This window comes from Domibacillus sp. PGB-M46, assembly GCF_022668875.1.
Taxonomy (GTDB): Bacteria; Bacillota; Bacilli; order Bacillales; family Domibacillaceae; genus Domibacillus.
Genome location: NZ_JAKGCR010000002.1, coordinates 1 through 57,671, shown reverse-complemented (window position 1 = coordinate 57,671; position 57,671 = coordinate 1). Strand labels below are relative to the sequence as shown.

The 57,671-nt window shown below is 46.2% G+C and carries 57 protein-coding genes and 1 pseudogene (1 of these 58 running past the window's edge); 56 read left to right on the top strand and 2 right to left on the bottom strand.

The genetic code is table 11. The features are described 5' to 3' along the window. The 8 genes and pseudogenes from L2D08_RS02230 to L2D08_RS02195 all read left to right on the top strand — a co-directional run. Positions 1-522, top strand: partial view of a dihydroorotase gene (locus L2D08_RS02230; RefSeq protein WP_242232107.1) — the 3' portion only. It extends 765 nt beyond the left edge of the window; only the last 522 of its 1,287 coding nucleotides appear in the window; its start codon lies beyond the left edge, outside the window; the stop codon is at positions 520-522. Further along, positions 519-1,610, top strand: a complete 1,092-nt coding sequence (locus L2D08_RS02225) for a carbamoyl phosphate synthase small subunit (protein ID WP_242232106.1) — start codon at positions 519-521, stop codon at positions 1,608-1,610. Before L2D08_RS02230 ends, L2D08_RS02225 begins: the two co-directional genes overlap by 4 nt. Next, positions 1,603-4,809: a carbamoyl-phosphate synthase large subunit gene (carB, locus tag L2D08_RS02220; protein ID WP_242232105.1), complete on the top strand. Its 3,207-nt coding sequence runs from the start codon at positions 1,603-1,605 to the stop codon at positions 4,807-4,809. The genes L2D08_RS02225 and carB overlap by 8 nt, the downstream gene beginning before the upstream one ends. Then, a complete protein-coding gene (locus L2D08_RS02215; protein WP_242232104.1) occupies positions 4,806-5,585 on the top strand; it encodes a dihydroorotate dehydrogenase electron transfer subunit in 780 nt (259 codons plus the stop codon). Before carB ends, L2D08_RS02215 begins: the two co-directional genes overlap by 4 nt. Next, a complete protein-coding gene (locus tag L2D08_RS02210) occupies positions 5,582-6,493 on the top strand; it encodes a dihydroorotate dehydrogenase (RefSeq protein ID WP_242232103.1) in 912 nt (303 codons plus the stop codon). The genes L2D08_RS02215 and L2D08_RS02210 overlap by 4 nt, the downstream gene beginning before the upstream one ends. Beyond that, the gene (gene pyrF, locus L2D08_RS02205) at positions 6,493-7,200 is read left to right on the top strand and encodes an orotidine-5'-phosphate decarboxylase (protein ID WP_242232102.1); all 708 of its coding nucleotides are present in this window, start codon (positions 6,493-6,495) and stop codon (positions 7,198-7,200) included. The genes L2D08_RS02210 and pyrF overlap by 1 nt, the downstream gene beginning before the upstream one ends. Position 7,201: 1 nt before the next feature. Then, entirely contained in the window at positions 7,202-7,828 is a 627-nt protein-coding gene (gene pyrE / locus L2D08_RS02200; RefSeq protein WP_242232101.1) for an orotate phosphoribosyltransferase, read from the top strand. Between the two features lie 186 nt (positions 7,829-8,014). Next, positions 8,015-8,429 (top strand): annotated as a pseudogene (locus tag L2D08_RS02195) (GNAT family N-acetyltransferase). Between the two features lie 33 nt (positions 8,430-8,462). Here the strand turns inward: L2D08_RS02195 and L2D08_RS02190 are convergent. Next, positions 8,463-10,166, bottom strand: a complete 1,704-nt coding sequence (locus tag L2D08_RS02190) for an Rqc2 family fibronectin-binding protein (protein WP_242232100.1) — start codon at positions 10,164-10,166, stop codon at positions 8,463-8,465. A gap of 144 nt (positions 10,167-10,310) precedes the next feature. Between L2D08_RS02190 and L2D08_RS02185 the strand changes: the two genes are divergently transcribed. From L2D08_RS02185 to spoVM, 16 genes are all read left to right on the top strand, one after another. Further along, positions 10,311-10,559: a hypothetical protein gene (locus L2D08_RS02185; RefSeq protein WP_242232099.1), complete on the top strand. Its 249-nt coding sequence runs from the start codon at positions 10,311-10,313 to the stop codon at positions 10,557-10,559. 56 nt (positions 10,560-10,615) lie between these two features. Beyond that, positions 10,616-10,876 carry an extracellular matrix/biofilm regulator RemA gene (remA, locus tag L2D08_RS02180; protein ID WP_050181503.1) on the top strand — a complete coding sequence of 87 codons (261 nt, stop codon included), beginning with the start codon at positions 10,616-10,618 and terminating at the stop codon, positions 10,874-10,876. 5 nt (positions 10,877-10,881) lie between these two features. Then, the gene (gene gmk / locus L2D08_RS02175) at positions 10,882-11,505 is read left to right on the top strand and encodes a guanylate kinase (protein ID WP_242232098.1); all 624 of its coding nucleotides are present in this window, start codon (positions 10,882-10,884) and stop codon (positions 11,503-11,505) included. Continuing rightward, a complete protein-coding gene (gene rpoZ, locus L2D08_RS02170) occupies positions 11,505-11,732 on the top strand; it encodes a DNA-directed RNA polymerase subunit omega (protein ID WP_242232097.1) in 228 nt (75 codons plus the stop codon). Before gmk ends, rpoZ begins: the two co-directional genes overlap by 1 nt. 95 nt (positions 11,733-11,827) lie before the next feature. Further along, positions 11,828-13,033, top strand: a complete 1,206-nt coding sequence (gene coaBC, locus L2D08_RS02165; protein ID WP_242232096.1) for a bifunctional phosphopantothenoylcysteine decarboxylase/phosphopantothenate--cysteine ligase CoaBC — start codon at positions 11,828-11,830, stop codon at positions 13,031-13,033. Then, complete coding sequence (gene priA, locus L2D08_RS02160) at positions 13,030-15,426, top strand: primosomal protein N' (RefSeq protein WP_242232095.1); 2,397 nt, start codon at positions 13,030-13,032, stop codon at positions 15,424-15,426. Before coaBC ends, priA begins: the two co-directional genes overlap by 4 nt. Before the next feature lie 14 nt (positions 15,427-15,440). Further along, positions 15,441-15,926 carry a peptide deformylase gene (gene def, locus L2D08_RS02155; protein ID WP_242232094.1) on the top strand — a complete coding sequence of 162 codons (486 nt, stop codon included), beginning with the start codon at positions 15,441-15,443 and terminating at the stop codon, positions 15,924-15,926. Beyond that, positions 15,923-16,864 carry a methionyl-tRNA formyltransferase gene (gene fmt / locus L2D08_RS02150; protein ID WP_242232093.1) on the top strand — a complete coding sequence of 314 codons (942 nt, stop codon included), beginning with the start codon at positions 15,923-15,925 and terminating at the stop codon, positions 16,862-16,864. Before def ends, fmt begins: the two co-directional genes overlap by 4 nt. Position 16,865: 1 nt before the next feature. Continuing rightward, on the top strand, positions 16,866-18,191 hold the full coding sequence (rsmB, locus tag L2D08_RS02145) for a 16S rRNA (cytosine(967)-C(5))-methyltransferase RsmB (protein ID WP_242232092.1): 1,326 nt from the start codon (positions 16,866-16,868) through the stop codon (positions 18,189-18,191). Further along, positions 18,192-19,271 (top strand): dual-specificity RNA methyltransferase RlmN, encoded by a 1,080-nt coding sequence (gene rlmN, locus L2D08_RS02140; protein WP_242232091.1) that lies wholly within the window; start codon positions 18,192-18,194, stop codon positions 19,269-19,271. It abuts the gene before it with no gap. 4 nt (positions 19,272-19,275) lie between these two features. Beyond that, a complete protein-coding gene (locus L2D08_RS02135; protein ID WP_242232090.1) occupies positions 19,276-20,028 on the top strand; it encodes a Stp1/IreP family PP2C-type Ser/Thr phosphatase in 753 nt (250 codons plus the stop codon). A gap of 5 nt (positions 20,029-20,033) precedes the next feature. Further along, the gene (gene pknB / locus L2D08_RS02130) at positions 20,034-21,992 is read left to right on the top strand and encodes a Stk1 family PASTA domain-containing Ser/Thr kinase (RefSeq protein ID WP_242232089.1); all 1,959 of its coding nucleotides are present in this window, start codon (positions 20,034-20,036) and stop codon (positions 21,990-21,992) included. An 11-nt stretch (positions 21,993-22,003) separates the two neighbouring features. After that, positions 22,004-22,879, top strand: coding sequence for a ribosome small subunit-dependent GTPase A (gene rsgA, locus L2D08_RS02125; RefSeq protein ID WP_242232088.1), 876 nt, complete (start codon positions 22,004-22,006; stop codon positions 22,877-22,879). A gap of 4 nt (positions 22,880-22,883) precedes the next feature. Next, entirely contained in the window at positions 22,884-23,543 is a 660-nt protein-coding gene (gene rpe / locus L2D08_RS02120; protein ID WP_242232087.1) for a ribulose-phosphate 3-epimerase, read from the top strand. Further along, entirely contained in the window at positions 23,540-24,190 is a 651-nt protein-coding gene (locus L2D08_RS02115) for a thiamine diphosphokinase (RefSeq protein ID WP_242232086.1), read from the top strand. The genes rpe and L2D08_RS02115 overlap by 4 nt, the downstream gene beginning before the upstream one ends. After that, positions 24,190-24,273: a stage V sporulation protein SpoVM gene (gene spoVM / locus L2D08_RS24425; protein ID WP_050181490.1), complete on the top strand. Its 84-nt coding sequence runs from the start codon at positions 24,190-24,192 to the stop codon at positions 24,271-24,273. Before L2D08_RS02115 ends, spoVM begins: the two co-directional genes overlap by 1 nt. A 49-nt stretch (positions 24,274-24,322) precedes the next feature. On the opposite strand, the gene rpmB is transcribed toward spoVM, so the two are convergent. Further along, positions 24,323-24,511, bottom strand: a complete 189-nt coding sequence (gene rpmB / locus L2D08_RS02110; RefSeq protein WP_045850130.1) for a 50S ribosomal protein L28 — start codon at positions 24,509-24,511, stop codon at positions 24,323-24,325. 223 nt (positions 24,512-24,734) lie between these two features. Between rpmB and L2D08_RS02105 the strand changes: the two genes are divergently transcribed. From L2D08_RS02105 to codY, 32 genes are all read left to right on the top strand, one after another. Then, complete coding sequence (locus tag L2D08_RS02105) at positions 24,735-25,097, top strand: Asp23/Gls24 family envelope stress response protein (RefSeq protein ID WP_242232085.1); 363 nt, start codon at positions 24,735-24,737, stop codon at positions 25,095-25,097. Positions 25,098-25,115: 18 nt separating this feature from the next. Continuing rightward, the gene (locus L2D08_RS02100) at positions 25,116-26,783 is read left to right on the top strand and encodes a DAK2 domain-containing protein (protein ID WP_242232084.1); all 1,668 of its coding nucleotides are present in this window, start codon (positions 25,116-25,118) and stop codon (positions 26,781-26,783) included. A 59-nt stretch (positions 26,784-26,842) separates the two neighbouring features. Beyond that, positions 26,843-28,900, top strand: coding sequence for an ATP-dependent DNA helicase RecG (gene recG, locus L2D08_RS02095; protein WP_242232083.1), 2,058 nt, complete (start codon positions 26,843-26,845; stop codon positions 28,898-28,900). An 87-nt stretch (positions 28,901-28,987) separates the two neighbouring features. Beyond that, the gene (gene fapR, locus L2D08_RS02090) at positions 28,988-29,578 is read left to right on the top strand and encodes a transcription factor FapR (protein WP_242232082.1); all 591 of its coding nucleotides are present in this window, start codon (positions 28,988-28,990) and stop codon (positions 29,576-29,578) included. Beyond that, positions 29,562-30,554 (top strand): phosphate acyltransferase PlsX, encoded by a 993-nt coding sequence (gene plsX / locus L2D08_RS02085; protein WP_242232081.1) that lies wholly within the window; start codon positions 29,562-29,564, stop codon positions 30,552-30,554. Before fapR ends, plsX begins: the two co-directional genes overlap by 17 nt. 8 nt (positions 30,555-30,562) lie before the next feature. After that, entirely contained in the window at positions 30,563-31,510 is a 948-nt protein-coding gene (gene fabD / locus L2D08_RS02080) for an ACP S-malonyltransferase (protein WP_242232080.1), read from the top strand. Then, on the top strand, positions 31,507-32,250 hold the full coding sequence (fabG, locus tag L2D08_RS02075) for a 3-oxoacyl-[acyl-carrier-protein] reductase (protein ID WP_242232079.1): 744 nt from the start codon (positions 31,507-31,509) through the stop codon (positions 32,248-32,250). The genes fabD and fabG overlap by 4 nt, the downstream gene beginning before the upstream one ends. Before the next feature lie 58 nt (positions 32,251-32,308). Beyond that, positions 32,309-32,542, top strand: a complete 234-nt coding sequence (acpP, locus tag L2D08_RS02070; protein ID WP_242232078.1) for an acyl carrier protein — start codon at positions 32,309-32,311, stop codon at positions 32,540-32,542. A 251-nt stretch (positions 32,543-32,793) separates the two neighbouring features. Continuing rightward, entirely contained in the window at positions 32,794-33,528 is a 735-nt protein-coding gene (rnc, locus tag L2D08_RS02065; RefSeq protein WP_242232077.1) for a ribonuclease III, read from the top strand. Between the two features lie 17 nt (positions 33,529-33,545). Beyond that, the gene (smc, locus tag L2D08_RS02060) at positions 33,546-37,106 is read left to right on the top strand and encodes a chromosome segregation protein SMC (RefSeq protein ID WP_242232076.1); all 3,561 of its coding nucleotides are present in this window, start codon (positions 33,546-33,548) and stop codon (positions 37,104-37,106) included. A 17-nt stretch (positions 37,107-37,123) separates the two neighbouring features. Further along, entirely contained in the window at positions 37,124-38,146 is a 1,023-nt protein-coding gene (gene ftsY, locus L2D08_RS02055; protein WP_242232075.1) for a signal recognition particle-docking protein FtsY, read from the top strand. A gap of 91 nt (positions 38,147-38,237) precedes the next feature. Next, entirely contained in the window at positions 38,238-38,552 is a 315-nt protein-coding gene (locus L2D08_RS02050) for a putative DNA-binding protein (protein WP_242232453.1), read from the top strand. 12 nt (positions 38,553-38,564) lie between these two features. Then, the gene (gene ffh / locus L2D08_RS02045) at positions 38,565-39,914 is read left to right on the top strand and encodes a signal recognition particle protein (protein WP_242232074.1); all 1,350 of its coding nucleotides are present in this window, start codon (positions 38,565-38,567) and stop codon (positions 39,912-39,914) included. A gap of 102 nt (positions 39,915-40,016) precedes the next feature. After that, on the top strand, positions 40,017-40,289 hold the full coding sequence (rpsP, locus tag L2D08_RS02040) for a 30S ribosomal protein S16 (protein WP_046175080.1): 273 nt from the start codon (positions 40,017-40,019) through the stop codon (positions 40,287-40,289). Between the two features lie 81 nt (positions 40,290-40,370). Next, entirely contained in the window at positions 40,371-40,760 is a 390-nt protein-coding gene (locus L2D08_RS02035; protein WP_242232073.1) for a YlqD family protein, read from the top strand. A 4-nt stretch (positions 40,761-40,764) separates the two neighbouring features. Beyond that, positions 40,765-41,280 (top strand): ribosome maturation factor RimM, encoded by a 516-nt coding sequence (gene rimM / locus L2D08_RS02030; protein ID WP_242232072.1) that lies wholly within the window; start codon positions 40,765-40,767, stop codon positions 41,278-41,280. Beyond that, positions 41,277-42,011, top strand: coding sequence for a tRNA (guanosine(37)-N1)-methyltransferase TrmD (trmD, locus tag L2D08_RS02025; protein WP_242232071.1), 735 nt, complete (start codon positions 41,277-41,279; stop codon positions 42,009-42,011). Before rimM ends, trmD begins: the two co-directional genes overlap by 4 nt. Positions 42,012-42,141: 130 nt before the next feature. Next, positions 42,142-42,486 carry a 50S ribosomal protein L19 gene (rplS, locus tag L2D08_RS02020; RefSeq protein WP_242232070.1) on the top strand — a complete coding sequence of 115 codons (345 nt, stop codon included), beginning with the start codon at positions 42,142-42,144 and terminating at the stop codon, positions 42,484-42,486. A 98-nt stretch (positions 42,487-42,584) separates the two neighbouring features. Further along, positions 42,585-43,124, top strand: coding sequence for a signal peptidase I (gene lepB / locus L2D08_RS02015; protein WP_242232069.1), 540 nt, complete (start codon positions 42,585-42,587; stop codon positions 43,122-43,124). Positions 43,125-43,149: 25 nt separating this feature from the next. Beyond that, on the top strand, positions 43,150-44,004 hold the full coding sequence (gene ylqF / locus L2D08_RS02010; RefSeq protein ID WP_242232068.1) for a ribosome biogenesis GTPase YlqF: 855 nt from the start codon (positions 43,150-43,152) through the stop codon (positions 44,002-44,004). Between the two features lie 73 nt (positions 44,005-44,077). After that, the gene (locus L2D08_RS02005; protein ID WP_242232067.1) at positions 44,078-44,848 is read left to right on the top strand and encodes a ribonuclease HII; all 771 of its coding nucleotides are present in this window, start codon (positions 44,078-44,080) and stop codon (positions 44,846-44,848) included. A 19-nt stretch (positions 44,849-44,867) separates the two neighbouring features. Continuing rightward, positions 44,868-46,625, top strand: coding sequence for a hypothetical protein (locus L2D08_RS02000; protein ID WP_242232066.1), 1,758 nt, complete (start codon positions 44,868-44,870; stop codon positions 46,623-46,625). Further along, positions 46,622-46,894 carry an EscU/YscU/HrcU family type III secretion system export apparatus switch protein gene (locus L2D08_RS01995; RefSeq protein WP_242232065.1) on the top strand — a complete coding sequence of 91 codons (273 nt, stop codon included), beginning with the start codon at positions 46,622-46,624 and terminating at the stop codon, positions 46,892-46,894. The genes L2D08_RS02000 and L2D08_RS01995 overlap by 4 nt, the downstream gene beginning before the upstream one ends. Before the next feature lie 154 nt (positions 46,895-47,048). Further along, the gene (sucC, locus tag L2D08_RS01990) at positions 47,049-48,209 is read left to right on the top strand and encodes an ADP-forming succinate--CoA ligase subunit beta (protein WP_242232064.1); all 1,161 of its coding nucleotides are present in this window, start codon (positions 47,049-47,051) and stop codon (positions 48,207-48,209) included. A 34-nt stretch (positions 48,210-48,243) separates the two neighbouring features. Next, entirely contained in the window at positions 48,244-49,146 is a 903-nt protein-coding gene (sucD, locus tag L2D08_RS01985; protein ID WP_242232063.1) for a succinate--CoA ligase subunit alpha, read from the top strand. Between the two features lie 66 nt (positions 49,147-49,212). Continuing rightward, positions 49,213-50,091 (top strand): DNA-processing protein DprA, encoded by an 879-nt coding sequence (gene dprA, locus L2D08_RS01980; RefSeq protein ID WP_242232062.1) that lies wholly within the window; start codon positions 49,213-49,215, stop codon positions 50,089-50,091. A 205-nt stretch (positions 50,092-50,296) separates the two neighbouring features. Beyond that, positions 50,297-52,375 (top strand): type I DNA topoisomerase, encoded by a 2,079-nt coding sequence (topA, locus tag L2D08_RS01975; protein ID WP_242232061.1) that lies wholly within the window; start codon positions 50,297-50,299, stop codon positions 52,373-52,375. 143 nt (positions 52,376-52,518) lie between these two features. Beyond that, positions 52,519-53,823 carry an FADH(2)-oxidizing methylenetetrahydrofolate--tRNA-(uracil(54)-C(5))-methyltransferase TrmFO gene (trmFO, locus tag L2D08_RS01970; RefSeq protein ID WP_242232060.1) on the top strand — a complete coding sequence of 435 codons (1,305 nt, stop codon included), beginning with the start codon at positions 52,519-52,521 and terminating at the stop codon, positions 53,821-53,823. Positions 53,824-53,885: 62 nt separating this feature from the next. Then, on the top strand, positions 53,886-54,785 hold the full coding sequence (xerC, locus tag L2D08_RS01965) for a tyrosine recombinase XerC (protein WP_242232059.1): 900 nt from the start codon (positions 53,886-53,888) through the stop codon (positions 54,783-54,785). A 14-nt stretch (positions 54,786-54,799) separates the two neighbouring features. Beyond that, positions 54,800-55,339: an ATP-dependent protease subunit HslV gene (hslV, locus tag L2D08_RS01960; protein ID WP_242232057.1), complete on the top strand. Its 540-nt coding sequence runs from the start codon at positions 54,800-54,802 to the stop codon at positions 55,337-55,339. 29 nt (positions 55,340-55,368) lie between these two features. Continuing rightward, positions 55,369-56,763 carry an ATP-dependent protease ATPase subunit HslU gene (gene hslU, locus L2D08_RS01955; RefSeq protein ID WP_242232452.1) on the top strand — a complete coding sequence of 465 codons (1,395 nt, stop codon included), beginning with the start codon at positions 55,369-55,371 and terminating at the stop codon, positions 56,761-56,763. A 20-nt stretch (positions 56,764-56,783) separates the two neighbouring features. After that, on the top strand, positions 56,784-57,563 hold the full coding sequence (codY, locus tag L2D08_RS01950; RefSeq protein ID WP_242232055.1) for a GTP-sensing pleiotropic transcriptional regulator CodY: 780 nt from the start codon (positions 56,784-56,786) through the stop codon (positions 57,561-57,563). Positions 57,564-57,671: the final 108 nt, after the last annotated feature.

Below are 57,671 nucleotides of genomic sequence, written 5' to 3'. Positions count from 1 at the left end.
TCACCGCACCATCTTGTACTCACGGATATGGATATCCCCGGACAGGATCCTAACTTTAAAATGAACCCGCCGCTTCGCGGGGCGGAAGATAGAAAGGCTCTTATTGAAGGGCTGCTTGACGGAACGCTTGATTTTATCGCAACAGACCATGCACCGCATACAGCAGAAGAAAAAGCAGCAGGCATTCTCAAAGCACCATTCGGCATTACAGGATTCGAAACAGCTTTTCCGCTTCTGTACACCGAGCTAGTGCAAAAAGGTGTGATTACATTGAAGCAGCTTGTAGACTGGATGACGGTGAAACCGGCTGAGGTCTTTAATCTGCCGTATGGCCGCCTCGAAGAAGGTGCCAGCGCTGATCTTACCATTATTGATCTTGCTGGCGAAAAAGAAGTAGATCCAAAGACGTTTTTATCAAAAGGTAAAAACACACCATTTGCAGGCCGCGTACTTTCAGGGTGGCCGGCGGCAACGTTTTTTGAAGGAAATCTTGTATGGCAGGAAGGAACGATCAACGAATGAAAAAACAGCTTATTTTAGAAGATGGCACAGTATTTGCTGGTGAAGGATTCGGCAGTGAAAAAGACGTAACGGGCGAAGTGGTTTTTACAACAGGTATGACAGGTTACCAGGAAACCTTGTCCGACCCATCTTACTGCGGACAAATTGTCACATTCACTTATCCACTTATTGGCAACTACGGTATTAACCGTGACGACTTTGAAACAATTCAGCCGGCTGTAAAAGCTCTCGTTGTGAAGGAAGCAGCAGATTTTCCTTCAAACTTCAGAACTGAATTTTCAATCGATGAATATTTAAAAATGAAAGATATTCCGGCTATTTCCGGTATTGATACACGCAAATTAACGCGAATTATCCGCCAGCACGGTGCCCTTAAAGGAGCAATTGTTTCTGCGGATGTAAATCCTGAGGATGTGATTCCACGCCTTCAGGCAACAGTACTGTCAAACGATCAGGTTGCACAGGTTTCTACAAAGTCCGCTTATCCAAGTCCGGGACGCGGTTTCCGGGTTGTCGTAATCGACTTTGGTATGAAGCATGGGATTTTACGTGAATTAAACAACCGTAACTGCGATGTAACGGTCGTGCCGCATGATACAACAGCAAAAGAAATTATGCAGTTTAAACCAGATGGTATCATGCTGACGAACGGACCGGGCAACCCGAAAGATGTGCCGCATGCCATCGAAACGATTCGTGAGCTTATCGGTCAGGTGCCGATTTTCGGTATCTGCCTTGGCCACCAGCTGTTTGCTCTTGCTTCCGGTGCCGATACATTCAAGCTGAAATTCGGCCACCGCGGTTCGAATCATCCGGTTAAGGATCTTGAAACAGGACGTACAGCGATCACTTCTCAAAACCACGGGTTTGCTGTAAGCGAAGAATCAATTGCGAATACGGATTTGAAGGTAACACATGTTGCACTTAATGATGGAACAGTTGAAGGGCTGGCTCATAAGAAGTACCCTGCTTTCACTGTGCAATATCACCCAGAAGCTTCACCAGGACCAGAAGATGACAATATTTTATTTGACCGCTTTGTTGACTTAATGAAAACAAACGCTGCAAAGGAGACACAACATGCCTAAACGTACAGACATCCAAAGTATACTTGTGATTGGCTCCGGCCCGATTGTAATTGGCCAGGCGGCAGAATTTGATTATGCAGGGACACAAGCATGTCTCGCTTTAAAAGAAGAAGGATACCGGGTTATTCTCGTAAACTCAAACCCGGCAACGATTATGACGGATACGGAAATTGCGGATGCAGTTTACATTGAACCGATCACGCTTGAATTTGTCCGCCGCATTATTCAAAAAGAACGTCCGGACGCGATTTTGCCAACGCTTGGCGGCCAGACAGGGTTGAATATGGCAGTCGAGCTTTCCAATGCCGGCGTGCTAGATGAGTACAACGTAAAAGTTCTTGGTACGAAGCTTTCAGCGATTGAGCAGGCGGAAGACCGCGACTTGTTCCGTTCATTAATGAATGAATTAAACGAGCCGGTGCCGGAAAGTGAAATTATCCACACTTTAGATGAAGCGTATGCCTTTGTTGAGCAAATTGGCTATCCAGTTATCGTACGCCCTGCTTATACACTTGGCGGTACAGGCGGCGGAATTTGCGAAAATGAAGAAGAACTGGTTGAAACTGTAACAAACGGCTTGAAACAAAGCCCGGTTACACAGTGTCTTTTAGAAAAAAGCATTGCCGGCTTCAAAGAAATCGAATATGAAGTGATGCGCGATTCAAATGACAATGCGATCGTTGTTTGTAACATGGAAAACATTGACCCGGTTGGAGTTCATACAGGAGATTCGATTGTTGTAGCGCCGAGCCAGACGTTGACAGACCGTGAATATCAAATGCTCCGCAACACGTCTTTAAAAATTATTCGCGCGCTTGGAATTGAAGGCGGCTGTAACGTTCAGCTTGCACTTGACCCATACAGCTTCCAATATTACATCATTGAAGTAAACCCGCGTGTAAGCCGTTCATCTGCGCTTGCATCAAAAGCAACGGGCTACCCGATTGCAAAATTGGCAGCAAAAATTGCTGTCGGCTTAACACTGGATGAAATGATGAACCCGGTTACGGGCAAAACGTACGCTTGCTTTGAGCCGGCTCTGGACTATGTTGTTTCTAAGATCCCGCGCTGGCCGTTTGATAAATTTGAGAACGCAAACCGTACATTAGGTACGCAAATGAAAGCAACAGGCGAGGTTATGGCAATTGGCCGTACATTTGAAGAGTCAATGCTGAAAGCAGTCCGCTCACTGGAAAGCGGCGTATACCATCTGTCGCTCGACGAGCTGGCTGATAAAGACGACGCGTTTCTTGAAAAACGGATTCGTAAAGCAGGAGACGAGCGCTTGTTCTATCTGGGTGAAGCACTTCGCCGCGGCATCACAATTCAAACAATTCATGAGTGGAGCCAAATTGACCTGTTCTTCCTGAAGAAGTTTGAAAACATCGTCAAATACGAAAAAGAAGTCGAAAGCAATCCATTTAACCATGAGGTTGTGAAACGGGCGAAACAGCTTGGATTTGCCGATAAAACCATTGCAAAAGCATGGGGCGTTTCCGAAAAAGAAGTGTACGACTGGCGTAAAGAAAACGGCATTGTCCCTGTTTTCAAAACCGTTGATACATGTGCGGCAGAATTTGAATCAGAAACACCATACTACTATGGCACATATGAAGAAGAAAACGAATCAATTGTAACAGACCGCAAGTCCGTTGTGGTACTTGGCTCTGGTCCAATCCGTATCGGACAGGGTGTTGAGTTTGACTACGCAACGGTACACTCTGTATGGGCGCTGAAAGAAGCAGGTTATGAAGCGATTATTATTAACAACAACCCTGAGACGGTTTCAACAGACTTTAGTATCTCCGACAAGCTTTACTTCGAGCCGTTAACAATCGAAGATGTCATGCACATTATCGATCTGGAAAAACCAGAAGGTGTTGTTGTACAGTTCGGCGGACAAACGGCAATTAACTTAGCCGGCCAGCTAGTAGAACACGGTGTCAAAATTCTCGGCACAAGCCTTGAAGATGTAGACCGTGCAGAAAACCGTGATAAGTTCGAGCAGGCTCTGCAGGAGCTTGATGTCCCGCAGCCGCTTGGCAGAACAGCTTTCTCAGTAGATGCAGCCGTTGAGATTGCCAACAGTATCGGTTATCCAGTTCTTGTTCGTCCGTCATACGTGCTCGGCGGCCGTGCAATGGAAATTGTTTATAAAGAAGCAGAATTGCTTCAATACATGCAAAATGCTGTAAAAGTCAACCCAGAGCATCCAGTTTTGATTGACCGTTACCTAACGGGTAAAGAAATTGAAGTAGATGCGATCTCTGACGGCACAGATGTAGTCATTCCAGGAATTATGGAGCACATCGAGCGTGCAGGTGTCCATTCTGGTGACTCGATTGCCGTATATCCGCCACAAAAGCTGACAGATGATCAAAAAGAAAAAATTATCGAGTATACAACAAAGCTTGCCAAAGGCTTAAACATTATCGGCCTGCTCAACATTCAATATGTTATTTCAAAAGGTGAGGTATTTGTAATCGAGGTAAACCCTCGTTCAAGCCGGACGGTGCCATTCTTGAGCAAAATTACGAATGTACCGATGGCGAACCTTGCAACAAAAGCGATCATGGGACAGTCATTAAAAGACATGGGCTACGAATCAGGCCTTGTTCCAGAAAAATCAGGTGTTTACGTAAAAGTTCCTGTGTTCTCATTCGCGAAACTTCGCCGTGTAGACACAACGCTTGGCCCTGAAATGAAATCAACGGGTGAAGTAATGGGGAAAGATGCAACGGTTGAAAAAGCACTTTACAAAGGGCTTGTGGCATCCGGTATGAAGATTCCAACTAAAGGAGCTGTTCTCCTGACAGTTGCTGATAAAGATAAAGAAGAAGCGCTGGCAATCGCGAAACGCTTCCACAATATTGGCTTCCAGCTGCTGGCTACACATGGCACAGCCAAGATGATCAGCGAAACAGGCGTACCAGTACAAACCGTGGCCAAAATCGGCGCGAAAGGTCCAGATATGCTGGATGTAATTCGCGGAGGCGAAGCGCAGTTTATTATCAATACTCTTACAAAAGGCAAGCAGCCGGCGCGTGACGGCTTCCGTATCCGTCGTGAATCAGTAGAAAACGGTATTCCATGCTTGACGTCACTTGATACAGCAACCGCGATTTTAGAAGTGCTTGAATCAATGATCTTTAATGCAGAAGCAATGCCAAAACCGGCATTGGAGGCGGTCCATTCATGATTCAAAAAGAGCTGATGACGGTTGTTTCCCAATCGGAAATCGCTGAAAATATTTTTGAAATGACATTAAAAGGGGCGCTGGTTGACCAAATCGACCAGCCGGGCAAATTTGTCCATTTAAAAGCGAGCGAAGAAATGATGCCCCTTCTTCGCCGCCCAATCAGCATTGCGCGCGTTGAACACGATAAGCAGGAATTTACGATGATTTACCGGGCGGAAGGTGCAGGAACCACTGCGCTTTCCCGCAAGCAATCCGGTGACCAGGTGGACGTTCTCGGTCCACTTGGCCACGGTTTCCCGGTTGAAGCAGCAGCTTCTGGAGAAACTGCTCTGTTAATCGGCGGCGGCATCGGTGTTCCACCGCTTTACGAACTATCACGCCGCTTAAATGAAAAAGGCGTAAAGACCATTCATGTTCTTGGCTTTCAAAACAAGGAAGCTGCATTTTATACAGAACAGTTTGCCGAGCTGGGTGAAACATATGTCGCAACAGTAGACGGCTCACTTGGTGAACAGGGATTTGTAACGGATATTGTAAACAAACATGGACTGCGGGGAGACGTATTTTACTCCTGCGGTCCAACAGTTATGTTAAAAGCGGTTGAAAAGCTTCATGCCGCGCCGCGCGGTTTTATTTCTCTTGAGGAGCGGATGGGCTGCGGAATTGGTGCCTGCTTTGCCTGCGTATGTCATCCGGCAGCGGATGAAACGGGAACGGCGTACTTGAAAATCTGCAGCGACGGTCCAGTATTTAAAGCCGGGGAGGTGGCGTTATGAGCCGATTAGCACTAGATCTTCCAGGTTTGTCACTTAAAAATCCGGTTATGCCGGCATCCGGCTGCTTCGGGTTTGGCCGCGAATTCAGCCAGCTGTTTGATTTAAGCACGCTTGGAGCCATCATGATCAAAGCAACAACAGAAGCACCGCGTTATGGAAATGCAACACCTCGTGTCGCAGAAACACCGGGCGGTATGCTGAATGCGATCGGGCTTCAAAACCCCGGGTTGGAAAAAGTAATCGCCAATGAACTCGAGTGGCTTAAACAGTTTGACGTGCCGATTATTGCCAATGTAGCCGGCTCGCAAACAGAGGATTACGTTCAAGTAGCCAAAGAGATTTCTAAAGTGGACAACGTTCATGCATTGGAACTCAATATTTCCTGCCCGAATGTTAAAACAGGCGGAATTGCTTTTGGAACCATACCAGAAACAGCAAAAGAGTTAACGAAACGAGTAAAAGAAGTGTCTGAGGTGCCTGTATATGTAAAGCTGTCGCCTAATGTCACCAATATTGTCGAGATGGCAAAGGCGGTAGAAGACGGCGGCGCAGACGGCATTACAATGATCAACACATTGATTGGCATGCGTATCGACTTGAAAACAGGACGGCCGATTTTATCGAACCGGACAGGCGGTTTGTCAGGTCCAGCCGTAAAACCGGTAGCGATCCGCATGGTGTATGAAGTAAGCCAGCAGACGAATCTGCCAATCATTGGCATGGGTGGTATTTCAAGCGTTGAAGATGTGATTGAGTTTTTCTTAGCGGGTGCAGATGCCGTGGCAGTTGGCACAGCAAACTTTGTAAATCCATTTGTCTGCCCGGAATTAATTGCCGAGCTGGATCAGTACTTGGAAGCCCATAATATAGATCATATTAGTGAATTAAAAGGACGGAGCTGGAAATAATGGAAAAAGAACCGATTATTGCACTCGATTTCCCGACTTGGCAGGAAACCGAGCAATTTCTTGTGCCCTTTCGCGGAGAGCAGCTTTACGTAAAAGTAGGGATGGAGCTTTACTTGCAAAATGGGCCGTTCATTATTGAACAGCTGAAACAAATGAATCACCGTATTTTTCTCGATTTAAAACTTCATGATATTCCTAACACAGTAGGACAAGCCATGAAAGGCCTGGCGGCGCTTGGGGTCGATATGATTAATGTCCATGCAGCCGGCGGAGTTGAAATGATGAAGCGTGCCCGCGAAGGCCTGGATGCAGGTGCTAAAGGCAGCCGGCCTGTGCTGCTTGCGGTTACGCAGCTGACTTCGACATCGGAAGAAGCGATGCAGCAGGATCAATTAATCAAGGTTCCGCTCGGGGAGTCCGTCCGCCATTATGCTCAAAAAGCGCAGGAAGCCGGCTGTGATGGAGTGGTTTGCTCTGTTTTAGAAGCAGCGGCTATTCGCGAAGCGTGCGGGGAAGCATTCTACAAAGTAACACCTGGCATTCGCCTAAAAGACGGGGAGGCAGATGATCAAAAGCGTATTGCGGATCCGGCTGAAGCGCGTAAAATCGGTTCAACGATGATTGTAGTAGGGCGCCCGATTACAAAAGCAGCCGACCCGGTTGCAGCCTATCAACATGTGAAAGCACTCTGGGGAGGACAAGCATAAAATGAAAAAGCAAATTGCAGAAGAATTACTCGAAATCCGTGCGGTTTTTTTACAGCCAAATGATCCGTTTACATGGTCATCCGGCATGAAATCACCCATTTACTGCGATAATCGCTTAACATTATCGTATCCGAAAACGCGCCAAAAGATCGCTGCTGGACTGGCAGAACTGATCCAAAAAGAATATCCGGAAGCAGAAATCATTGCCGGCACTGCAACAGCAGGCATTCCGCATGCTGCCTGGGTTTCAGATGTATTGAATTTGCCAATGTGCTATGTGCGCTCAAAAGCAAAAGAGCATGGCAAAGGCAACCAGATTGAAGGAAAAGCGGAGCCCGGCTCAAAAGTAGTCGTCATTGAAGATTTGATTTCAACAGGCGGCAGCGCGATCACAGCAGCAGAGGCGCTCCGTGCAGCAGGATGTGACGTTTTAGGCGTAGCAGCCATCTTTACATATGGACTGCCAAAAGGAGATGCACGCCTGGCGGAAGCAGAATTAAAAGCTGTTGCGCTAAGTGATTATGATGCACTGATTGAAGTTGCTGCTGAAAAGAACTACGTAAAAACAGAAGATATCGAAACGCTGAAAAAATGGAAACAGGCGCCCGATGCATGGGGCATCAACTAATTTCCAGGCGGCCGTGATTGATCACGGCCGCTTTTTTGTTTGGAAAAATATGATATAATCGTGTCAATTTTATCGGCGGAAGGAATCGATGTGGCAGAATACAAGATAAAATTAATAAATCCCTCTTCTCATTTAAAAGAAGAATACCGCTCGTTTTATGAAGAATGGGAAGCAAGCGGTGAAAAGATGATACCGTCGGTGATTGAACGGGATCCATCCCGTTTTGAAGAAATGCTTCAGTTTCTGCGGGACAATGAAAAGGGCATCCGTATTCCAGCCGGATGGGTGCCTGATTCACCTACTGGCTGATTGATTAAAGGAAGCGAGTCCTTGGCGTTATCAACATCCACCATGCTTTAACACCTTTTTTGCGAAACAGCAGCGGGCACGTCGGTTACGGTATCCGGCCTTCTGAACGAAAGGGCTATGGCGGCTTCCTTGCTTGGACTGTCACTTCAAAAAGCAAGAGACCTCGGTATCGAGCGGGTTTTGGTTGTTTGCGACAAAGACAATATCGGGTCTTTTAAAACCATTGTAAAAAATGGCGGTACGCCGACGGGACTTTATAGAGGAAGATGGAACCGTCGTCAAACGATTTTAGATCGACACATAAAAAGAAAGTGAGCGGGTGCGCTCACTTTCTCATTTTCATGACTTTCCCTTCATCCGGGGTAACATACACCGTATGCTGATTATCGTAAATCACAAATCCGGGTTTTGCACCGGACGGCTTTTTTACGTGGCGTACTTTTGTGTAGTCAACTGGAACAGAAGAAGAGTCTTTTGCTTTGCTGTAGTAGGCAGCAATCATGGCAGCTTCTAAAATCGTTTCCTCCGACGGATCGTCTGAACGAATCACAATATGCGATCCCGGAATGTCTTTTGTATGAAGCCAGATATCATCCCGGCGTGCTGCTTTATTCGTTAAATAATCATTTTGGCGGTTGTTTTTACCCGCGTAAATAAGCGTTCCGTCTGTGGCCATATATTCTTCAATGACCGGCTTGTCCACTTTCTTTTTCTTCTTGATATGCCGTGCTTTTAAGTAGCCTTCTTCAGCGAGCTCCTCGCGAATTTCTTCAATATCCCGTGGAGAAGCTGATTCAAGCTGCTGAAGGAGGGCTTCAAAATATTGAATTTCCTCATTTGTTTTTTCGATCTGCTCCTGCACCGCTACAATCGCATGTTTTGCTTTTTGATAACGTGAAAAGTACTTTTGTGCATTGTCAGCCGGACTTTTTTGCGGATCAAGCTGGATCGTCACTGTTGCTCCGTTTTCATCATAATAATTTACAACGTCAATTTCTGTCATGCCTTTTTTCACTGCATATAAATGGGCTGTTAACAGCTCGCCCATGCGCTGATACTCACCGGCATTTTCCGCTTCCTGAAGAGTGCGCTCCAGCTTACCGATTTTGGTGCGGTTTTTCTGCAGCTCATTTCCGATCAAACGCTCGAGGTCGTTTGCCTGCTGGCGTACACGGTCACGCTCCGCTTTACCGAAATAGTACCGGTCTAAGAGCGAAGAAGCCGTTTCAAAGAATGTACGCTCTCCCTTTAGGTGGGAAAGATCCATCATATAGAAAAATGATTTGTCGCCGTTTTCAATCATCACAGGGGAATACGCAGCTTTTTTTATAGGATCTATCACGTCAAGAAACGCAGCTGGCACTGTTTCACGGTTAGCAAGGCCGGCGCGGGCGACAATTTCATTGCTGATAAGCGGAGAAAAGCCTTCAAACGCTGACACGAGCTGTTTGGCAATTTTCCCTGCATTAAAATCTACAGCACGCTGAATGGTTTCCTTATCAGCAGCCAGCGGATTTTGCTTGTTTTGTGCAGGCGGTTCTACGTATGCTGCTCCGGGCAGAATGGTCCGGTAGCTGTTCATAGAAGAGGGAACATGCTTGATGCTGTCAATGATCGTTCCTTTTTCCTTGTCAACAAGAAGAATATTGCTGTGACGGCCCATAATTTCCACGTACAACTGCTTGTAGGAAATATCTCCGATTTCATTTTTTCCTTTAAATTCAAAACAAATGGTCCGGTCAAGGCCAAACTGGCGGATGTCTTCTAAAATAGCACCGTCTAAATGCTTGCGCAGCATTACACAGAAAAGCGGCGGCTCAGATGGATTTTCCTGAACGGTTTCCGTCAGCTGTACCCGTGCATAAGACGGATGGGCAGATAAAAGCAGGCGGTTATTTTTGCCTCTCGCCCGAATGATCATAATGGTTTCGTTTTTAAATGGCTGGTGAATTTTGTTGACTCGGCCGCCTGTCAAGGCTTCCTTTAATTCTTCTACCATTGCTTTTGTAAATAGTCCATCGAATGCCATGATTCATACTCCCTTTTTGAACGAACATATTTATTCATCTTACCATGGGATGGGGTCTTTCGTAAATTTGAGGACATTTCTTTTGTAACCGTTCAAACTGCTGTATACTCGTTTTGACAAACTTATACAGAAAAGGGGCATATTATGACAGAGCTGGTCGCAGTAGTTATGATTTTTTCAATCCCTCTTGCTGCCATTTTTACATCTTATAAAAGAAGCCAAATGAAATTGCAATACAAAATGATTAAAGAACAAGTGCAACTGGAAAAACTAAAGCAGGAAAACTTTTTATTGGAAACAGAAAAAATGAAAACTGAGCTCCGGCTTTCAACCCCCTTTGAAGAAAAAGAAGAGGTTCTTGCATTTATCGAGCAGGAAAAGCAACATTTATGATATAATAATTCGAGTGTGCAAAAACGGACGAAACGTGACAAAGGGGATCAAGATTGATGCAATTAATCAATATTGGATTTGGCAGTGTTGTCTCGGCAGAGCGGATTGTAGCGATTGTCAGCCCGGAGTCGGCACCGATGAAGCGGCTCGTTCAAGAGTCGCGTGAAAAAGGAAATCTCGTCGATGCCACATTTGGCCGCCGGACACGTGCGGTCATTTTAACAGACAGCCATCATGTTATTTTGTCTGCTGTTCAGCCGGAAACGGTGGCAAATCGTGCGGCGCTAAAAGATGAGGATGCTGAGGAAGGATTGTGAAGTAAGTGAAAGAAAAAGGTTTGCTGATCGTATTGTCCGGACCGTCCGGTGTGGGCAAAGGAACGGTGCGTAAAGCGATTTTTTCAAGAAAAGATGTAAAGTTCGAGTATTCCATTTCTATGACAACGCGCAAACCGCGCGAAGGAGAAGTGAACGGCGTTGATTACTTTTTTAAATCCCGCGAGGAATTTGAGCAGCTGATCAAGGAAGGGAAACTGCTTGAATACGCAGAATTTGTCGGCAACTATTATGGAACGCCGGTTGATTACGTTCGGGAAACGCTCGACGCAGGGAAGGATATTTTCCTTGAAATTGAAGTAGAGGGTGCAAGACAGGTACGTGAAAAGTTTCCGGAAGGACTGTTTATTTTCTTAGCGCCGCCGAGTCTTTCGGAGCTGCACAGCCGGATTGTCGGCCGCGGCACGGAGACGGATGAAGTGATCCGGGGCCGTATGGAGCAGGCACGCAAAGAAATTGATATGATGGACTTGTATGACTACGTCGTTGAAAATGATGAAGTAGAGCGGGCATGCTCGCGCATTCAGTCTATCGTTGAAGCAGAGCACTGCCGGCGTGAGCGTGTACAGCATCGCTACCAAATTATGCTTGAACTGGAAGGGGAACAATAATGCTATATCCATCTATTGATAACTTACTAACAAAAATCGATTCTAAATATTCATTGGTCAGCGTAGCTGCAAAGCGCGCCCGTTCAATGCAGGAAAACAAAGGAAAAGGCGCGCTTGGAGCGTATCGGTCGCACAAGTTTGTCGGAAAAGCGCTTGAAGAGATTTATGCGGATGAGCTTGTCATGAAAAAGAAAGACGAGAACAAAACGTATTCAGACGAAGTGTAAATAAGGAAAGCGGAAAAGGGCGGCGAATACCGGCCTTTTCTTTTTGTATGCTATCATATTGGCATAAAGAGTTGACTGGAACGGAGGAAAAGGGAATGAACGGAAAAAACATTTTGCTTTGCGTCAGCGGCGGCATAGCAGTTTACAAAGCGGCGGCACTAACGAGCAAGCTGAAACAGGCGGGTGCTCATGTGAAAGTAGTCATGACCGAATCCGCCCAGAAGTTCGTAGCGCCGGTCACTTTTCAGGCGCTGTCTGGTGAACCGGTATATACCGATACATTCGATGAAAAAGATCCCGCTAAAATTGCTCATATTGATATTGCAGACTGGGCAGACCTTATGATTGTGGCACCGGCAACCGCAAATATCATTGCCAAAATGGCTCACGGGCTGGCAGACGACATGGTATCAACTGTTCTCCTGGCCGGTACAGCGCCAAGGTGGATTGCACCCGCCATGAATGTAAATATGTATGCGCACCCTGCTGTACAAAAAAACATGGAAACACTGCGGTCGTTCGGCTGCCGGTTTATCGAACCCGGTGAAGGCTATCTTGCCTGCGGATATACAGGGAAAGGGAGGATGGAAGAGCCTGAGAAGATTGCAGAACTTGCCGCTCAATTTTTCGCTAAAGACGAACAAAAGATTCTTCAAGGAAAACGAGTTGTCGTAACAGCAGGGCCAACACGTGAAGCGATCGATCCAGTGCGCTTTTTCACCAATAAATCAACAGGCAAAATGGGATATGCAGTGGCAGAAGCAGCACGGGAACTTGGGGCAGATGTTACGTTAATTTCAGGACCTGTAGCGATCAAGCCTCCTGGTGGTGTAACCATCCGACAGGTAGAAAGTGCAGAAGAAATGTTTCAGGAAGTGATGTGCGTTTATCCTGATGCGGATATTGTTGTGAAAACGGCTGCTGTTGCAGACTACCGCCCTGCTTTTGTATTTGACAATAAAATGAAAAAGCAGGACGGTGCGCTTACAATTGAGCTTGAGCGGACGAAGGATATTTTAAAAACACTTGGCGAACAAAAAGAACACCAATTTTTAATTGGCTTTGCGGCTGAAACAAATGATGTAGAGACGTACGCAAAGAGGAAGCTTGAATCAAAAAACACAGATATGATTGTGGCAAACAATGTCAAGCAGGAGGGAGCCGGCTTCGGCGGTGATACGAATATTATCTCGATCTTCCACCGTGACGGCACACACCAGGACTTTGAGAAAATGACCAAAAAAGAAGCAGCATTCCGTATTCTGCAGGAAGCAGCCGGGCGGATGGGTGAGGAAAAATGAATATCGCTTCTGTCGTCGTGGACGTCGCGGTCCGCCAGACGGATCGCCCGTTTGACTACGAAATTCCTTCCAGATGGGAAGGGATGATTCAGCCGGGTATGCGGGTGATCGTCCCATTTGGCCCGCGCCATGTGCAGGGGTTTGTGCTGGATGTAAAAGAAGAGCCGGAAAGCCGTAAGCTAAAGCCGATTGTAGAACCAATGGATCTTGTTCCGGTATTAAATAAAGAATTGCTTTCACTCGCCGACTGGCTGACAGCCGAATCGTTATGCTTTAAAATTTCAGCGCTGCAGGCAATGCTTCCGGCTGCGATGAAAGCCAAGTATGCAAAGCATATCCGCATAACCGGTCACAGCGCGCTGAGCAGGGAAGCCCATTCCCTTTTTGGAGACCGTGAAGAAATTACATGGGAAGAAGCGTCCGAGGCAGGTGCGCTTGCCCAAATACGCAAGGAAGTAAAAAAAGGGTCGCTCGATGTAATTTATTCTGTGAAAAGCAAAGGGCGAAAAAAGACGATTCGTATGGTTCAATGTCCGCTATCTGAGGAAGAGCTGGCCCGAACCCTTCAATCTATGCCGAAAAATGCCATAAAACAATCGGAGGCTCTCCAGCTTTTTCAAGGAACAGAAGGAAAATGGATCTCGCTCAAGGAAACAGGTATTTCATCTGCTGTTGCAAAAGCACTCATCGAAAAAGGGCTGCTTTTAGAGAAGCAGGAAGAAACATACCGTGACCCTTTAGCCGGCCGGACATTTAAACCAGATCAGCCGCTTGACTTGACACCCACTCAAAGAGCGGCGATTGAGCCTGTTATTGAGAATATAAAAGAAAACAAAGCAGAAACCTTTCTGCTTCATGGTGTAACCGGAAGCGGGAAAACAGAAATTTATCTGCAATCCATCAGCGAAGTCATTCAAAAAGGACAGGAAGCGATTGTGCTCGTTCCAGAAATTTCATTGACGCCCCAAATGACGGACAGGTTTAAACAGCGGTTTGGCGATGACGTGGCGGTGCTTCACAGCGGACTGTCTACGGGTGAGAAATATGACGAATGGCGGAAAATCAGCCGCAAGGAAGTAAAAGTGGTTGTGGGCGCCCGCTCCGCTGTTTTTGCCCCGTTCGAAAACATCGGGCTAATCATTATTGATGAAGAGCATGAAACAAGCTATAAGCAGGAAGAAAATCCCCGTTACCATGCGCGTGATGTGGCTATTTGGCGGTCCGGTTACTATCAATGTCCGGTTATTTTAGGAAGTGCAACTCCTTCTTTGGAATCCTTTGCCCGGGCAAAAAAAGGGGTTTACAAGCTGTTGGCGCTGTCCGAACGTGTCAATGACCGCCCGCTGCCTTCCGTCGATATTGTCGATATGCGTGAAGAGCTGCGGGAAGGAAACCGGTCTATGTTCTCTAGAAACTTATTTGAAAAAATAAAAGACCGCCTTCAAAAAGGAGAACAAACTGTCCTGTTTTTAAATAAGCGTGGATATTCTTCTTTTATTATGTGCCGTGACTGCGGATTCGTGCCGGAATGTCCCAACTGTGATGTGTCAATGACGTATCACCGTCACCGCCATCAGCTGAAATGCCATTATTGCGGCCATGAGGAGCTGTCGCCGGACGTATGCCCGGAATGCGGCAGTGAACATATCCGCCATTTTGGCACAGGTACACAAAAAGTAGAAGAAGAGCTTTTAAAACTGCTGCCGGAAGCGCGGATTATTCGAATGGATGTAGATACAACCGGTACAAAAGGAGCCCATGAACGGCTGCTGAGACGCTTTGCTGACAAGGAAGCTGATATATTGCTCGGCACGCAGATGATTGCCAAAGGGCTTGATTTTCCGGATATTACGCTCGTCGGTGTTTTAAGCGCGGATACGATGCTGCATTTGCCGGATTTTCGTGCATCAGAAAAAACATTTCAGCTTTTAACGCAAGTAAGCGGACGGGCCGGCCGGCATACATTGCCGGGTGAAGTGGTGATTCAAACCTATACGCCGGAGCATTACAGCATTCAGCTTGCCGCTGATCAGCATTACGAGGCGTTTTACGAGCAGGAGATGCAAGTGAGAAAAGCGGGAGGCTATCCTCCATTTTATTTTCTTGCGCTTATTACAGTCAGCCATGAAGAAGCGATCACCGCATCAAGCGAGGCCGGCAAAATCGCCGCCAATATTAAGCCGGAGCTCTCTCCAGCGGCGGTTGTGCTTGGCCCTGTCGCTTCACCGATCTCACGGATCAACAATAGATATCGGTGGCAATGTTTGATAAAATACAAACGTGAACCAAAGCTTGGCACCGTGTTGAAGCAGGTGCTTGAGCATTATGCAAAACAAGGAAAATCAAATGGGCTTATTGTATCTATTGATATTCACCCATATGTACTGATGTAGAAAAGAGGAACGCAATGACGATTTTATCCATTGTTAAACATCCAGCCGACATTTTAGAAACAAAATGCCAGCCGGTTAAACAATTTGACAGTAAATTAAAGCGCCTGGTGCGTGATATGCAGGAAACCATGATTCAAGCGGACGGCGTCGGCCTCGCTGCCCCGCAAATCGGGAAAGATATGCGCCTTGCCATTGTAGATATTGAAGACGAGCATGGCTTAATTGTGTTAATCAATCCTGAGCTGCTTTTTTCAGAGGGCAGCCAGACAGATATCGAAGGATGTTTGAGCTTTCCTGATCTATACGGGGAAGTAACCCGCCCCAAACGAATTAAAATCAAAGCTCAAAACGTCAAAGGCCAGTTTTACACGTTTGAAGCAAGCGGATTTCTGGCCCGGGCTATTTTGCACGAAATGGATCACTTAGACGGCGTGTTATTTACATCTAAAGTGGAAAAATATATTCCGGCTGAGGAATTGAAAGGAGCGGATGAAGAGTGACCACGATCGTTTTTATGGGAACCCCGGATTTTTCCGTGCCGGTGCTTGAGCAGATCATCAAAGACGGCTACGAAATCCTAGCTGTGGTCACACAGCCCGATCGACCTGTAGGCCGTAAAAAAGTGTTAACGCCGCCGCCGGTTAAAGCAGCAGCTCTAGAGCATGGGCTTCCGGTTTTGCAGCCTGAAAAGCTGTCGAAGTCGGCCGAGCTCGATGAAATTATCGCCTTAAAGCCTGATTTAGTCGTTACGGCAGCATATGGGCAGCTTTTGCCGAATGCCCTTCTTGAGGCGCCAAATTATGGGTGCATTAATGTTCATGCCTCTCTTTTGCCGGAACTTCGAGGCGGTGCTCCGATTCACTATTCGATCCTTCAGGGAAAAAAAGAAACAGGCATCACGATTATGTATATGGCTGAAAAACTGGATGCAGGGGACATTATTTCACAGGCGGCTGTGACCATTGAGGAAGATGACAACACAGGCACCCTGCACGACAAACTAAGTGCAGTTGGTGCGGATTTGCTGTCTAAAACCATCCCGGCTATCATCGAAGGCACTTCTTCGCGGACCCCCCAGGACGGGGCAAAAGCAACATTTGCGCCTAATATTCGCCGTCAGGATGAAAAAATTGACTGGAGCCGCCCGGGAGAAGAACTGTACAATCAGGTAAGAGGGCTTTGCCCTTGGCCGGTTGCGTATACCACTCTTAATGAGGCAGTCGTGAAAGTATGGAAAAGTGAAAAAACGGCGGGCAAAAGCGGCGCACCCGGCACCGTACTTGCTCTTGAAGAAGACGGCATTGTCGTTGCGACCGGTTCAGAAACAGCGCTTAAAATAACAGAATTGCAGCCGGCAGGAAAAAAACGGATGAGTGCACGCGATTACCTGCGTGGTTCAGGATCATTCCTTCAAGCCGGTGCTGTATTTGGAGACTAATATGAAATCATTGAATGTGCGCGAAATTGCGCTCGACTTAATTGATACGGTAGAAAAAAGCGGTTCTTACAGCAACTTGATGCTGAATACGGCAATCGAAAAAAATAATTTGTCGGGCCGGGATGCAGCGCTGCTGACGGAAATCACCTATGGCACCATTCAGCGGAAGATGACGCTTGACTTCTATCTCGCTCCTTTTTTGAAAAAAAAGCCTGAGCGCTGGGTGCATAATTTACTTCGTTTATCTCTTTATCAAATGGTCTATCTTGATAAAGTACCGGAAAGGGCGGTTATTCATGAAGCAGTTGAAATTGCGAAAAAAAGGGGCCATAAAGGCATTTCCGGCATGGTCAATGGTGTGCTTCGGTCTGTCCAGCGAGAAGGTGTTCCGGATACGGCTTCCATTCAAGATGACGCAGAACGCATTTCGATTGAAACAAGCCATCCACTCTGGCTTGTGAAAAGATGGATCAAGGCATATGGGAAAGAAAAAACAGAAGCGATGTGCCGTCACAACTTAACAGCACCAGAACAGACCGTTCGTGTAAACAGTATGAAGATGACGCGTGATGAAGCCATCCAGGCCCTGACAGAAGAGGGGTTTGAAGCAGAACCTTCTGACGTCTCTCCATATGCAGTCAGAATTTTAAAAGGAAATGCAGCACGTTCAAACCTTTTTAAAAGCGGGGCTATTTCCATTCAAGACGAAAGTTCAATGCTCGTCGCCCCTGTTTTAGGTGTGAAGCCCGGCCAGCGTGTTTTAGATATGTGTTCAGCACCGGGCGGAAAAACCGCACATCTTGCTGAACAAATGAATGGAGAAGGCTGGATTGATGCGCTGGATATTCACGCGCACAAGCTGAAACTTGTTGCTCAGAATGCCGAGCGGCTTGCGCTCTCGAACATCCATGTTCAAAAGCAGGATGCCCGCAAAGCAGGAGAACTGTTTGCAGAAAAAACTTTTGATGCGATTTTAGTGGATGCTCCTTGTTCAGGGCTTGGCGTTATTCGCCGGAAACCGGATTTGAAATATGCGAAAACGGAACAGGATCTCGATAACCTGCAGCGGATTCAGCTGGCGATTTTAGATGCCGCTGTGCCGCTTTTAAAAGAGGACGGTGTCCTCGTTTACAGTACATGTACGGTCGATAGGGAAGAAAATGAAGGTACGGTGAACGCCTTTTTGGATGCTCATCCCGAATTCGAGCCTGCCCCTCTTGAGCATATCTCTATAGAAAAAGAAGCGAATATGGTTCAAGTATTTCCAGACGATTTTGGCGGCGATGGATTTTTTATAAGTAAATTTAGAAAGAAGGAAAATAAATAAATGACAACAGCGAGAAAAAAGCAGACGGAACCGAAGAAGCCATCCATTTATTCACTGGAACTTCATGAGCTTAAAGAGTGGCTTTCAGCAAACGGGGAAAAGCCATTTCGGGCTGATCAAATTTTTGACTGGCTGTATGTAAAACGGGCGAAAACCGTGGATGATATGACCAACTTATCGAAAGAGCTGCGCACAAAGCTCGATGAGGCATTTGTGTTTACGGTGCTGAAAACAGCCATTCAGCAGGAATCCGCTGATGGTACGATTAAATTTTTATTTGAACTGCATGATGGGTATTCAATCGAAACCGTGCTGATGCGCCACGAATATGGCAACTCCATTTGTGTAACGACGCAGGTTGGCTGCCGAATCGGCTGTACGTTCTGTGCATCAACACTTGGCGGTTTAAAACGGAACCTTGAAGCTGGTGAAATTGTGGCGCAGGTTGTGAAAGTGCAGCAGGCACTCGATGAAGTAGGAGAACGGGTAAGCTCTGTCGTCATTATGGGTATCGGGGAGCCGTTCGATAATTACGAGGAAATGATGTCATTTTTACACATTATTAACCACGAAAAAGGCTTGAACATTGGAGCGCGGCACATTACCGTATCAACGAGCGGGATTGTACCGAAAATCTACAAATTTGCCGATGAAAAAACACAAATTAACTTCGCGGTATCTCTTCATGCACCAAATGATGAACTGCGCACAAAGCTTATGCCGATTAACCGTGCATACAAGCTGAAGGACTTGATGGAAGCGATTCGTTACTATACAGAAAAAACGGGCCGCCGTATCACATTTGAATACGGACTGTTCGGCGGTGAGAATGATTCAGTGGCTCATGCAGAAGAGCTTGCTGCTTTGATCAAAGGAATTAAGTGCCACGTAAACCTAATCCCGGTGAACTACGTGCCTGAGCGGGATTATGTTCGCACACCGCGCAACAAGATTTTTGAGTTTGAAAAAACATTGAAAAACAATGGTGTAAACGTAACGATCCGACGTGAGCAGGGAACGGATATTGATGCAGCATGCGGCCAGCTTCGGGCGAAAGAGCGTGCCAGCGAAACGAGGTGACAAGATGAATGCTGTGTTTGAAACAGACCGCGGACGAGTGCGCTCGCACAATGAAGACAGCGGGGGCGTTTTTCATCATAACGGCAGCTTGTGCCTGGCCGTTGTAGCAGACGGAATGGGCGGGCACAATGCGGGAGATACCGCAAGCCGGATGACCATCAGCATGTTTGAACAGCATTGGAACGAAACAGCATTGAATATTCAATCGCCGGATGAGGCCTTAAACTGGATGAAGGCGATTATACCAGTGATCAATAAAGAAATTTTATTTCATGCCCATACCCATCCAGAATGCAGCGGTATGGGAACGACACTGGTAGCGGCCCTTTGCACAGACCGGTTTTGTGCGATTGCGAGCATTGGAGACAGCCGTTGTTACCTGCAGAGTGAGGACGGCTTTTCACAAGTTACGGAAGATCATTCACTTGTGAATGAACTCGTTAAATCAGGTGAAATTACCAAGGAAGCAGCAGAGAGTCATCCGAAAAAAAATGTACTAACACGAGCTCTCGGAACAGACGAAAAGCTGTCTGTTGATTACAGAACGATCATGTTTGAAGAAGGAGATTTGCTCCTTCTTTGCTCTGATGGTTTATCAAACAAAGTGTCAGCTCTTGAAATGAGCCATATTCTGCAATCACCAGATACGCTTCATGAAAAAGCAAATACTCTGATTCGTCTGGCCAATGAAAACGGCGGAGAAGACAATATTACAGTCGCAATTCTCGAGCATTGTGCCGAACGCGAAAGCGGGTGACGGCGATGTTAATTGGCAGAAGCTTAAGCGGGCGCTACAAAATCGTCCGGGCGATTGGCGGCGGCGGAATGGCGCATGTATACCTGGCCCGTGATATGATTTTAGACCGGGATGTGGCTATTAAAGTCCTGCGGTTTGATTTTGCCGGAGAAGATGAATTTTTGCGTCGGTTTCAGCGTGAGGCCCAGGCAGCGTCAAGCCTGGCTCATCCGAATATAGTCAGTATTTACGATGTTGGGGAAGAAGATAATATTCACTTTATCGTAATGGAATATGTGGACGGAATGACGCTGAAAGAATACATTCAGCAATTTTCTCCCGTTCCGTACGAAACCGTTATTGATATCATGAGGCAGATGACTGCGGCCGTTGCATTTGCCCATCAGCATTCCATTATTCACCGTGATGTAAAACCACACAATATGCTTATTGATCGGGATGGAATTGTAAAAATGACCGACTTTGGTATTGCAATGGCGATGAGTGCAACTTCTATCACGCAGACAAATGCGGTTCTTGGGTCTGTTCATTATATTTCCCCCGAGCAGGCAAGAGGGGGAATGGCGACAAAAAAGTCTGATATTTACGCACTTGGGATTGTCATGTACGAGCTGTTAACGGGAAAACTCCCGTTTTCGGGTGAATCGGCTGTCTCCATTGCTTTAAAGCATCTGCAGGCAGAAACTCCATCTATTAAACAACTTTATCCGGGAGTTCCGCAAAGCATTGAAAATATCGTCCTTCATGCAACAGCAAAAGATCCTTTTCACCGCTATATGAGTGCAGAAGAAATGGAACATGATTTGTCTACTGCTTTAGAGCCTTACCGCATGCATGAGGAAAAATTTAAAATTCCGGATGATAATGATGAAGTCACAAAAGCGATTCCGATTATTTCATCGAAGCCGCCGGAGCGAATCCAGCCGTCTGTACCGCCTGTAGAAATCAAGCAGAAAACAGATAGTGATACAAATACTAAGCCGCAAAAAAAGAAAAGAAAGTGGCCATGGTTTCTGCTTGTACTCCTTATTCTGGGTGCCCTCAGTGCGGCAGCCTGGTTTATGCTGATGGTGCCGAAGCAGATAGCAGTGCCGGATACAAACGGAAGCAGTCCGGAAGCAGCTGCCGCCACTTTAATAAATGCCGGTTTTATTGTAGGTGACTCCGATGAGGAATTCAGTGCAGATATTGAAGAAGGAAAAGTGATTCGAACGGTGCCAAAAGCGGGAACAACGGTAGAAGAAGGCAGTGAGATTGACTTGTTTGTCTCGGCTGGCAAAGAAAAAGAAGCAATGGAAGATTACACCGGGAAAACACTCGAAGAAACACGGGAATTGCTGGAGGAGGCCGGCTTTCGTAATGTTGAAGTCGTCGAGTCGAAATATGACGACAGTGAACCAGGGACGGTGCTGGAGCAAAGACCAGATGCGGATGAAGACGTCATTCCGGAAGAAACAGACGTTGAATTAACGGTGAGCATAGGCCTTGCCGATGTCGAGCTGACAGATCTTTCAGGGTATACAAAAAAAAGCCTGGAAGACTATGAGGATGCAAATGGCATTATCATTGATTTTTCCGAAGAAGAATATTCGGATTCCGTTGCGGCCGGCCAGGTGATCAGGCAGTCGCCGCAGGCCGGAAGTGAAGTGGCGCCGGGCAGTACAGTTAAAGTCACTCTTTCAAAAGGACCGGAGGAAATTCCGCCGGCAGAAGTCTCGACAGAAGTGGTGATTCCATACGAGCCTGAGGTGGAAGGAGAGCCTCAAGAGGTTCAGATTTACGTAGAAGATGCCACACACAGTATGACAGAACCATATGAAAAGTTTTTAATTACAGAAGAAACGAAGCGAACACTGCAGTTTGTGATTGAGAAAAACGAAAAAGCAGGATATAAAGTGGTGCGGGATCAGGTCGTCATTATGGATGAAACGATTCCTTACCCGGAAAAAACACAATCTGAATAAGGTGGTGCTACATGCCAGAAGGCAAAATTATTAAAGCGTTAAGCGGTTTTTACTATGTGCTCGATGGAGAAAGTATTATTCAGTGCCGGGGCCGGGGGGTATTTCGGAAAAGAAATATTACACCGCTTGTCGGCGACTATGTCGAATACGAAGCAGAAAATGAAAAAGAAGGCTACGTCCTAACCGTTAAAGAGCGAAAAAATGATTTGGTTCGTCCGCCTGTTGCGAACATTGACCAGGCGGTCCTCGTTTTTTCAGTGATGGAACCTGCTTTCAGCACAGTGCTTCTAGACCGTTTTTTAGTTTTAATTGAATCAAAGAATATTGAACCGGTTATCTGCCTGACCAAAATGGATTTAGCTGAAGACAGAAAAACGCTCGATAAATACGTGGCCGATTACCGCAGGATTGGCTACACCGTTGTGGAAACTTCTTCAGAAACAATGGACGGCCTTCACTTGCTGGAAGGCCACTTAACAGAAAAGACATCGGTATTCGCCGGACAGTCAGGCGTTGGAAAGTCTTCCCTGTTAAATGCGATCCGGCCTGATCTTGCCTTGAAAACGGATGAAATCTCCAGTTCACTGGGACGGGGCAAGCATACAACACGGCACGTGGAGCTCATTCCAGCGGCAGGCGGACTAGTCGCCGATACCCCGGGTTTTAGTTCATTGGATTTTGAAGGAATAGAGCTAGATGAATTATCCGCGTGTTTTCCAGAAATGGAAGACCGGAGCTCCGATTGTAAATTTAGGGGCTGCCTGCATTTAAATGAGCCGAAATGCGCGGTAAAAGAAGCAGTAGCAGAAGGAGAAATCCCAAATTATCGCTATGAGCATTATTTGCAATTTATAGAGGAAATTAAAGAGAGAAAGCCGAGGTACTGACGTTATGATCAAGATTGCCCCATCTATTTTATCCGCTGACTTTGCGCGGCTTGATGAAGAAATAAAAGACGTAGAAGCGGGTGGAGCTGACTATATTCACGTAGATGTGATGGATGGACATTTCGTGCCGAATATCACGATCGGCCCGCTGATTGTGGAAGCGATCCGGCCGGTAACAGCATTACCTCTTGATGTTCATTTGATGATCAGCAACCCTGATCAGTACATTGAGACGTTTGCGAAAGCCGGAGCCGATATTATTACGGTTCATGCTGAAGCATGTCCGCATCTGCACCGGACTATTCAGCTTATCCGCTCCTTTGGCATTAAATCGGGAGTCGTGTTAAACCCTTCTACGCCGGTCGATGTACTCGAATATGTGATCGGTGATATTGATATGGTTTTACTAATGACTGTCAATCCTGGGTTCGGAGGGCAGTCTTTCATTGAAGCCGTTGTACCGAAAATCCGCCGTGTTCGCGACATGATTACAAAAGCGGGTGTGTCGGTGGATATTGAAATAGACGGCGGTGTCAATACGGAAACGGCCCGGATTTGTACAGAGGCCGGAGCAAATGTGCTAGTTGCCGGTTCAGCGATCTATAATGAAAAGGACCGGGGTGCGGCGATCCGGGCGATCCGGGCTGCCGCGGAAAAAGCGTGATTATCCGCATTGTTGCCGGCGGTCCGGAAACGGAACTGCCTGTGTTAAAAAGGGATCCCGCCTTGAGGGAGCAATGGATTGGTGTAGACCGTGGCGCTCTTTATTTGCTTGACCGTGGGATCACGCCGGACAAGGCCTTTGGCGATTTTGATTCCATTACGGAGAAAGAATGGCGCCGTGTGGCGGCAGAAGTCCGGGATCATGTGCAGTTTCCAGCGGAAAAAAATGAAACTGACCTTGAAATTGCCCTCAATGACGCGGCAAAGCAAAACCCAGAGATGATTTTTTTATATGGCGTAACCGGCGGCCGTCTTGATCACTTTTTCGGGGCGGTTACACTGCTGTTAAAAAGGGAGCTTCCCTGTCCGGTTATGATCGTAGACTGTCAAAATGAACTGGCTGTTTATTCACCCGGAGAAGCAGTTATTCCTCAAAGGGAAGGATGGCCGTACGTTTCTTTTTTTGCGCTGAATGAAAGCGTTAAAGGGCTGACGCTGTCCGGCTTTAAATATCCGCTCGACAATTACACGGTTCAGCCGGGTTCCTCAAGGTGTGTAAGTAATGAAATCCTTGAAAAAAAGGGGGTCTTTTCGTTCCGTTCAGGCATATTAATGGTTATTAGAAGCCGTGACGGGAGGAGAAGCTAGTGAAATTTTACACATTGAAACTGCCAAAGTTTGTCGGGGGCATGATTCGGATGTTTATGTCAGCAGGGAAAAAGAAAAAATAAAAAAGCACCAGTGCCGTTTGGCGCAGGTGCTTTTTTATGAAAGGAAAAATTAAACGCGCTCAACTTTTCCAGATTTAAGTGCGCGGGCAGATACCCAAACACGTTTTGGTTTACCGTCAACAAGGATACGAACTTTTTGAAGGTTAGCGCCCCACGTACGTTTACTTGAATTCATCGCGTGTGAGCGGTTGTTTCCAGTACGTGCTTTGCGGCCGGAAATAACACATTTTTTTGGCATTGTATTCACTCCTTACTATTCAGGATCGTTAATTGTCTACGTTTTTATGTGCAAGACACTTAAATAATTTATCACAATCAATGGATGAATGCAACAGCTTTGAAGAAGTCTTTCAAGAAAAATCACTTGACAGTGAATAAGCGGCAGATCCGGTCCGTGAGTTGTGAAGTGGCAGATAAATATAGTAAAATGAGAATAGTTTGATTCGCGAGGAGGATGTTTTGTGACGATTGAATTAACGACTGAACTTGGTCAAGTTGACATTTCAAATGAAGTCATCGCGATGATCGCAGGCGGTGCGGCGGTAGATTGCTACGGTATTGTCGGTATGGCATCAAAAAATCAATTAAAAGATGGCCTTGCTGAAATGCTGCGTCGTGAAAATTTTACGCGCGGCGTTGTCGTACGCCAGGAAGAAGACCGTGTTTTTATTGATATGTATATTATCGTGAGCTACGGAACGAAAATCTCCGAAGTAGCCAGCAACGTGCAGTCAAAAGTAAAATATACACTTAATCAAACTGTCGGATTATCAGTTGATTCTGTTAATATTTTTGTACAGGGTGTGCGGGTAACGAACCCGTAGTGTGAGGAGGAAATTTTTGTGGGTATAACTTCATTGGACGGATTGCGCTTTGTCAGGATGGTGCAGGCAGGTGCACAGCATTTATCAGCAAATGCACAAATGGTTGACGCGCTGAATGTATTCCCCGTGCCGGATGGCGACACCGGCACGAATATGAATTTATCAATGACATCAGGAGCAAAGGAAACGGAAGCGGGCACGCAGCGCCATTTCGGGAAAACGGCAGAAGCGCTGTCAAAAGGGCTGTTAATGGGCGCGCGCGGAAACTCAGGCGTTATTTTATCCCAGCTTTTTCGGGGGTTTGCAAAAGCAGTGGCCGGCAAGCAGGAAGTATCCGCGTTTGAACTTGCTGCCGCATTTGAAGCAGGCGTTCAAACGGCATACAAAGCGGTGATGAAGCCCGTAGAAGGAACGATTTTAACGGTGGCAAAAGACGCCGCTAAAAAAGCAGTAGCCGTTTCTCAAAAAGAACCTGATATTGTCGCGGTAGTAGAAGCGCTTGTAAAAGAAGGACAGGCTTCCTTAAACCGGACACCGGAGCTTTTGCCTGTGTTAAAAGAAGTCGGCGTAGTCGACAGCGGCGGGCAGGGTCTTTTGCTTGTATACGAAGGCTTTTTGGCTGAACTGAAGGGAGAAGCACTTCCGGCAGCGCTTTCGGACCGCCAGGACATAAAAGAGCTTGTCAGTGCGGAGCACCGTAAAAGTGTGCAGAGCTTTATGAACACAGAAGATATTGAGTTTGGCTATTGTACGGAATTTATGGTCAAATTTGAAAAAGAAAAGCTCGTTAAACATCCTTTTTCTGAAGAGCGCTTCCGCGATGAATTAAGCCGGTTTGGTGATTCATTGCTTGTGGTTGCTGATAATGAAATTGCCAAAGTGCATATTCATGCTGAACATCCAGGAGAAGTACTGACCGTTGGGCAGCAATACGGAAGCTTAATCAATATGAAGATTGAAAATATGCGTGAACAGCACAGTGCGATTACTGGCAGCATATCCCAGACGTCAGCCCAGCCGGTGCAGCGGGCTAAATATGGTGTTGTAGCGGTTGCGATGGGCGCCGGTATTGCTGAGTTGTTTACGAGTATCGGAGCAGCCGCTGTTATTGAAGGCGGTCAAACGATGAATCCGTCCACAGAAGATATTGTTAAAGCAATCCAGGAGTGCCATGCTGAGCACGTGTTTGTTCTGCCAAATAACAAAAATATTATTATGGCGGCCGAGCAGGCAGCAGATATCACGGAAACGACTGTGTCTGTTATCCCAACCAAGACCGTTCCGCAAGGTCTGGCAGCCCTCATTGCGTTTAATCCGGAAAGTGATGCAGCATGGAATAAGGACGCCATGACCGCAGCATCCACGCAGGTAAAAACCGGACAAATCACATACGCTGTTCGTGATACGACCATTGATGGCATCGATATTAAGAAAAATGACTTTATGGGACTGGCCGAAGGGAAAATTGTAGTCACGCATACGGAATCGGCATCAGCGGCGAAAGAGCTGCTGCAGTCGCTGATCGATGACGAGTCAGAAATCGTAACGGTTATTCATGGGGAAGAAGCGTCAGAAGAAACGGTTGAACAAGTAACAAGTTTTATTGAAGAAACGTACCCGGATATCGAAGTGGAAGTGCATAACGGCAGACAGCCGCTGTATCCGTTTATTTTTTCGGTTGAATAAACAAAAGAGGGAGATTATTCTCTCTCTTTTTCACGTTGAAAAGGAAGGGAGGAAAAAACATGCTTGAAACAAGCCATCCGCTGAATCAGCCTGTCAGTGTATTAAAAGGCGCAGGCAAAGAAGCAGAAGCGTCTCTGGCTTCTATTGGTGTGCTTACGGTAGGGGATTTAATGGAATTTGTGCCGGCACGCTATGAAGATATGAGACTGAAAAGCCCTGAAGAAGCAGAACACGATGAAAAAGTTACGATCGAAGGTGTGATTCAAACCGAGCCTTCCATCATGTATTACGGAAAGAAAAAGTCGCGGCTGACATTTAAATTTTTGTCAGGTCCTCATCTGATTAACGTCACTTTTTTTAATCAGCCCTACTTAAAGAAAAAAGCGTCCGTCGGCGATACGGTTACCGTGACCGGAAAGTGGGACCGCCACCGCCTGGCTATTTCCGGCCAGACAATGGAGAAAGGGGCCTATGCACGCGGTACGGATTTCGAAGCGGTCTATTTACTGCGCAATGCCATTCCACTCAAGCAGTTTCGAAAGCTTGTAAAACAGGCAATCGACTCCTTTGGTGAGTATATAGAAGAAACACTGCCGGTTCATTTGATTCAACAATACCGCTTAATGGAAAGAAAAGAGGCGATTCGTGCCCTTCACTTTCCGGTTTCACATAAAGAGATGAAACAGGCGCGGCGGCGATTTGTATACGAGGAATTTTTCTATTTTCAGCTTAAAATGCAGGCGCTCCGAAAAACGATTCGGGAACAGTCGGGGGGTATTGTTCAAAAATATGATCTAGCTAAGCTAAAAGAACTGGTTGACTCATTGCCTTTTGAATTAACAAATGCGCAGAAAAAAGCCGTAAATGAGGTATGTGCCGATATGAAATCGCCGTACCGAATGAACCGGCTGCTGCAGGGAGATGTAGGAAGCGGAAAAACCGCTGTTGCGACATTGGCGCTGTATGCTTCCGTAACAGCAGGATTTCAAGGGGCCTTAATGGTGCCGACCGAGATTTTAGCAGAGCAGCATGCAAAATCACTGCATGAGATGCTGGAGCCGTTTGGCGTCACAACAGCTCTATTAACCGGAACTGTAAAAGGAAAGCGCCGCAAAGCACTGCTTGCAGCACTTGAAGCAGGCGAAATTGATATTTTAATCGGGACGCATGCCCTTATTCAAGATGATGTTATCTTTCATAAGCTTGGACTTGTCATTACGGATGAGCAGCACCGGTTCGGGGTGAATCAGCGCCGCGTGCTTCGGTCCAAGGGTGAAAATCCTGATGTCCTGTTTATGACCGCAACGCCAATTCCGAGAACACTTGCCATTACTGTTTTTGGTGAAATGGACGTCTCGATCATTAATGAAATGCCGGCTGGCCGCAAAGCAATCGAAACCTATTGGGCAAAAGAAGAAATGCTTGGCCGTGTGCTTGAATTTACGGAAAAAGAGCTGCGAAAAGGGCGGCAGGCTTATGTGATCTGCCCGCTGATTGAAGAATCGGAAAAGCTTGATTTTCAAAACGCGCTTGATGTTCATTCACAGCTGACCCAGTATTTTGGAGGAAGATTTACAGTTGGCTTAATGCATGGGCGTCTGAGCGGAGAAGAAAAAGAAGCCGTAATGAAGGCATTCAGCGCGAATGAATGGAACGTGTTAGTCTCCACAACAGTGGTAGAAGTCGGGGTGAACGTGCCGAATGCAACTGTAATGATTATTTATGATGCAGAGCGATTCGGCTTGTCACAGCTCCACCAGCTGCGTGGACGGGTAGGGCGGGGATCAGAGCAGTCGTACTGCATGCTGATTGCTGATCCAAAGTCTGAAACCGGTAAAGAGCGGATGACCGCTATGACAGAAACGAACGATGGGTTTGTGCTCAGTGAAAAAGACCTGGAGCTGCGCGGGCCGGGGGATTTCTTTGGCCGCAAACAAAGCGGGCTGCCTGAATTTAAAATGGCGGACATGGTGCATGATTACCGGGCGCTTGAAACGGCGCGCGAGGATGCCAAAGAATTAATTAATGCGCCCGATTTTTGGACCAGCCATGAATATCGGCATTTGCGGAAGGTTTTAAATGATTCGGGTGTGTTTGATGGTGAAAAGCTTGATTAAGAATGCAAGTTGCCTCTTGCATTCTTTTTTTGTTATCTTTATACTGTTTTTTAGTACCTAGTCCTAATATCGGATGGTGGGATAAATATGAGACGATCAAAAAAAGAGCGTCAGGAGCGTCTAAATCAAACAATCAGAGAAAATCCGTTTGTCACCGACGAAGAACTGGCGCAGGAGTTTGGCGTAAGCGTCCAGACGATTCGGCTTGATCGGATGGAGTTATCCATTCCGGAACTGAGGGAACGCATTAAATATGTAGCGGAAAAAAATATGCAGGATGAAGTGCGTTCATTGCCGATCGAAGAAGTTATCGGCGATATTATTGATATTGAATTAGACAAAAGCGCTATTTCTATTTTTGATGTAAAAAAAGAGCATGTCTTTAAACGAAACGGCATTGCGCGGGGGCATCATCTGTTTGCCCAGGCGAATTCGCTGGCCGTTGCCGTAATAAATGATGAAATGGCTCTCACAGGCAAAGCGGATATTCGTTTTACACAGCCGGTGAAAGAAAACAGCCGGGTAATCGCCAAAGCGAAAGTGATTCGATCCCAAAAGGGACGAACCATTGTAGAGGTATCCAGTTTCGTCGGCAGTGACCTCGTGTTTCGCGGAGAGTTCTCGATGTTTCGTGCACCATCTGCAGAAAAGGAGGAAATAGATGAAACTCGCAATTGACGCAATGGGCGGTGACCACGCACCGGAGCAAATCATTTTAGGTGTGAATCGGGCATTAAAGGAAATGCCGCAGCTTGAAGTAATGCTTTATGGAGATGAAGAAAAAATCCGGCCGTATTTAGAAGAGAGCAGCCGGGCGCAGGTCGTTCATGCTTCCGATGTGATTCTCGGCACAGACGAGCCGGTCCGGGCTGTGCGGCGGAAAAAACAGTCCTCACTCGTGTTAATGGCAGAGGCCGTTGCAGCTAGCGAAGCGGCAGCATGTGTATCAGCAGGCAACACGGGTGCGCTTATGGCTGCAGGATTGTTTGTAGTCGGCCGTATTGACGGAGTAGAACGTCCGGCACTGGCCCCGACGCTTCCGACAATTGACGGCAAAGGATTTGTTATGCTTGATGCCGGCGCTAATTCGGATGCGAAACCCGAGCATCTGCTGCAGTATGCTGTAATGGGTTCGGTTTATGCAGAAAAAGTGCGGGGGATCCCTAAACCTCGTGTGGGTCTTTTAAATATCGGAACGGAAGAAAAAAAAGGGAATGATTTAACAAAAGCCGCATACAAACTATTAAGCGAAGCGGCTGGTTTGAACTTTATCGGCAACATTGAATCCCGCGAACTGTTAAACGGGGCAGCGGATGTTGTTGTCACAGACGGCTTTACCGGCAATATGGTTTTAAAGACCATCGAAGGCAGCGCGTTGTCTGTTTTTTCTATGTTAAAAACCGCTTTGACTGCGTCCACTAAATCAAAAATCGGCGCACTGCTGCTTAAAGATGAGCTGCGCGGGTTAAAATCAAAAATGGATTATACAGAGTACGGCGGCGCCGGTTTGTTCGGCTTGAAAGCGCCGGTCATCAAAGCACATGGTTCATCGGACGCCAACGCCTTTTATCACGCGATCGAACAAGCCTACAAAATGGCCCAGGCGAATGTGCCGGCTATTATTGAATCACAAATTGCCACTGGGAAGGAATGACATCATCAATGGGAAAAATCGCATTTGTATTTCCGGGACAAGGCTCTCAAGCCGTTGGAATGGGAAAATCACTTGCTGAGGAGCATGCTGCCATCAAGGAACTGCTTCATCAAGCAGACGAGCGCCTTGGCTACTCGTTAACGGACATTATGTTTAATGGCCCAGAAGAAAAGCTGACACTTACATCAAACGCGCAGCCTGCTCTTTTAGCGCACAGTATGGCTGTTTTAAAACGATTTGAAGAAGAAGGCATTGTGCCGGACTTCACCGCTGGGCACAGCCTTGGTGAATATTCTGCCTTGGCGGCTGCAGGGGCTATTACATACGAAAACGCAGTCTGGGCTGTACATGAGCGCGGCAATTTAATGGAAGCGGCTGTACCGGCTGGGGAAGGCGCAATGGCGGCTGTGCTTGGCATGGACCGTGCGGAGCTGGAAGCAGCCGTTGCAGAAGTTGCGGCAAACGGCCACGTCGTTGCTGCTGCCAACTTCAACTGCCCTGGCCAAATTGTAATCTCAGGGGCAAAAGAAGGCGTAGAGCAGGCATCTGCTCTTTTAAAAGAAAAAGGCGCAAAAAGAGTGATTCCGCTGAATGTAAGCGGCCCATTCCATTCGCCGCTTATGGAGCCGGCTGCTGAAAAGCTACGCACCGTGCTCGAAAAAGCCAATATTCAGTCAAGCCGCGTACCGGTTATTGCCAACGTTGATGCACAGCCAGTAACAGAGGCAGAGGCGATTAAAGAAAATCTTGTAAAACAGCTGTATTCACCTGTTTTATGGGAAGACAGCGTGCAGGCGCTGCTTGATGCAGGAGTCGATACATTTGTCGAAATTGGTTCAGGTACTGTTTTATCCGGCTTAATTAAAAAAGTAAACCGCCGTGTCCGCACCATTGCAGTGAGCGATGAAGAATCCATTGTAAAAGCAGCGGCTGCTCTAAAGGAGGAAACACAATGAACCTCGAAGGAAAAATAGCTCTTGTCACAGGAGCTTCCCGTGGAATTGGCAAAGCGATCGCACTTGAACTTGCCCGTTTAGGCGCAGACGTGGTCGTGAACTATGCAGGAAGTGAGCAAAAAGCAAAAGAAACAGCTGATGAAATTACAGCGATGGGCCGCCGTTCTTTTATCGTACAGTGTGATATTTCTGATAGTGAAGCAGTAGGGGCAATGGTGAAAGAAACGATTGACCAATTCGGCCGTCTTGATATTTTAGTAAACAACGCGGGAATCACACGCGATAACTTGATGATGCGCATGAAAGAGCAAGAGTGGGACGAGGTTATTAACACCAATTTAAAAGGTGTATTCCTTTGCACAAAAGCAGTTACCCGCCAAATGATGAAGCAAAAAAGCGGCCGTATTATTAACATTTCTTCGGTTGTCGGCCGAATCGGCAATGCTGGACAGGCAAATTATACAGCAGCGAAAGCAGGGGTTATTGGGTTAACCAAAGCGTCGGCCCGCGAGCTTGCACCACGCGGTATTACAGTGAATGCCATTGCGCCAGGATTTATTACGACTGACATGACGGATGAACTGCCGGCAGAAGCAAAAGAGCAGCTGATCAGCCAAATTCCGCTTGGCACGCTTGGCGATACAGCCGATATTGCTGCTGCAGCTGCATTTTTAGCCGGTGATGGTGCGAAATACATTACTGGCCAGGTGCTTGGTGTAGACGGCGGCATGGCAATGTAAGAAAAAGCGTGTTTTGGCAGGATGAATCGTCTATAATACTTGAGGGGAGGTGAATATTGTGGCAGATGTATTAGAACGTGTAACGAAAATCATCGTTGATCGTCTAGGTGTAGAAGAATCACAAATCAGCCTTGATGCGAAATTCAAGGAAGATCTAGGTGCGGATTCTCTAGACGTAGTTGAGCTTGTAATGGAGCTTGAAGACGAATTCGATATGGAAATTTCCGATGATGACGCGGAAAATATTACGACGGTAGGCGACGCTGTATCGTACATAAACAGCAAAAACTAATCGTCCTTAATGGCAGGCCCGGTGATGCGGGTCTGCTTTTTTCATGCTTTTATTGAATGGAAACCGGGGAACCGCACGCAGGACCGTAAGACATTAAGCAGTCCAGTCCAAGCTTTCCCGAAAGTGAAATGCAGGATTGTTAAACGAGCGCGATCCATAAACATTGTCTTGCGCTTTAATTCTTTTTGCGCTATGCATTTTTTTCGGCTAAACTAATTTTGTGTGCACTTTAACATTGCGGAGGAACCAGAATGAAGAAAACAAATCAGGAGCAGCGATATTCAGAACGGAAAAATAAAGAATTTAAAGAATTCCAGGAAAAAATGGGCATCCATTTTCAAAATGAATCGCTCCTAAAACAGGCTTTTACCCACTCTTCTTATGTGAACGAGCACAGAAGAAAACCATATGAAGACAACGAGCGCCTGGAGTTTTTAGGCGATGCCGTATTAGAGTTGACAGTTTCGCAGTTTTTATATAAAACGTATCCCGTTATGTCAGAAGGAGAGTTAACAAAGCTTCGTGCCGCTGTTGTATGCGAGCCTTCGCTTGTTACATTTGCGAACGAGCTTGAGTTTGGCCGGCTTATTTTACTCGGAAAAGGTGAAGAAATGACAGGCGGAAGAATGCGTCCGGCTTTGCTTGCCGACGTGTTTGAAGCTTACATTGGCGCCCTTTATCTTGATCAGGGGATGGATGCCGTCATTCCGTTTTTGGAAAAAATCGTTTTCCCGAAAATCAGTGCAGGAGCGTTTTCACATGTAATGGATTTTAAAAGCCAGCTGCAGGAATTTGTACAGCGTGAATTAAAAGGCTCCCCGTCTTACCGGATATTAGAAGAAAAAGGCCCGGCTCATAACAAAGAGTTTATTACGGAAGTATCCTTAAACGGTACAGTACTCGGCACAGGCAGCGGACGCTCTAAAAAAGAAGCAGAGCAATTTGCAGCGCGTATGGCGCTTGAACAGGTAAAACAATCGAAGTAGGAGACAGGTGGAGAAGTATGATCCTGAAAAAGCTTGATATAGCGGGATTTAAATCATTTGCAGGAAAAGTTAGCATTGACTTTATGCCTGGTGTAACAGCAGTAGTGGGACCGAATGGTTCGGGCAAAAGCAATATTACTGAAGCGATTCGCTGGGTACTTGGTGAACAGTCTGCTAAAAACTTGCGTGGCGGAAAAATGGAAGATGTCATCTTTTCGGGAAGTGATTCAAGAAGGCGGCTGAATGAAGCGGACGTGACCATCACGCTCGATAATCGGGACGGGGCGCTTCCGCTTGATTACAGTGAAGTAAGCATCACGCGCCGCGTAAACCGAAATGGCGACAGTGGTTTTTTTATCAACAAGCAAAGCTGCCGCTTAAAAGACATTATTGAACTGTTTATGGACTCAGGGCTCGGGCGCGGTGCATTTTCAATTATTGGCCAGGGGCGGGTTGATGAGATTTTAAACAGCCGTCCTGAAGAGCGGCGGTCTATATTTGAAGAAGCAGCCGGCGTGTTAAAATACAAAACCCGTAAAAAGCAGGCAGAAGTAAAGCTTGCTGAAACAGAAGAGAATCTAAGCCGTGTGCACGATATTTTATACGAATTAGAGCAGCGGGTAGAACCGCTCGAAATTCAAGCCGCTGCAGCAAAAGATTATCTTGAGAAAAAGGAAGAATTAAAGGAAGTAGAAGCCTCTGTCTGGGCGTATGATCTTGGTGAGTCCCACGCTGAATGGGAAGAGAGAAAAAAAGACCGGGAGCACCAGGAGAAACAGATCGCTTATTTCAGCAGGGAAGTAGAAAGCGCAGAATCTCATATCCGTGCAGTCGAGCAGGAATTAAAAAAGCTGGCTGTTGAGGAAGAATTGATACAGGAAAAGCTCATGGCTGTCGTGGAGTCGCTTGAGAAAATTGAAGGAACACGGCGCTTGATGGACGAGCGTCAAAAAAATGCTTCTTATAATGAAGAAAAGCTTGTGAAATCGATAACCGAAGCCAAAGAAAAAGAAACGGTATTAAAACAAGCGCTGATGGAAGCCAAAAAGCAGTCTGAGGAGAAAAAACAAGCGCTTGATGTGTTAACAAAACAAGCAGCAGAAAAAGAAGCATTGCTTCGCGCGGTCTCGCAAAACAGCAGTGAAACGCTGGAATCTCTTAAAGCTGATTATATTGATCATTTAAGCAAAGAAGCAGCGGCTAAAAATGAGTTGGCTGAAATTGGCCGTCAGCTCGAACGATTAACAGCCCGATTTGAACGGCTCGGCGGACATAACGACCAATATCTTTCTGAACGGGCTGCCTTGCAAAGGGAGCAGGAACAGATCGAGCAGGCTCGTCTTGAAGCAGAGAAAAAGCTCAATGAGCATACAACAGCGTACCGCGAAGCAAAACGGGAGCGTGACAGTGTAAAGGAAAAGCTTGAAAAAAAGCGAAATGCCCTGTATAAAGCTTACCAGATTTTGCAGGAGGCGTCTTCCCGGCGCGACCTTTTAACCTCAATGGAAGAAGATTATTCAGGCTTTTTCTCCGGTGTTAAAGAAGTACTGAAAGAAAAAGACGGACGTCTTCCCGGCGTGATTGGCGCTGCTGCACAATTGATCCGAGTACCAAAGCAGTATGAGCTCGCCATTGAAACAGCTCTTGGCGGAGCTCTCCAGCATATCATCGTAGAAGACGAAGCGGCCGCCCGCAAAGCGATTGCTTTTTTAAAGCAGCACAAATTCGGACGGGCGACTTTTTTACCCCTGTCGACTGTAAAAGAAAAAGTGATCCCTGATCATACATTAGCCCTTGTCCGTCATGAAAACGGCTTTCTCGGAACCGCAGCAGAGCTGACCGAGTATGAGGAACGGTATGCACAGGCAGCGCGTCACCTGCTTGGCAATGTGCTTGTAGCGGATTCTCTTGAAAAAGCCAATCACATTGCACGTAAAATCAACCATCGTTACCGCGTTGTCACGATTGAAGGTGATGTAGTTAATGCAGGCGGCTCGATGGCAGGCGGGTCTGTGAAAAAAACAGGTGCATCTCTGCTCGGGCGCAAAAATGAACTGAACACGTTAAGTTCCCAAATCGTACAGATGGAGCAAAAAACAACGCAGGCTGAAAGGGAAGTAAAAGCGCTGCAGGACCGTGCGGCTGAGTGTGATCGGTTAGTCAGCCGCCTTGAAGAAACGGGTGAGCTGTACCGCCAGGGGCTTCAGGAAGCGAAAAACCAGCAGCTTGAATGGTCTTTTAATGAACAGTCCGTCAATGACCGGCTTGCCGTTTACGATGCGGAAAAAAGAGAATTTCAAGAAGAAAGAGAGCGGCTTCAGAAGCGTGAAAAGGAAGCTTCCCGCTCTTTAGCCAAAAAACAGCAGGCGATTAAACAATTGGATGATCAAATTGCTTTTATTGAAAGAGAGCAAAAGGACGTTACATCAAAGCGGGATGAGCTTACAGAAGAACTTTACACGCTGCGTCCGCAGATCGCCGTGCTTGAAGAGCAGCTTGCGTTCAGCAGACAGCAGGAACAGCGGATCGGGGCAGAGTGGAAAGAGATTCAAAAACAAGTGAAGCAGCTCGAAGAAGAGCAGGCATTTATGAAAGCGGAGCGGTCAAACAGCGGTTCAACCGGCCTGACGCTTGCCCAGGAGGCGGAAGAGCAGGCTGCTGAAAAGGAGCGGCTGATCAAAGGGCTTGAATTGCTGAAAAAGGAACGAAGCAGCAAAACACAGAGGCTTGAAGAACAAACAGCAGCCCTTCAGGAGTCCCGCCGTTTATTAAAAGGGTTAACAGAATCGGTACGCGGGCATGATGTAGCCATTGCCCGCTTAGAAGTTGAAATCGATACATGGCTGCAAAAGCTGAACGAGCAATACAGCTTAACCTTCGAAGAAGCACAGCGGCTCTACCCGCTTACTTTGCCGATTGAAGAATCGAGACGGCAGGTCCGGCTCATTAAAAGGGCGATTGAGGAGCTGGGAGATGTGAATCTCGGAGCGATCGAAGAATACGAGATCACGTTTGAACGAGTGACGTTTCTGCGGGGACAAAAAGAAGATCTTGAAGAAGCAAAGTCAACGCTTCGCGATGTAATGAATGAAATGGATGTTGAAATGACCCGGCGCTTCTCAGAAACATTTGAAGCGATTAAAGCGGAATTTCAGCCGGCTTTTGTCCAGCTATTTGGAGGAGGACGGGCTGAATTGAAATTGACCGACCCGAAAGATATTTTAAATGCAGGTGTGGATATTTCAGCGATGCCACCAGGGAAAAAACTGCAGCATTTAAGTCTTTTATCCGGCGGAGAACGTGCCCTTACTGCTATTGCTCTTTTATTTGCTATTCTGCGCGTACGCCCGGTTCCGTTTTGTATACTAGATGAAGTAGAAGCAGCACTTGACGAAGCGAACGTGCACAGGTTCAGCCGGTACTTAAAAGAATTCAGTGCGGACACACAGTTTATCGTCATTACACACCGCAAACAAACGATGGAAGAAGCCGATGCGCTCTATGGCGTGGCCATGCAGGAATCCGGCGTAACGAGCCTTGTCTCAGTAAGACTCGAAGAAGCGGCTGTAACGCAGTAAAAGAAAGGATGAAACAAATGAGCTTTTTTAAAAAATTAAAAGAAAAGTTTTCCGGCTCTCAGGAGCAGGAGCAAACAACGGAAAAGTATACAGAAGGGCTGAAAAAATCGCGCTCTGGCTTTTCCGAAAAAATGAACAATTTATTTGCCCGCTACCGTAAAATTGATGAAGATTTTTTTGAAGAACTCGAAGAAATCCTGATCGGGGCAGATGTTGGCTTCGATACAGTGATGGAATTGATTGATGAATTAAAAACGGAAGTAAAACGCCAAAACAAAAACGAACCAGAAGCGATCCGCGAAATTATTACCGAGAAGTTTGTTGATATTTATGCGGGTGACCATGAAATGTCTTCAGATCTGAATATGCAGGATCAGGGCTTGACGGTCATTTTATTTGTTGGTGTCAACGGGGTTGGCAAAACCACAACAATTGGCAAACTTGCCCACCAGTTTAAGGAAGAGGGCAAGAAAGTGATGCTCGCAGCCGGCGATACCTTCCGGGCTGGAGCGATTGAACAGCTTGAAGTATGGGGAGAGCGCACAGGTGTTGATGTGATCAAACAAGCAGAGGGGTCTGACCCAGCAGCAGTTATGTATGATGCCGTACGGGCTGCAAAATCACGACAAGCCGATGTTTTACTGTGTGACACAGCCGGCCGTCTTCAAAATAAAGTAAACTTGATGAATGAGCTTCAAAAAGTAAAGCGTGTCATTGAACGTGAAATTCCTGGCGCCCCGCATGAAGTTCTGCTCGTTGTCGATGCGACAACCGGTCAAAATGCATTGATTCAAGCGAAAACATTTAAAGAGGCGACAGATGTATCCGGCATCGTGCTTACAAAGCTGGATGGAACCGCAAAAGGCGGTATTGTACTGGCGATTCGTAAAGAACTGGGAGTCCCGGTTAAGTTTGTAGGTCTTGGTGAAAAAATGGATGATCTGCAGCCGTTTGACGCTGAAAAATATGCATATGGACTGTTTGCCGAGGCTTTTGAAGAAAGAAAATCAGATACAGAGGAAGATGAAACAGCCGAATAACCGGCTGTTTTTCCCGTTCTTGACAGACGCAGCCGAAGCAGGTACACTAATTCAGTGTAAAGGTTTTTCACTTAACAAAGGAGGGGCGGCCGTGCTTGAGAAAACGATGCGGATGAATTATCTGTACGACTTTTATCAGATGCTTCTGACCGACAAACAGCGCAGCTACATGTCCCTATACTACTTGGACGATTATTCGCTCGGTGAAATCGCCGAAGAATATGAGGTGAGCCGCCAGGCGGTCTATGATAATATAAAACGCACAGAAGCGATGCTTGAAGAATACGAAGTAAAGCTCGGGCTGCTGAAGAAATTCCAAAAGCGCCAGGCATTTATGAATCAGCTCAAAGAAAGAGCGGATGAAGAAATGCTGAAGATTATCAAGGCAATTGAGGAACTTGAATAGGGGGACTGCATGATGGCATTTGAAGGATTGGCCGAACGGCTGCAAGGAACAATGCAGAAAATCCGCGGCAAAGGAAAAGTATCCGAATCCGATGTAAAAGAAATGATGCGAGAAGTTCGACTGGCTCTTTTAGAAGCGGATGTTAACTTTAAAGTCGTCAAAGAATTCGTGAAAAAAGTCAGTGAGCGTTCCGTCGGCCAGGAAGTGATGAAAAGCTTAACGCCGGGACAGCAGGTTATTAAGGTGGTAAAAGAAGAATTAACCACGTTAATGGGCGGGGAAGAAAGCCGTATTGGCACAGCAAAGCGCCCGCCGACCGTGGTTATGATGGTAGGGCTGCAGGGTGCCGGGAAAACAACGACAACCGGTAAGCTTGCCAATCTGCTTCGCAAAAAATACAACCGCAAGCCGCTTCTTGTGGCAGCCGATGTATACCGCCCGGCGGCTATTAAACAGCTTGAAACGCTCGGCAAACAGCTTAGTATGCCGGTTTTCTCGCTCGGTGACCAGGAAAGTCCGGTTGAAATCGCCAGACAGGCCATTCAAAAAGCGAAAGACGACCATTTGGACTATGTACTCATTGATACAGCCGGCCGCCTTCACATTGACGAAGAATTAATGGGCGAGCTGAAACAAATCAAAGAGCTGTCTTCTCCGGAAGAAATTTTTCTAGTGGTCGACTCTATGACCGGACAGGATGCTGTGAATGTCGCTGAAAGCTTTGATGAGCAGCTCGGCATTACAGGTGTTGTCCTTACCAAGCTTGATGGTGATACACGAGGCGGGGCGGCACTGTCTATCCGTTCTGTTACCGGGAAACCGATTAAGTTTGTCGGGATGGGTGAAAAGCTTGATGCACTTGAGCAGTTTCATCCGGAACGCATGGCATCCCGTATTCTTGGCATGGGTGATGTGCTGTCTCTTATCGAGAAAGCTCAAACGAACGTAGATGAAGCAAAAGCAAAAGAGCTTGAGCAAAAAATGCGGACCATGTCATTTACTTTCGATGACTTTTTAGATCAGCTTGGACAAGTGCGTTCAATGGGACCGCTTGACGAAATTTTAAAAATGCTGCCAGGCGCGAACAAAATGAAAGGCTTAAACAACATACAGGTGGATGAAAAACAAATCGGCCGTGTGGAAGCCATTATCCGTTCGATGACTGCAGCTGAAAAACAGCAGCCAGAAATCATTAATTCCGGCCGACGCAAGCGTATCGCCCGCGGGTCAGGCACAACGATCCAGGAAGTAAACCGCCTGTTAAAACAGTTTGAAGACATGAAGAAAATGATGAAACAAATGTCTTCCATGCAGCAAAAAGGAAAGAAAAAAGGCGGTCTGCCAAAGCTTCCTTTTATGTAAGAACAGTGGGATACAAACTGTAAAGAAAAAACACTTTACAACGATTAAAGTATTTGATATGATTCTATCTTGTGTGAAACTATTTCGGAGGTGCTTATTAGCATGGCAGTAAAAATTCGTTTAAAACGTATGGGTGCAAAAAAATCCCCATTCTATCGTATCGTAGTAGCTGACGCCCGCGCGCCGCGTGATGGCCGTTCAATTGAAACAATCGGGACATACAATCCGGTTGCTCAGCCAGCAGAAGTAAAAATCAATGAAGAGCTTGCGCTTAAATGGCTTCAAGATGGTGCAAAACCATCTGATACTGTTCGCAATCTTTTCTCAAAAGAAGGCATTCTGGAAAAATTCCACAATGCTAAATACAGCAAGTAAGCTATTGCGAAACATCAATTCCCCAAAAGAATCTTTCTTTTGGGGAATTGCCATTTTTGTTCCATAAAAAGGAGCGGTGGGATGCATATTTTACAAACCGTATCAGTCGTTCAAGTAGTGACAGAGTCACTAAAACAAAGCCGTATGAATGCATACGAGCAGCAAAAACGCCGGTTAGAGCGGGAAACAGCCCAGCTGCTGTTTGAAAAGAAAAAAGCGGAGCGCGGCGGCTCCAAGCGGGCGGAAGCGGCGGCCCGTTATCAAATGGAAATTGACCAGCGTCATGAAAAGCTGGAAATGGTTGAATTTCAAATCAGCCAGTTAAAAGGGCTGCCTCTTGGGACAGAATTAAAAGAACGGGATATCCAATCCATTGTGGAGGTTAAGCCCGGGGACCGCTTCTATGGAAAAACCGGCGGCACGATTGTTGTAAAAGATGGCGTCATTGTAGAAATTCGCACCGAGGAGTGAAAAAATGAGCAAGTGGTTTAATGTGGGAAAAATCGTCAATACACATGGTTTGCGGGGAGAAGTTCGTGTCATGTCACAAACAGATTTTCCGGAGAAGCGATTTAAAAAAGGCAGTGAGCTCGCGGTTTTTAAAAAAGGGGATAAAGAAGGCATCCCGGTTACGGTCGCTGCACATCGCACCCATAAAAATTTTGATTTGCTGACGTTCGAAGGGCGTCCCTCCATTGAGGATGTAGAGGCCTTCAAGGGAACTATATTAAAAGTACATGAAACCCACCTTGGCGAGCTGGATGAAGGAGAATTTTATCTTCATGAAATCGTCGGCTGCCAGGTGGAAACGATGTCAGGCGATACAGTCGGAAAAGTAACTGAAGTGCTGACACCGGGTGCAAACGATGTGTGGGTGGTAGAAGGCGGGGGCAAGACATTTTATATCCCTTACATTGATGATGTAGTGAAATCGATCGACAAAGAGAAAAAGCTGATCTTAATCGATCCGATGGAAGGACTGCTTGAATGAAGATCGATGTGCTGACACTATTTCCAGAAATGTTTGAGGGCGTTTTTTCTTCATCCATTATGAAAAAAGCAGCCGAAAAAAATAAAGCGTCCTTTCGGGCGGTTAACTTTCGGGATTTTGCGGAAGGAAAACATAAAGTGGTCGATGATTATCCGTACGGCGGCGGTGCGGGAATGGTGCTTAAGCCACAGCCTCTTTTTGACGCGGTAGAAGCGTTAAAGGGGGAAGCGGAGGCAGCTCCGCGCATTATTTTAATGTGCCCGCAGGGAGAGCGGTATACGCAAAAAAAAGCAGAAGAGCTTTCAAAAGAACAGCATTTGATTTTTTTATGCGGTCATTACGAAGGCTATGACGAACGGGTCCGCAATCACCTTGTAACCGACGAAATTTCGATCGGTGATTACGTGCTGACCGGCGGTGAACTGGGGGCAATGGTTATAGCGGACAGCGTAGTCCGCCTGCTGCCGGGCGTGCTTGGAAATGAACAGTCTGCCGTGCTGGATTCATTTTCGTCCGGTATGCTTGAACATCCCCATTACACACGTCCAGCCGACTTTAGAGGCATGAAGGTGCCGGATGTCCTTCTATCGGGCAATCATAAGCATATTGAAGAGTGGCGTGCGGAGCAGTCGCTCAAGCGCACGTGGGAACGGCGGCCTGATTTGCTGGATTTAATGAATTTAACGGATCAGGAAAAAGAAAAAATTAAGCGATGGGAATCTGAAAAATAACGTTGATTTAGTGGAGAATCTATGATAAAATTTCGTAGTCAGTGTGCAAAATAACACGCTGCATTAAAACGGTGTTCCGCTGTCGTGATTGCGCGGGTATGAACATTTGTTAGAAGGAGAGGAAAACACAATGAACCAATTGATTCAAGAATTGACACAAGAGCAGCTTCGTACTGATCTTCCAGCTTTCCGTCCGGGAGACACAGTTCGTGTACACGTTAAAGTTATCGAGGGTACACGTGAGCGTATTCAGGTATTTGAAGGCGTTGTAATCAAGCGTCGCGGCGGCGGCGTAAGCGAAACATTCACAGTCCGCAAGATTTCTTACGGCGTGGGCGTTGAGCGTGCATTCCCGCTTCACACACCAAAAATCGCGAAAATCGAAGTTATGCGTCGTGGTAAAGTTCGTCGTGCGAAATTGTACTACTTGCGTAACCTACGCGGTAAAGCAGCGCGTATTAAAGAAATTCGATAATAAGAGAGCAAAGGAGTCTGCCTGCAGACTCCTTTTTCTTTCAGGTTTTACGACCATCATGATATGATAAGTGTACTTGAATTGAAGGTGGTGCCAGCATGGCTAAAGGAAAAAATGAATTTTGGGAATGGACGAAAGCGCTGCTGATCGCGGTCGGGCTTGCTGCCCTGATCCGGTATTTTATATTTGCGCCGATTGTGGTCGACGGTCTTTCGATGATGCCGACACTTGAAAGCGGGGATCGGATGATTGTGAATAAACTTGGTGATCCAGACCGTTTTGACATTGTCGTATTTCATGCGCCCGAACAGAAAGATTACATAAAACGAGTCATTGGTCTTCCAGGAGACACCATTGAGTATAAAAATGACGTTTTGTACGTGAATGGGAAAGCTATAGAAGAACCGTATTTGAATGAATATAAGAGCGAAGTAACCGACGGTCCATTAACGCCCGACTTTACGTTAGCTGAAATTACCGGCCAGGAAACCGTGCCGGAAGGCGAGATTTTTGTGATGGGCGACAATCGCCGTTTCAGTAAAGACAGCCGCCATATCGGTACTGTTAAAATTGATGAGATTGTCGGTGAAACCAGACTTGTTTACTGGCCGTTTGACCAAATTCATCTTGTAGAATAAACGGATTCGAAAGGAATGTGTACGCTTGACAATACAATGGTTTCCAGGCCATATGGCCAAAGCAAGACGGCAGGTAACAGAAAAATTAAAACTCGTTGATATCATTTTTGAATTGGTGGATGCGCGCCTGCCCTTGTCTTCGCGCAATCCGATGATTGATGAGATTTTAAACCAGAAGCCGCGGCTTGTCATTCTAAACAAAGAGGATATGGCAGATCCAGTTATGACAAAAGAGTGGATTGCTTACTTCAAAGAAAAAGGCATTGAAGCCGTTTCGGTGAATTCGCAGGCGGGCAGCGGACTCGACAAAATTGTAAAAGCAGCTGAGAGCATTTTAAAAGAAAAATGGGATCGAATGCGTGCGCGGGGAATGAAGCCGCGGGCAATAAGGGCGATGATCGTTGGTATTCCAAATGTCGGCAAATCCACACTCATTAACCGGATTGCAAAAAAAAATATTGCCAAAACCGGTAATATGCCAGGCGTAACAAAAGCACAGCAGTGGATTAAAACGGCTAAAAACCTGGAGCTTTTGGATACACCGGGTATTTTATGGCCAAAGTTCGAAGACCCGGAAATCGGCTACAAATTGGCCTTGACGGGTGCCATAAAAGACGCGATCTTGAATTTGCAGGATGTGGCGATCTGGGGGCTTCGTTTTTTAGAGAGCGAGTATCCGTCGCGGCTCCAAGAGCGCTATGGATACAGGGAGCTTCCGGAAGACATGGCGGTTGTTTTTGAACAAATTGGTGAACGGCGCGGCTGCCTGTCTTCAGGGGGCGGCATTGATTACGACAAGGTAACTGATGTAATTATACGTGATGTGCGTACAACGCAGTTTGGCCGCCTTACGTTTGATATTCCGCCACAAAAAGCGTGAAGGGCTTCCTTCGCGTTTTTTTGTGGAAAAAAAAGAAAAAATGCCGATAATACAGATAAGGAGCCAAGAAAATATGTGCAAGGAAACGATTACCCAGATTAAACAGCAGCTCGCAGCTGTCAGCAGCTTAGAAGACAAACAGCTGGCCCAGTGGGAGAAAGATGAAAGAAAGGGCGTACAGGCAGCTGTGAAAGCGTGCAGGCGCCGTCTTCAAAAGAAAAAGGATGAACAGGAGCGCCTGGAGCAAATGATGGCGTATGAGCGGGCAGCAACGAAGCGGGGGATACAAAGCATTGCCGGCATTGATGAAGCGGGCAGAGGACCCCTTGCAGGCCCTGTAGTAGCTGCTGCGTGTATTCTGCCGGATGGTTTTTTGCCGGAAGGATTAAATGACTCTAAAAAAATAAAAGAATCCATCCGTGATGAACTATATGAGCTGATAATAGAAAAAGCGGCAGTCGGCGTCGGAATTGTCAGCGCAGAAGAAATTGACCGAATCAATATTTACGAAGCGTCTAAAAAAGCGATGATGCTTGCAGTAGAATCACTTCCAAAACAGCCGGAGCACCTGCTTGTCGATGCGATGACGCTGCCGGCTGCCATCAGCCAGGAGGCTATTATAAAAGGGGACGCTAAAAGTGCGTCTATTGCCGCAGCGTCTATTATTGCCAAGGTAACTCGTGACCGGCTCATGAAAGAATATGCAGCCCAGTTTCCCGGCTATGGATTTGAAAAAAATATGGGATATGGCACGAAAGAGCATATTGAAGGATTAAAGCAATTTGGCGTAACGCCGCAGCACCGCAAAACATTTGCGCCTGTAAAAGATATGCACACACTATAAAAAGCAGGAGGGGCATTCTATGGAAATTGGGCAGCAGGCCCTTCAAAGAGGCGTGCGGCTGCAGGAGGCGCGCAGCCCGATTGACATATTGAAAGAAGGGCATATTTTTTCTGGTAAAACCATCAAGCTTTTACCCGGACAAATGGCCGAAATCGCAGCGCTTGGCCAAAAGCTGACAGCACAGCTTGAAACACCGCTGCAAGCAGGAGAGCGCTATACGTTTCAAGTGGTTTCTTTGGATCGGGGTGTTTCGCTCCGTGTACTTGCAGAAAACCCGGCAGCAAAGCTTCCAGCCGATCAAGTATCTGTCCTGCTTGAAAAAATGGGGCTGCAGCCAACGAAAGAAAACATGGCTTTTACAGCAGCGGCCCTCCAAAATGGAACAGCTCTTTCAAAATCTCTGATCCAAACCGCTTCGGGATGGCTTGGGAAGTCTGGAGCAGAAGGGATAGAAGTGGTCCGATTTATGCTGAGCCGTCATTTGCCGATAACAGAAAATGTTTTCCAGTCCCTGCTGGCTGCCCGTTCAACGGGTTCGATGACCGAAAAATTGGGTTCTTTACAGCAATTGCTCGTACAAAATGGCTTTAAACAATCAGAGGCAGCCAAAGCAATAGGCCGCCTGCTTGGTGAAACAGCAGAGACATTTGCTTTTAAAGGCACAGCCAATGAAAAAGCGGTTCAGCTGGTTTCAGCACTGCAAGGTACCGATACGACCGAAAAAGCGGCAGCCATCCGGGTGCTCGGCCAATCAATGGCTGCAAATCCTTCTTTAGCAGCCCAGCATGGAGAAGCGCTGCTTGCCGGGATTGCCAGAAGCTCTAAGCCATCTTTGAACCAGAATACGGAACTTCGCCCTGTCCAGCTGCTTAAACAAGCACTGTCCCAGCTGGCTGGAAGCCCTGTGTCTGAAAAAGCAGTTACCGCTTTTAAGCAGGCTCTTTCTTTATCGCTCCCTCTTGGGCATCCCGAACGACCGGCTTTGATGCAGCAGCTGGCACAGCTCGCAGACGGGTTTGAAATGGGACAGGCACTTTCTCAAAGAACGGCTGCATCCTTGTTTCAGCTGGCTTCTTCTGCCGCTGTATCCCTTCCTGACCAGGCCGCAGCAAGAATGGCTGTATTGATCGGTGCCGATGCGCTTTCTTTTGAGGAACCGCCGGCAAGTTCGGTTTTACGTGATGCCTTCCGTTTTCTTGGAGTGGACCACGAAGCTGTTCTTGCCTCGAAAGAAAATGTCCAAAATGCTCCGCAGACTGTTAAGCAGGAGCTGATCAGGCTCATGTCAGATACAATGCCGGCACCTATTAAAGAAGCTGCTGAGCAGATGGTTGGCCGTCTTAACGCACAGCATATTTTGTCTGCCGAATCCGGACCTGTTCAGCAGCTGGTGCTGCAGTCTCCTTTACAATTTGGTGAATTTAGAGGCGATATGACGATCAAGTGGGAAGGGAAGAAAAAAGCAGACGGAAAAATTGACGCTGATTTTTGCCGTGTATTGTTTTATGTGGAAATGCCGCGTTTAAAACAAACGGTCATTGACATGCAGGTGCAAAACCGGATTGTGCATTTGCACATTGCCACGGAAATTCCGGGCCCGCTGCTGAAAAAAATAAGCAGCCCGGCTGTTGATTCATTGAAAGAGGCCCTTGAAGCAGGCGGCTACCGTTTGTCCGGCGTTTCGTTCAAGGAGCCAGTGGCGCTGGAAAAGGAAAAGCCGCCGCTTGCCCGCATTATGGATGATGATCGTTATATGGGGGTGGATATACGCATATGAACCAGCCAAACCGGAGGCAGGCCGCCGCTCTTTCCTATAATCCAGACTCAGTGGGAGCACCGGTTATAAAAGCAAAGGGAAAAGGACTCATCGCTGATCAAATTATTGCCTCTGCAAAAGAAAATAATATTCCGATACAAGAAGATCCGGGGCTTGTCGAGCTGCTTGGACAGCTTGAAATAAATGAAGCGATTCCAGAAGATTTATATCAAGCGGTAGCCGAAGTGTTCGCTTTTATATACCGTCTTGATCAGTCCCTTGGTAAATAAACATTGTAAGCGTTTTGCGAAAAATGTCCGTTCTTGAAAAAAGAGCGGATTTTTTATGTTCAAAAGCTGGACATAATTTTGATTTTTCTCTACAATGAAGTCGCAGTCTGATTTGCAAAAAGACTATGTTTTGAGACCGATAGGAGGCTGGAAGATGAATATTCATGAGTATCAAGGGAAAGAAGTTCTCAGAAGCTACGGCGTTGCCGTGCCGAATGGGAAAGTTGCGTTTTCCGTTGAAGAAGCGGTTGAAGCAGCAAAAGAACTTGGCACAGCAGTAAACGTTGTCAAAGCACAGATTCATGCGGGCGGCCGCGGAAAAGCAGGCGGCGTTAAAGTCGCAAAGAATCTCGACGAAGTACGTACATATGCACAAGAAATCCTCGGTAAAGTGTTAGTCACACACCAGACAGGTCCTGAAGGCAAAGAAGTAAAGCGCCTTCTTATTGAAGAAGGATGCGACATTCAAAAAGAATATTATATCGGCTTAGTGCTGGACCGCGCAACGTCTCAAGTTGTTTTAATGGCATCTGAAGAAGGCGGAACAGAGATTGAAGAAGTAGCCGAAGCAACACCAGAAAAAATCTTTAAAGAGTATATTGACCCAGTAACTGGCCTTAGCGCGTACCAGGCTCGTCGTATCGCGTTCAATATCAATATTCCGAAAGAACTTGTGGGACAAGCTGTTAAATTTATGATGAGCCTTTACACTGCGTTTGTAGAAAAAGACTGCTCTATTGCTGAAATTAACCCGCTTGTTGTAACAGGTGACGGAAAAGTAATGGCGTTGGATGCAAAATTGAATTTTGATTCAAATGCTCTATACCGTCATAAAGACATTTTAGAATATCGTGATCTTGAAGAAGAAGATGCAAAAGAAATTGAAGCATCAAAATATGACCTGAGCTACATTGCCCTTGATGGAAATATCGGCTGCATGGTAAACGGTGCAGGCCTTGCCATGGCAACGATGGATATTATCAAGCATTATGGCGGCGATCCGGCTAACTTCCTTGATGTTGGGGGCGGCGCAACAGCTGAAAAAGTAACAGAAGCATTTAAAATTATTTTGTCTGATGAAAATGTAAAGGGAATTTTCGTTAACATTTTCGGCGGCATTATGAAATGTGACGTTATTGCAACAGGTGTGGTAGAAGCTGCGAAGCAGGTAAGCCTGTCCGTACCACTTGTGGTGCGTTTGGAAGGTACGAATGTAGATGCCGGTAAAGCAATCTTGAACGAGTCAGGTCTTGACATCGTTTCAGCAGATTCTATGGCAGATGGCGCGCAAAAGATCGTTAGTCTCGTAAAATAATCAGGATGTTGACAATAGAAAGGCGGGTATAGGCATGAGTGTTTTCATTAATAAAGATACAAAGGTAATTGTTCAGGGCATCACGGGCTCTACTGCCCTTTTCCATACAAAACAAATGCTTGAATATGGAACGAAAATTGTTGGCGGTGTTACTCCTGGTAAGGGCGGCACTGAAGTAGAAGGCGTACCGGTATTTAATACGCTTCAAGAAGCTGTGCAGGCGACAGGTGCCAACGCGTCTGTTATTTACGTTCCGGCTCCATTCGCAGCAGATGCGATTTTGGAAGCGGTTGACGCAAATCTTGACCTTGCAATTTGTATTACAGAACATATTCCGGTACTCGACATGGTAAAAGTAAAACGTTATATGCAAGGCAAGAAAACACGCCTTGTTGGGCCAAACTGCCCAGGTGTTATCACACCGGATGAGTGCAAAATCGGTATCATGCCAGGGTATATCCATACAAAAGGCCATGTGGGTGTTGTATCACGCTCCGGCACACTTACGTACGAAGCTGTACACCAGTTAACACAAGCAGGAATCGGCCAGTCTACAGCTGTTGGTATCGGCGGTGACCCGGTGAATGGAACAGACTTTATTGATGTCCTAAAAGCATTCAATGAAGATCCGGAAACAAAAGCAGTTATCATGATTGGTGAAATCGGCGGTACAGCAGAGGAAGAAGCAGCCGAGTGGGTAAAAGCGAACATGACAAAACCTGTTGTCGGCTTTATCGGCGGACGTACAGCGCCTCCAGGAAAGCGTATGGGCCATGCTGGTGCGATTATTTCAGGCGGTAAAGGAACAGCTGATGAAAAAATCCGTGTTATGAACGAATGCGGCATTCAAGTAGCGGAAACTCCGTCTGTTATGGGTGAAACACTAATTAAAGTTCTTGAGCAGCAAGGACTTTTAGAAGAATGCAAAACACATTAATCGAAGACGAAGACGCCTGAATTACTCAGGCGTCTCTCTTTGCATGTATTAAAGGAGGGGAATGCGTTGCACTATACAGCTAAGCAGCTTTTAAAACTGCAGTACTGCCCAGGCATCAGCTGGAAAGACCAATATGTATTATTAAAAAATGATCCTCATTTAAGCCACCTTCCCCGCATGACAGCCGCAGAATTTGCTTCTGCCACAAACCGTTCCATTGGACAAGCAGAAACCATTTTAAGCGGGTTTCATTCTCTTTCCTATCATGATCTTTATTCTGCTTTACTGGAGTCCTCTACAACCTTTATTCCCATTTTTGACCTGCAATATCCTGAACCATTAAAAATGCTCCCGCAGCCTCCATGGGGCTTATTTGCTATGGGAGAAACAGCGCTTATGAGCAGCCGGAATATGCTTGCTGTTGTTGGGGCCCGTGATGGAAATGAATACGGAAAAAAAGTACTGCAAATGCTGGTCCCTGCTTTAGTCAAAAGGAATATTACAATCGTCAGCGGGCTTGCTAAAGGAATCGACGCTTTTTCACATGAAGCTGCCCTTCAGGCAGGCGGCAAAACGATTGCGGTTATTGCAGGCGGATTTAGTCACTTCTACCCAAAAGAAAATAAACTGTTAGCACACCATATTTCCAGGCAAGGTCTTATTTTATCCGAATACGCACCGAACCGAAAGCCGGAGAAATGGCAATTCCCAGCCCGAAATCGGATCATCAGCGGATTGTCAAAGGGTGTGTTAGTCGTACAGGCGGCTAAAAAAAGCGGTTCACTTATCACTGCTTCTTTTGCACTTGAACAAGGCATTGACGTATTTGCAGTGCCGGGACCAATTACCCATCCACTTTCAGAAGGTGTGCATGCTCTCATTGCGGATGGAGCGAAAATTGTTCATGGTGCTGACGATATTTTATCGGAATGGAGGCAGGAATAAAAAAACTTTTCGCGAAAACAGTTGCAATTCAGGTTTATATCATATAAATTTTGCAACAGAATGATTTTTGCAAAACATGTCCTGTTTTGTAATAAATAGAGAATGAAAATGAATAGCACAAATAAAGAAACGTTTGACAAACAAACCATAACCGCATAATAATATGTCTAATTATTCATTTTACCTCTCGGGGAGGCTTTATCTTATGTCAGATTATTTAGTAATAGTAGAGTCCCCGGCGAAAGCGAAGACAATTGAACGCTATCTCGGGAAAAAATACAAGGTGCGCGCATCTATGGGGCATGTTCGGGATTTGCCGAAAAGCCAAATGGGCGTAGATATAGAACATAATTATGATCCAAAATACATCACGATCCGCGGCAAAGGCCCGGTCTTAAAAGAACTAAAAACAGCTGCCAAAAAAGCGAAAAAAATCTACCTCGCGGCTGACCCGGATCGCGAAGGAGAAGCAATTGCCTGGCATTTGGCGCATTCACTAAACATTGACACGACTTCTGACTGCCGGGTTGTATTTAACGAGATTACCAAAGACGCGATCAAGGAATCTTTTAAGCACCCGCGGCCAATTAATATGGATTTGGTGGATGCCCAGCAGGCACGGCGGATTCTCGACCGGCTTGTCGGCTATAATATCAGTCCGTTATTGTGGAAAAAAGTAAAAAAGGGCCTGAGTGCCGGACGTGTTCAATCAGTGGCTCTTCGCCTTGTGATTGATCGTGAAAATGAAATTAAAGTATTTGTACCAGAAGAATATTGGACCATTGAAGCGGAATTTACAAAAGGAACGGATACATTCAGTGCCTCTTTTTACGGGTTAAATGGCAAAAAAGAAAAGCTTTCATCAGAAGCCGATGTAAAAAAAGTGCTGGCTGCGATTGAAGGGAATCAGTTTTCCATTCAAACCGTTACAAAAAAAGAACGCCGACGTAATCCAGCTGCTGCGTTTACCACTTCTTCGCTGCAGCAAGAAGCGGCTCGCAAATTAAATTTCCGAGCGAAAAAAACAATGATGCTCGCCCAGCAATTGTATGAAGGAATCGACCTTGGCAAGGAAGGCACGGTTGGTTTGATCACGTATATGAGAACGGATTCAACACGCGTCTCGGAAGTAGCGCAGTCGGAAAGCCTGGAGTACATCACGGCTCATTACGGAAAAGAATACGTGAGAGAGCAGGGGCAAAAAAGCGAGTCAAAGAAAAAAGGTGCCCAGGATGCTCATGAAGCGATCCGTCCGACCAGCACGATGCGTGAGCCGTCCGAACTGAAAAGTTTTCTTTCACGGGATCAGCATCGCCTTTATAAGCTCATATGGGAGAGATTTATCGCGAGTCAAATGGCCCCAGCTGTAATGGATACCGTCAGCGCAGATATTGTAAACGGTGATGTGATGTTCCGGGCAACAGGGTCAAAAGTAAAGTTTCCTGGCTTTATGAAAGTATATGTAGAAGGTACGGATGACACAAAGGAAGAAAAAGAAAACTTTCTGCCAAATCTCGAAAAAGGGGATACGGTGCAGTCCAAGGAAATTGATCCAAAGCAGCACTTTACTCAGCCGCCGCCCCGTTATACAGAAGCCCGTCTTGTTAAAACGCTAGAAGAGCTCGGCATTGGGCGTCCGTCCACGTATGCACCTACCCTTGACACGATTCAAAAACGCGGATACGTGGCACTGGATAATAAGCGTTTTGTTCCGACAGAACTGGGAACGATCGTCCACGAATTGATGGCCGAGTTTTTTGCCGATATTATCGATGTAGAATTTACGGTGAAAATGGAACGTGACCTTGATAATGTAGAAGAAGGCATTAAAGAATGGGCAGCCGTTATTGATGAGTTCTACAAAGGCTTTGAAGGCCATTTGGAAAAAGCAGAAAAAGAAATGGAGCAGGTTGAAATAAAGGATGAGCCTGCTGGTGAGGATTGTGAAAAATGCGGCCATGAAATGGTTTTTAAAATGGGCCGCTTTGGGAAGTTTATGGCATGCAGTAACTTCCCAGACTGCCGAAATACAAAAGCCATTGTAAAAGAAATCGGCGTAAAATGCCCTAAGTGTGCAGAAGGTAATATAATAGAAAGAAAAAGTAAAAAACGGCGTATTTTTTATGGCTGTGACCAGTTCCCTGGATGCGATTTTCTATCGTGGGATAAGCCAATTGAGCGCCCATGTCCGAAATGCGGAAAACTGCTCGTTGAGAAAAAGCTGAAAAAAGGCGTGCAGATTCAATGTACGGAATGTGATTATAAGGAACAGCCGCAGTCTTAAAACGGCGAAAGCCGCCTTGTTTGGAGCAAAACAAGGCGGCTTTTTGCATAGACAACAACATTTTGCTTTTTTTCTACAAGCAGGTAGTGTACAATGCTTAATGGACATACGGGTACGTACCTTTAAAGCAGGGGGAAACAACAATGAATCAACCAATTAACGTAATCGGAGCGGGACTTGCGGGCAGCGAAGCCGCTTTTCAAATAGCAGAACGGGGCTTGCAGGTCCGCTTATACGAAATGCGCCCGGTTAAACAAACACCAGCGCATCATACAGATAAATTTGCCGAGCTTGTGTGTAGCAATTCATTGCGGGCAAACGGGCTGACGAATGCGGTTGGCGTGTTAAAAGAAGAAATGCGCCGTTTAAATTCAGTGATCATCAGTTCAGCGGATGCATGTGCGGTTCCGGCGGGCGGTGCACTGGCTGTAGACCGGCATGAATTTGCGGGACATGTAACAGAGCGGGTGAAAAATCATCCGAATGTAACCGTGATTAATGAAGAAGTAACAGAAATTCCAGAAGGGATTACCGTTATTGCAACAGGTCCTCTGACAACGAGCGGATTAGCCGAAAAAATAAAAGAGCTTACAGGGGAAGAATATTTATACTTTTATGACGCGGCAGCACCGATTGTCGAAAAAGACAGTATTGATTTGAATATTGCGTATTTAAAATCCCGCTATGATAAAGGGGAAGCGGCTTATTTAAACTGCCCGATGAATGAAGAAGAGTTTGACCGTTTTTACGAAGCATTGATTGCGGCCGAAACGGTGCCGTTAAAAGAATTTGAAAAAGAAATTTTCTTCGAAGGCTGTATGCCGATTGAAGTTATGGCCAGCCGGGGCAAGAAAACCATGCTGTTTGGCCCGATGAAGCCGGTCGGACTGGAAGATCCACGTACAGGAAAGCGCCCATACGCAGTAGTACAGCTTCGCCAGGATAACGCGGCCGGAACACTTTACAACATTGTGGGTTTTCAAACCCACTTGAAATGGGGGCCGCAAAAAGAAGTGCTTCAGCTTATTCCGGGACTTCAAAATGTTGAAATTGTTCGTTACGGAGTAATGCACCGCAATACGTTTATTAATTCACCAAAAGCGCTGCTGCCAACTTATCAGCTAAAAAGCCGTCCAACACTTTTCTTTGCTGGACAAATGACTGGGGTGGAAGGATATGTAGAGTCAGCGGCAAGCGGCTTAATGGCAGGAATTAATGCTGCAAGGCTGGCACTTGGACAGGATCCGGTAACCGCACCGCAGGAAACAGCTATTGGCGGCATGGCACACTATATTACGCATACATCTCCGGATAATTTTCAGCCGATGAACGCCAACTTTGGGTTGTTCCCGGCATTGCCAAAGAAAATTAAAGGCAAAAAAGAACGGTACGAAGCGCTCGCTGGGCGGGCTTTAGAAACAATTCAAACTTTTTCGAAAAGTTTGTAAATTTCTTGCGAAGGGCTGCTGACATATGCTATTATGTAGTAGCCCTTTTGTGAGGTGGGAAAATGTCTAAACTTTTCAAAAATTATACAAACTCTTATTTTGCTTACCTGCAAATTGAAAAAAACAGCTCTGTTCATACGGTAAAGAATTATCGTGATGATCTGGAGCACTTTTTTATGTTCATGAATGAACAGCTTATTACAGAATTAACAGATGTAACGCATCAAACAGCGCGTTTATATTTAACCTTGCTTCATGAGAAAAAAATGGCGCGGGCGTCTGTTTCACGAAAAATATCGGCCCTTCGCGGGTTTTATCGTTTTTTAATGAGGGAAAATGTCGTAACGGAAAATCCGTTTTTGCTTGTGCATCGGCCGAAAGGAACAAAGAAGCTCCCGTCTTTTTTTTATGAAGAGGAAATGAGGGAGCTTTTTGAAGCGGCAGAAGGGACAGATCCCCTGTCTATCCGAAATCGGGCGCTGCTTGAAATCTTGTACGGGACGGGTATCCGTGTCAGTGAGTGTGCGGCGATTGAGCTGCCCGATTTGGATGCGGGCCTTGGTGTTCTTCTCGTCCATGGAAAAGGCGGGAAAGAAAGGTACGTGCCATACGGCAGTTTTGCAGCAGAGGCTGTGGAACATTACAATCAAAACAGCCGGCCCCTTTTAATGAAGAAAAATGAACATAGTAAATTGTTTGTGAATTTCAGGGGTGCACCAATCACGACTGGCGGAATCCGCCATATTTTAAATGATTTAATTCAAAAAGCTTCGTTATCAGGGAAAATTCATCCGCATATGCTTAGGCATACGTTCGCAACGCATATGTTAAATAACGGCGCGGACATGAGAACGGTACAGGAGCTGCTTGGGCATGCCAGCCTTTCGTCTACCCAAATGTACACACATATTACGAAAGAACACCTGCAGCATACATACCGCAATCATCATCCACGTGCATAAAGGAGAGAGAAGAAGTGGGAGAATTTCATGCGACAACGATATTTGCTGTTAAGCACAATGGATCTTCAGCGATGGCTGGAGATGGACAAGTAACGTTTGGCAACGCGGTTGTAATGAAGCACACGGCTAAAAAAGTACGTCGTCTTTTTAATGGAAAAGTCGTCGCTGGCTTTGCCGGATCAGTTGCGGATGCGTTTACGTTATTTGAGCTTTTTGAAAAAAAGCTGAATGAATACAGCGGTAACCTGCAGCGGGCAGCTGTCGAGCTTGCCAAGGAGTGGCGTACCGATAAAATGCTTCGCCGTCTGGAAGCCATGCTCATTGTGATGGATAAAGACAATTTACTGCTTGTATCGGGTACAGGCGAAGTCATTGAGCCCGATGACGGCATTCTAGCGATTGGATCAGGCGGCAATTATGCTTTGTCAGCAGGACGGGCACTCAAGCAATATGCCGTACAGCTGAATGCGGCGGAAATTGCAGAAGCCGCCTTGAAAACGGCAGCGGATATATGTGTATACACGAACCATAACATTATTGTGGAAGAACTGTAGTGAGGAGTGAAAAAATGAAGCTAAATACGATGAATATGACACCGCGCCAAATTGTCGAGCGTCTTGATCAATATATTGTAGGACAAAAAGAAGCGAAAAAGTCTGTCGCTGTTGCGCTTCGTAACCGGTACCGCAGAAGTTTGCTTGATGAAGCAATTCGTGATGAAGTTGTGCCGAAAAATATACTTATGATTGGGCCGACTGGGGTGGGAAAAACAGAAATTGCCCGCCGTATGGCCAAGCTTGCAGGCGCGCCGTTTATTAAAGTGGAAGCCACAAAGTTTACCGAAGTGGGCTACGTCGGCAGGGATGTTGAATCAATGGTGCGGGATTTGGCTGAAACGGCCGTCCGGCTCGTCAAAGAAGAAAAGATGAACGAAGTAAAGGAACCGGCCAAAGAAGCGGCCAACCGCCGTCTTGTCGAGCTGCTTGTTCCATCACGCAAAAAAAACACATCGGTTAAAAATCCGTTTGAAATGCTGTTTGGAGGACAGAACAACCAGCAGGAAGAATCAGATGACTCAACTGAAGATATGTCTATTTTCGAAAAACGCCGTGCGGTTGAGCAAAAGCTTGCGGCCGGAGAACTTGAAAATGAAACCATTACGGTGGAAGTGGAAGAGCAGCCGCCTTCTATGTTTGATTTGTTTCAAGGCTCCGGAATGGAACAAATGGGGATGAATATGCAGGATGCTCTTGGCGGCCTGATGCCGAAAAAAAAGAAAAAGAAAAAGCTTGCTGTGAAAGACGCCCGCTCTGTGCTGGAGCAGGAAGAAGCCCAAAAGCTGATTGATATGGATGAGGTTACACAGGAAGCAGTCAGACGTGCCGAACAAACAGGGATTATATTCATTGATGAAGTGGATAAAATAGCGGTAAAAGGCGGTGCATCTTCGGGAGCCAATGTTTCGCGCGAAGGTGTTCAACGCGACATTCTGCCAATTGTAGAAGGGTCAACCATTGTGACGAAATACGGGACAGTTAAAACAGATTATATTCTATTTATTGCAGCAGGCGCCTTTCATATGTCTAAGCCGTCTGATTTAATCCCAGAGCTGCAAGGGCGCTTCCCAATCCGGGTTGAACTAGAGAAGCTGTCAACAGACGATTTTGTTCGGATTTTAGTAGAGCCGGATAATGCGCTTCTTAAGCAGTATAAAGCATTGCTTGAAACAGAAGGCATCCATGTTGAATTTACGGATGAAGCTGTTCAGCGCCTGGCCGAAATTGCTGTTCATGTGAACAGTGAAACAGACAATATCGGTGCCCGCCGTCTGCATACAATCATGGAAAAGCTGCTTGAAGATTTATCTTTTGAAGCACCAGACATTACGATGGAAAAAATCACAATCACACCGCAATACGTAGATGAGAAATTATCTGCTATTTCACAGAACAAAGATTTAAGCGAATTTATTTTATAATCAATCGGAGGAACTGCATCATGAATCTTTTGGAGAAAACAAGAAAAATTAATCAAATGCTGCAAAACGCGGCAGGCAAAACGGTGAACTTTAAAGAAATGGCTGAATCCCTTTCTGAAGTAATTGAAGCGAATATTTTTGTCGTGAGCCGCCGCGGAAAACTGCTTGGCTTTGGCGTAAACCAGCAAATTGAAAACGAGCGAATGAAACAAATGCTCGTTGAACGCCAATTTCCAGAGCAGTACACAAAAAGCCTGTTTAATGTAACTGAAACATCATCCAACTTAGATGTAAACAGTGAATACACTGCTTTTCCAGTGGAAAACAAGGAGCTGTTTCAAAACGGCTTAACAACGATTGTACCGATCGTAGGTGCTGGTGAGCGTCTTGGTACACTTGTACTGGCTCGATTAGAAGAACAATTCCATGATGATGACTTGATTTTAGCGGAATACGGAGCAACAGTCGTTGGAATGGAAATTCTTCGTGAAAAAGCGGAAGAAATGCAAGAAGAAGCCCGCAGTAAAGCGGTAGTGCAAATGGCCATCAGCTCTCTTTCCTACAGCGAGCTGGAAGCAATCGAGCACATTTTCGAAGAATTAGATGGGAAAGAAGGGCTGCTGGTTGCGTCTAAAATTGCAGACCGTGTGGGCATTACCCGCTCTGTTATTGTAAACGCGCTTCGTAAGCTTGAAAGTGCCGGAGTGATCGAATCACGTTCGCTCGGTATGAAAGGCACATATATTAAGGTCCTAAACAATAAATTCTTGGTGGAACTGGAAAAACTTAAATCAAATTAAAAAAACACCTGCAGTTACAAACACTGCAGGTGTTTTTTTATCTATTTTTTATGATAATAGTTCCAAAATTGTTTAAGAATGAGAGTATTATGTCAATTTATTCTTTAG

Excerpts from the sequence above, each read along its gene's own strand:
- L2D08_RS02225 (WP_242232106.1), top strand. The coding sequence starts at position 519 with ATGAAAAAACAGCTTATTTTAGAAGATGGCACAGTATTTGCTGGTGAA.
- carB (WP_242232105.1), top strand. The coding sequence starts at position 1,603 with ATGCCTAAACGTACAGACATCCAAAGTATACTTGTGATTGGCTCCGGC.
- L2D08_RS02215 (WP_242232104.1), top strand. The coding sequence starts at position 4,806 with ATGATTCAAAAAGAGCTGATGACGGTTGTTTCCCAATCGGAAATCGCT.
- L2D08_RS02210 (WP_242232103.1), top strand. The coding sequence starts at position 5,582 with ATGAGCCGATTAGCACTAGATCTTCCAGGTTTGTCACTTAAAAATCCG.
- pyrF (WP_242232102.1), top strand. The coding sequence starts at position 6,493 with ATGGAAAAAGAACCGATTATTGCACTCGATTTCCCGACTTGGCAGGAA.
- pyrE (WP_242232101.1), top strand. The coding sequence starts at position 7,202 with ATGAAAAAGCAAATTGCAGAAGAATTACTCGAAATCCGTGCGGTTTTT.
- L2D08_RS02190 (WP_242232100.1), bottom strand. The coding sequence starts at position 10,166 with ATGGCATTCGATGGACTATTTACAAAAGCAATGGTAGAAGAATTAAAG.
- L2D08_RS02185 (WP_242232099.1), top strand. The coding sequence starts at position 10,311 with ATGACAGAGCTGGTCGCAGTAGTTATGATTTTTTCAATCCCTCTTGCT.
- remA (WP_050181503.1), top strand. The coding sequence starts at position 10,616 with ATGCAATTAATCAATATTGGATTTGGCAGTGTTGTCTCGGCAGAGCGG.
- rpoZ (WP_242232097.1), top strand. The coding sequence starts at position 11,505 with ATGCTATATCCATCTATTGATAACTTACTAACAAAAATCGATTCTAAA.
- coaBC (WP_242232096.1), top strand. The coding sequence starts at position 11,828 with ATGAACGGAAAAAACATTTTGCTTTGCGTCAGCGGCGGCATAGCAGTT.
- priA (WP_242232095.1), top strand. The coding sequence starts at position 13,030 with ATGAATATCGCTTCTGTCGTCGTGGACGTCGCGGTCCGCCAGACGGAT.
- def (WP_242232094.1), top strand. The coding sequence starts at position 15,441 with ATGACGATTTTATCCATTGTTAAACATCCAGCCGACATTTTAGAAACA.
- rsmB (WP_242232092.1), top strand. The coding sequence starts at position 16,866 with ATGAAATCATTGAATGTGCGCGAAATTGCGCTCGACTTAATTGATACG.
- rlmN (WP_242232091.1), top strand. The coding sequence starts at position 18,192 with ATGACAACAGCGAGAAAAAAGCAGACGGAACCGAAGAAGCCATCCATT.
- L2D08_RS02135 (WP_242232090.1), top strand. The coding sequence starts at position 19,276 with ATGAATGCTGTGTTTGAAACAGACCGCGGACGAGTGCGCTCGCACAAT.
- pknB (WP_242232089.1), top strand. The coding sequence starts at position 20,034 with ATGTTAATTGGCAGAAGCTTAAGCGGGCGCTACAAAATCGTCCGGGCG.
- rsgA (WP_242232088.1), top strand. The coding sequence starts at position 22,004 with ATGCCAGAAGGCAAAATTATTAAAGCGTTAAGCGGTTTTTACTATGTG.
- rpe (WP_242232087.1), top strand. The coding sequence starts at position 22,884 with ATGATCAAGATTGCCCCATCTATTTTATCCGCTGACTTTGCGCGGCTT.
- rpmB (WP_045850130.1), bottom strand. The coding sequence starts at position 24,511 with ATGCCAAAAAAATGTGTTATTTCCGGCCGCAAAGCACGTACTGGAAAC.
- recG (WP_242232083.1), top strand. The coding sequence starts at position 26,843 with ATGCTTGAAACAAGCCATCCGCTGAATCAGCCTGTCAGTGTATTAAAA.
- fapR (WP_242232082.1), top strand. The coding sequence starts at position 28,988 with ATGAGACGATCAAAAAAAGAGCGTCAGGAGCGTCTAAATCAAACAATC.
- plsX (WP_242232081.1), top strand. The coding sequence starts at position 29,562 with ATGAAACTCGCAATTGACGCAATGGGCGGTGACCACGCACCGGAGCAA.
- fabD (WP_242232080.1), top strand. The coding sequence starts at position 30,563 with ATGGGAAAAATCGCATTTGTATTTCCGGGACAAGGCTCTCAAGCCGTT.
- fabG (WP_242232079.1), top strand. The coding sequence starts at position 31,507 with ATGAACCTCGAAGGAAAAATAGCTCTTGTCACAGGAGCTTCCCGTGGA.
- rnc (WP_242232077.1), top strand. The coding sequence starts at position 32,794 with ATGAAGAAAACAAATCAGGAGCAGCGATATTCAGAACGGAAAAATAAA.
- smc (WP_242232076.1), top strand. The coding sequence starts at position 33,546 with ATGATCCTGAAAAAGCTTGATATAGCGGGATTTAAATCATTTGCAGGA.
- ftsY (WP_242232075.1), top strand. The coding sequence starts at position 37,124 with ATGAGCTTTTTTAAAAAATTAAAAGAAAAGTTTTCCGGCTCTCAGGAG.
- ffh (WP_242232074.1), top strand. The coding sequence starts at position 38,565 with ATGGCATTTGAAGGATTGGCCGAACGGCTGCAAGGAACAATGCAGAAA.
- rpsP (WP_046175080.1), top strand. The coding sequence starts at position 40,017 with ATGGCAGTAAAAATTCGTTTAAAACGTATGGGTGCAAAAAAATCCCCA.
- L2D08_RS02035 (WP_242232073.1), top strand. The coding sequence starts at position 40,371 with ATGCATATTTTACAAACCGTATCAGTCGTTCAAGTAGTGACAGAGTCA.
- rimM (WP_242232072.1), top strand. The coding sequence starts at position 40,765 with ATGAGCAAGTGGTTTAATGTGGGAAAAATCGTCAATACACATGGTTTG.
- trmD (WP_242232071.1), top strand. The coding sequence starts at position 41,277 with ATGAAGATCGATGTGCTGACACTATTTCCAGAAATGTTTGAGGGCGTT.
- rplS (WP_242232070.1), top strand. The coding sequence starts at position 42,142 with ATGAACCAATTGATTCAAGAATTGACACAAGAGCAGCTTCGTACTGAT.
- lepB (WP_242232069.1), top strand. The coding sequence starts at position 42,585 with ATGGCTAAAGGAAAAAATGAATTTTGGGAATGGACGAAAGCGCTGCTG.
- L2D08_RS02005 (WP_242232067.1), top strand. The coding sequence starts at position 44,078 with ATGTGCAAGGAAACGATTACCCAGATTAAACAGCAGCTCGCAGCTGTC.
- L2D08_RS02000 (WP_242232066.1), top strand. The coding sequence starts at position 44,868 with ATGGAAATTGGGCAGCAGGCCCTTCAAAGAGGCGTGCGGCTGCAGGAG.
- L2D08_RS01995 (WP_242232065.1), top strand. The coding sequence starts at position 46,622 with ATGAACCAGCCAAACCGGAGGCAGGCCGCCGCTCTTTCCTATAATCCA.
- sucC (WP_242232064.1), top strand. The coding sequence starts at position 47,049 with ATGAATATTCATGAGTATCAAGGGAAAGAAGTTCTCAGAAGCTACGGC.
- sucD (WP_242232063.1), top strand. The coding sequence starts at position 48,244 with ATGAGTGTTTTCATTAATAAAGATACAAAGGTAATTGTTCAGGGCATC.
- topA (WP_242232061.1), top strand. The coding sequence starts at position 50,297 with ATGTCAGATTATTTAGTAATAGTAGAGTCCCCGGCGAAAGCGAAGACA.
- trmFO (WP_242232060.1), top strand. The coding sequence starts at position 52,519 with ATGAATCAACCAATTAACGTAATCGGAGCGGGACTTGCGGGCAGCGAA.
- xerC (WP_242232059.1), top strand. The coding sequence starts at position 53,886 with ATGTCTAAACTTTTCAAAAATTATACAAACTCTTATTTTGCTTACCTG.
- hslU (WP_242232452.1), top strand. The coding sequence starts at position 55,369 with ATGAATATGACACCGCGCCAAATTGTCGAGCGTCTTGATCAATATATT.
- codY (WP_242232055.1), top strand. The coding sequence starts at position 56,784 with ATGAATCTTTTGGAGAAAACAAGAAAAATTAATCAAATGCTGCAAAAC.